The 43,417-nt window shown below is 70.6% G+C and carries 30 protein-coding genes (1 of these 30 running past the window's edge); 12 read left to right on the top strand and 18 right to left on the bottom strand.

Features of this window, described 5'->3' with window-relative positions; translation table 11 throughout:
• Positions 1-3,221 (top strand): Ig-like domain-containing protein (locus C7416_RS01200; protein ID WP_146604246.1); only part of this gene is annotated, 3,221 nt, incomplete at its 5' end.
• Between the two features lie 56 nt (positions 3,222-3,277).
• Here C7416_RS01200 and C7416_RS29270 read toward each other — a convergent pair.
• Positions 3,278-3,586, bottom strand: a complete 309-nt coding sequence (locus tag C7416_RS29270; protein WP_240988343.1) for a hypothetical protein — start codon at positions 3,584-3,586, stop codon at positions 3,278-3,280.
• Between C7416_RS29270 and C7416_RS01195 the strand changes: the two genes are divergently transcribed.
• From C7416_RS01195 to C7416_RS01185, 3 genes are read left to right on the top strand one after another with little or no spacing between them, the layout of a single operon-like run.
• Positions 3,471-4,802, top strand: a complete 1,332-nt coding sequence (locus C7416_RS01195; protein WP_240988325.1) for a TolC family protein — start codon at positions 3,471-3,473, stop codon at positions 4,800-4,802. The genes C7416_RS29270 and C7416_RS01195 overlap by 116 nt on opposite strands.
• Positions 4,786-7,005, top strand: coding sequence for a type I secretion system permease/ATPase (locus tag C7416_RS01190; protein ID WP_111516737.1), 2,220 nt, complete (start codon positions 4,786-4,788; stop codon positions 7,003-7,005). Before C7416_RS01195 ends, C7416_RS01190 begins: the two co-directional genes overlap by 17 nt.
• Positions 7,006-7,046: 41 nt before the next feature.
• Entirely contained in the window at positions 7,047-8,198 is a 1,152-nt protein-coding gene (locus C7416_RS01185; protein ID WP_111517449.1) for a beta-barrel domain-containing protein, read from the top strand.
• A 30-nt stretch (positions 8,199-8,228) separates the two neighbouring features.
• On the opposite strand, the gene copD is transcribed toward C7416_RS01185, so the two are convergent.
• From copD to C7416_RS01165, 4 genes are read right to left on the bottom strand one after another with little or no spacing between them, the layout of a single operon-like run.
• A complete protein-coding gene (copD, locus tag C7416_RS01180; protein WP_111516736.1) occupies positions 8,229-9,176 on the bottom strand; it encodes a copper homeostasis membrane protein CopD in 948 nt (315 codons plus the stop codon).
• The gene (copC, locus tag C7416_RS01175; RefSeq protein WP_111516735.1) at positions 9,177-9,563 is read right to left on the bottom strand and encodes a copper homeostasis periplasmic binding protein CopC; all 387 of its coding nucleotides are present in this window, start codon (positions 9,561-9,563) and stop codon (positions 9,177-9,179) included.
• A gap of 49 nt (positions 9,564-9,612) precedes the next feature.
• Positions 9,613-10,692: a copper resistance protein B gene (locus C7416_RS01170; protein ID WP_373425021.1), complete on the bottom strand. Its 1,080-nt coding sequence runs from the start codon at positions 10,690-10,692 to the stop codon at positions 9,613-9,615.
• Complete coding sequence (locus C7416_RS01165; protein ID WP_240988218.1) at positions 10,692-12,608, bottom strand: copper resistance system multicopper oxidase; 1,917 nt, start codon at positions 12,606-12,608, stop codon at positions 10,692-10,694. Before C7416_RS01165 ends, C7416_RS01170 begins: the two co-directional genes overlap by 1 nt.
• A gap of 179 nt (positions 12,609-12,787) precedes the next feature.
• On the opposite strand from C7416_RS01165, the gene C7416_RS01160 reads away from it, so the two are divergent.
• On the top strand, positions 12,788-13,513 hold the full coding sequence (locus C7416_RS01160) for a heavy metal response regulator transcription factor (RefSeq protein WP_111516733.1): 726 nt from the start codon (positions 12,788-12,790) through the stop codon (positions 13,511-13,513).
• On the top strand, positions 13,510-14,907 hold the full coding sequence (locus tag C7416_RS01155; protein WP_111516732.1) for a heavy metal sensor histidine kinase: 1,398 nt from the start codon (positions 13,510-13,512) through the stop codon (positions 14,905-14,907). The genes C7416_RS01160 and C7416_RS01155 overlap by 4 nt, the downstream gene beginning before the upstream one ends.
• A 196-nt stretch (positions 14,908-15,103) precedes the next feature.
• On the opposite strand, the gene C7416_RS01150 is transcribed toward C7416_RS01155, so the two are convergent.
• From C7416_RS01150 to C7416_RS01105, 10 genes are all read right to left on the bottom strand, one after another.
• Positions 15,104-17,566, bottom strand: a complete 2,463-nt coding sequence (locus C7416_RS01150; RefSeq protein WP_111516731.1) for a CHASE2 domain-containing protein — start codon at positions 17,564-17,566, stop codon at positions 15,104-15,106.
• A complete protein-coding gene (locus tag C7416_RS01145; RefSeq protein WP_111516730.1) occupies positions 17,544-19,235 on the bottom strand; it encodes a FecR domain-containing protein in 1,692 nt (563 codons plus the stop codon). Before C7416_RS01145 ends, C7416_RS01150 begins: the two co-directional genes overlap by 23 nt.
• Entirely contained in the window at positions 19,228-19,953 is a 726-nt protein-coding gene (locus tag C7416_RS01140; RefSeq protein ID WP_111516729.1) for a response regulator transcription factor, read from the bottom strand. Before C7416_RS01140 ends, C7416_RS01145 begins: the two co-directional genes overlap by 8 nt.
• Before the next feature lie 246 nt (positions 19,954-20,199).
• Positions 20,200-21,570 (bottom strand): exopolysaccharide Pel transporter PelG, encoded by a 1,371-nt coding sequence (pelG, locus tag C7416_RS01135; protein ID WP_111516728.1) that lies wholly within the window; start codon positions 21,568-21,570, stop codon positions 20,200-20,202.
• Positions 21,571-21,572: 2 nt separating this feature from the next.
• A complete protein-coding gene (gene pelF, locus C7416_RS01130; protein WP_111516727.1) occupies positions 21,573-23,165 on the bottom strand; it encodes a GT4 family glycosyltransferase PelF in 1,593 nt (530 codons plus the stop codon).
• On the bottom strand, positions 23,162-24,148 hold the full coding sequence (locus C7416_RS01125; protein ID WP_111516726.1) for a tetratricopeptide repeat protein: 987 nt from the start codon (positions 24,146-24,148) through the stop codon (positions 23,162-23,164). Before C7416_RS01125 ends, pelF begins: the two co-directional genes overlap by 4 nt.
• Entirely contained in the window at positions 24,141-25,580 is a 1,440-nt protein-coding gene (locus tag C7416_RS01120; protein WP_111516725.1) for a PelD GGDEF domain-containing protein, read from the bottom strand. The genes C7416_RS01125 and C7416_RS01120 overlap by 8 nt, the downstream gene beginning before the upstream one ends.
• 76 nt (positions 25,581-25,656) lie before the next feature.
• Complete coding sequence (locus C7416_RS01115) at positions 25,657-26,223, bottom strand: penicillin-binding protein activator LpoB (protein ID WP_111517447.1); 567 nt, start codon at positions 26,221-26,223, stop codon at positions 25,657-25,659.
• Between the two features lie 67 nt (positions 26,224-26,290).
• The gene (locus tag C7416_RS01110; RefSeq protein ID WP_111516724.1) at positions 26,291-30,370 is read right to left on the bottom strand and encodes a tetratricopeptide repeat protein; all 4,080 of its coding nucleotides are present in this window, start codon (positions 30,368-30,370) and stop codon (positions 26,291-26,293) included.
• Entirely contained in the window at positions 30,333-33,107 is a 2,775-nt protein-coding gene (locus tag C7416_RS01105; RefSeq protein WP_240988219.1) for a bifunctional glycoside hydrolase/polysaccharide deacetylase family protein, read from the bottom strand. The genes C7416_RS01110 and C7416_RS01105 overlap by 38 nt, the downstream gene beginning before the upstream one ends.
• Positions 33,108-34,212: 1,105 nt before the next feature.
• On the opposite strand from C7416_RS01105, the gene C7416_RS01100 reads away from it, so the two are divergent.
• The 4 genes from C7416_RS01100 to C7416_RS01085 all read left to right on the top strand — a co-directional run bounded on the left by C7416_RS01100 (position 34,213) and on the right by C7416_RS01085 (position 38,295).
• Positions 34,213-34,416: a cold-shock protein gene (locus tag C7416_RS01100; protein ID WP_010810931.1), complete on the top strand. Its 204-nt coding sequence runs from the start codon at positions 34,213-34,215 to the stop codon at positions 34,414-34,416.
• 223 nt (positions 34,417-34,639) lie between these two features.
• Entirely contained in the window at positions 34,640-35,503 is an 864-nt protein-coding gene (hpnD, locus tag C7416_RS01095; RefSeq protein WP_111516722.1) for a presqualene diphosphate synthase HpnD, read from the top strand.
• 60 nt (positions 35,504-35,563) lie between these two features.
• Positions 35,564-37,606 carry a squalene--hopene cyclase gene (shc, locus tag C7416_RS01090; RefSeq protein WP_111516721.1) on the top strand — a complete coding sequence of 681 codons (2,043 nt, stop codon included), beginning with the start codon at positions 35,564-35,566 and terminating at the stop codon, positions 37,604-37,606.
• Positions 37,603-38,295: a phosphorylase gene (locus C7416_RS01085; RefSeq protein WP_111517446.1), complete on the top strand. Its 693-nt coding sequence runs from the start codon at positions 37,603-37,605 to the stop codon at positions 38,293-38,295. Before shc ends, C7416_RS01085 begins: the two co-directional genes overlap by 4 nt.
• Before the next feature lie 14 nt (positions 38,296-38,309).
• Here C7416_RS01085 and C7416_RS01080 read toward each other — a convergent pair whose 3' ends face one another.
• Positions 38,310-39,575, bottom strand: a complete 1,266-nt coding sequence (locus C7416_RS01080) for an Hsp70 family protein (RefSeq protein WP_111516720.1) — start codon at positions 39,573-39,575, stop codon at positions 38,310-38,312.
• Positions 39,576-39,801: 226 nt separating this feature from the next.
• Here C7416_RS01080 and C7416_RS01075 point away from each other — a divergent pair, with 226 nt between their 5' ends.
• Positions 39,802-41,001, top strand: a complete 1,200-nt coding sequence (locus tag C7416_RS01075; protein ID WP_111516719.1) for a CaiB/BaiF CoA transferase family protein — start codon at positions 39,802-39,804, stop codon at positions 40,999-41,001.
• Entirely contained in the window at positions 40,998-41,861 is an 864-nt protein-coding gene (locus tag C7416_RS01070) for a citryl-CoA lyase (RefSeq protein ID WP_111516718.1), read from the top strand. The genes C7416_RS01075 and C7416_RS01070 overlap by 4 nt, the downstream gene beginning before the upstream one ends.
• A gap of 34 nt (positions 41,862-41,895) precedes the next feature.
• On the opposite strand, the gene C7416_RS01065 is transcribed toward C7416_RS01070, so the two are convergent.
• Positions 41,896-43,143, bottom strand: a complete 1,248-nt coding sequence (locus tag C7416_RS01065) for a GGDEF domain-containing protein (RefSeq protein WP_111516717.1) — start codon at positions 43,141-43,143, stop codon at positions 41,896-41,898.
• A gap of 206 nt (positions 43,144-43,349) precedes the next feature.
• Positions 43,350-43,417: the final stretch of an IclR family transcriptional regulator gene (locus tag C7416_RS01060; protein ID WP_111516716.1), read on the bottom strand. It continues 685 nt past the right edge of the window; only the last 68 of its 753 coding nucleotides appear in the window; its start codon lies beyond the right edge, outside the window; the stop codon is at positions 43,350-43,352.

Below are 43,417 nucleotides of genomic sequence, written 5' to 3'. Positions count from 1 at the left end.
CGACCACCGGCGCGTGGAGCTTCACGCCAACCTCGCCGCTGCCCGACGGCCCTGTGAGCCTGACTGCTACCGCGACCGATGCGGCAGGCAACGTCAGTGCGCCGACTGCTGCCTTCGACCTGACGGTCGATACGGCAGCACCCGCTGACCCGGTCATCACGCAGGCCAGCGGCACCACGATCTCCGGCACTGCCGAAGCCGGCAGCACCGTCGATATCGACCTCGATGGCGATGGCACGCCCGACGCTACGGTCACCGCTGACGCGACCACCGGCGTGTGGACCTATTCGCCCGGCACACCACTGCCCGATGGCACCGGAATCAGCGTTACCGCCACCGATGCCGCTGGCAATACCAGCGCGCCCGCCACCGCCACGGTCGACGCCACACCGCCCGCGATCCCGGCCATCACTGGCGCAACCGACGACAACCCGGTCAGCACCCCGCTGGCTTCCGGCGACAGCACCAATGACAACACCCCGACACTGTCCGGCACTGCCGATGCCGGCAGCACCATCAGCATCTACAACGGCGCCACGCTGATCGGCACCACCGTTGCCGATGCCACCACCGGCGCATGGAGCTTCACCCCGACCACGCCGCTGACCGATGGCCCGTATGCGCTGACCGCCACCGCCACCGATGCGGCGGGCAACGTCAGTGCGCCGACCGCTGCCTTTAATCTGACGGTCGATACGGCAGCACCTGCCGATCCGATCATCACCGTTGCCAACGGCACTACCCTGTCCGGCACCGCCGAAGCCGGCAGCACCGTCAATATCGACCTCGACGGCGACGGCAACCCGGAGGGCACCGTCACCGCCGATGCCACCACCGGCGAGTGGACCTACTCGCCCGCCGGCGGACTTCCCGATGGCGCTGTTGCCAGCGTCACCGCCAGCGATGCCGCGGGCAATACCAGCGCTCCTGCAACGGTAACCATCGATGCCGTGCCGCCGGCGGTCCCGCTGATCACCAGCGTCACCGACGACAATCCGGTCGCCACCCCGCTGAATTCAGGCGACAGCACCAACGACAGCACGCCAACCCTGGTCGGTTCCGCCGACCCCGGCAGCACCATCAGCATCTTCAACGGCGCCACGCTGATCGGCACCACCGTTGCCGATGCCACCACCGGCGCGTGGAGCTTCACCCCGACCTCGCCGCTGACCGATGGCCCGTATGCGCTCACCGCCACCGCTACGGATGCGGCAGGGAACATCAGCGCACCGACGGCCGCCTTCAACCTGACGGTGGATACGGCAGCACCCGCTGACCCGATCATCACTGTTGCAAACGGCACGACCCTGTCCGGCACCGCCGAAGCCGGCAGCACCGTCAACATCGACCTCGACGGCGACGGCAACCCGGAGGGCACCGTCACCGCCGATGCCACCACCGGTGCGTGGACCTATTCGCCCGCCGGCGGGCTGTCCGATGGGGTGCTCGCCAGCGTTACCGCCACCGATGCCGCCGGCAATACCAGTGGCCCCGCCACGGTGACCATCGATGCCGTGCCGCCGGCGGTCCCCGCGATCACCAGCGTCACCGACGACAACCCGGTCGCCAGCCCGCTGGCCTCGGGCGACGGCACCGACGATTCCACGCCGACCCTGGCGGGCACGGCCGATGCCGGCAGCACCATCAGCATCTTCAACGGCACCACGCTGCTCGGCACCACCGTCGCCGATGCCACCACCGGGGCGTGGAGCTTCACCCCGACCACGCCGCTGACCGACGGTCCCTATGCGCTGACCGCCACCGCGACCGATGCGGCAGGGAACACCAGCGCGCCGACCGCCGCCTTCAACCTGACAGTCGATACCGTCGCACCGACCGCCACGGTGGCGGTCACGGCGCTCACCGACGACACCGGTGCCACCGGCGACTGGATCACCGCCGACACCACGCCCGTCGTCAGCGGCACGCTCAGCGCGGCGCTGGCCGCCAACGAGAGGCTGGAAGTCAGCATCGACGGCGGCGCCACCTGGACCGATGCCGTGGTCACCGGCACCACGTGGCAATGGTTCCCGCCGGGCCAGCTCGCGGACGGCACCTACACCATCATCACGCACGTGACCGACAGTGCCGGCAACATCGGCGCGGTCACCACCCAGAACTTCACGGTTGCGCAGCAGGCAGCGCCCGAGGCCGCCGTGAATGAAGCCGGCGGCTTGCTCGGCATTGCCGATGCCAACCTGCTGGGGCTGATCGACCTGAGTGCGCAGCAGTTCTTCACCGCCAGCGACTACAACGAGAACATCAACAGCGTGGTGATCGAGTATGGCGGCCTGCTGGGCGTTGGCATGCAGCGGCTCAACGCCAGCCTGGCGCTGGCCGCCGAACTGGGGCTGACCTTCAACGTGGTGAACGACCCGGGCATCCTGGGCGTGATCGGCCCGTCGTCGACGCTGTCGATCTCCGCGGTCGGCGGCGGGCCGATCGACAACCTGAGCCTGAACGAACTGCTCGGTTCGATCACATTGGAAGGCGGCCTGGCGGGCGTTAGCCTGAGTCTTCTCGACGCCATGACGATCACCGCGACCGACACCACGGGGCTGACTACCACGTCCACCGGCAGCCAGCTTGTCAGCGCGGGCGTGCTGGACACCCTGCTCGGCGCAAGCCAGCCGTCGGCGATCATCGAAGGTGACGCCACCGGCAATACCCTCACGGGCAGCACTGGCAACGACCGCCTCTATGGCTACGACGGCAATGACACCATCAATGCCGGCGCCGGCAATGACCTGGTACGCGGCGGCGCGGGCGACGACACGCTCAATGGCGAGGCCGGCAACGACGTAATCATCGGCGGCGCCGGCAACGACATCATGAGCGGGGGCGCCGGCACGGACGTGTTCCTGTGGGAGGCCCGTGGCACCGACGGTACCGGCGGCAACGGCGCCGACATGATCACGGATTTCACCGTGGGCACCGCGCCGGGGCAGGCCGGCAACGACGTGCTCGATGTGTCCGCGCTGCTGGACGGCTACGCGGCCGACGCCAACGGCCCCGCCCATTACCAGAATGGCGTGGCCACCATCGACGCGGGCGACAACATCGGCCAGTACCTCAGTGCCACGCAGCAGGGCGCCGACACCGTGATCACCATCGACCGCGATGGCGCCGGCACGGACTACAGCGCACAGACGCTGGTGACGCTGAACAACGTGACCACCAACCTGGAGACCTTGCTGGCCAACCAACAGATCCTGGTCTGACCCCGCAGCCCCCGGCCCGGCGGCATGCGCGAGCAGCCGGGCCGGCCGTGGCGCCGTCATGCACGCATGCCGGCGCGATCGACACACCCGGACGGCATCGCCATCTTGTTCACAGTCAGACTGACCCTTGACGCCGGCGCTAGCGCCGGCCCCGGCTTCGGCCTCTTCAGCTTTCCTGGTTTCACCGCCTCGCGCGCGGCAAAACCGCTTTTCGGCACACTGCTCGCGACGCTGCTCGCGGCCATGCCGATGGCCCGGCCGGCGGTTGCGGCGCCGGTACCAGCGCTTGCCGCGACGGCCACGCTGCCCACCGCGCCGGCGCCGAACGCGGCCACATCGAATGGTGTGCCGGCGGCTTTGCGCATCCCGCTGGCCGGCATGGCGCTGCATGAGGCCGTGGGCATCGCCATCTCGCGGCATCCCGATATCGGGCGCGCCAACGCGGTGGTGGCGCAGAGCGAGGCCGAGATCGCGGTGGCGCGTTCGGCCTGGTACCCCAAGCTCGAATATGGCGTGCGCCCCGGCTATGGCGGCAGCTTCGGCAGCGGCGGCAACGACATGGGCGCGCGCGCATCGGTGGGCGTGAGCCAGCTGCTGTACGACTTCGGCCGCGCCGCCAGCAAGATCTCGGCCGCGGACGCCTCGCTGGTGCAGCGCCGCCATGAGCTGTCCGACACGGTCGAACAGATCGCCTACAACACCGCCTCGATCTATATCGAACTGGCCGCGAGCCAGGCGGTGATGGCGGCCGCGCAGCGCCAGCTCGAGACGCTGGCGGTCACGCGCGACAAGATCGGGCAGCGCGTGCGCGCGGGGCTGTCGGTCAGTTCGGACGGCACCATGGCAGACGTGGCGATCCAGCGTGCCCGTACCGAGGTGCTGCGCGCGCGCACCCGTTTCGACGTGGCCGCGTCGCGCCTGGCCGAGCTGATCGGCGTGCGGCCCGGGCGCGTGGCCGAACTGACGCGCACCGAAGACGAGGTCCGCGGCCTGGGCGACGAGGGCGACGACATCGAACACACGCCCAAGGTGCTGGCCGCCGCGGCCGCGGCCGAGGCCGCGCACGCGCGCGTGACGCTGGCCGAGGCCGAGCGCTTCCCGTCGGTCAGCGTCGGCGTCAGCCGCTCGGTGTCGACCGGCCGCGCCAATGCCAACGACGACACCTGGATCGGCGTGGCGATCGCCGGTGACTTTTCGCTGGGCGGACTGAACCGGCACCGCATCGACGCCGCCCGCGCCGGCCAGCGCGCCGCCCAGCAGGCGCTGGACAACGAGCGGCTGCTGGCCCGCACCACGCTGCATTCCGCCGCCACCGAGGCGGCCGGCGCCGCGGCGCGCACGCAAAGCTATGCGCAGATGATCGCGCTGCTGCGCGCTTCGCGAGACCTGTACTGGCAGGAATACATCCTCAACAAGCGGACCCTGACCGACGTGCTCAATCCCGAGCGCGAGATCTTCCTGGCCGAGCAGGAATGGATCGGCGCGGTCGCCGACGGCATGCTGGCGCGCATCAAGGCGCACGCCGCCACCGGCAGGTTCGTGGCCTTGCTGCGGGAGCACGACAGTGCAAGCCACCCTTGACGCACCGAGCGCCGGCACTACGCCGGCCGGAGCCAGACCCCACGATGGCGGCGCGCCGGCGCAGCCCGCACAGCCGGCATTGGCCTGGGCCGAGGCGCTGCTGCTGGCCGCCCGCCAGCTCGGGCTGTCGCCTTCGCCGGAACTGGTGCGTGGCGCCGCCGCCTGGACCGACCGCGCCGACGCCGAGCGCGCCGTGGTCGAGATGGCCGCCGCCGCCGGCTTGTCGGCCCAGTTCGCCAACCTGCCCGCGGCAGCGCTATCGCCGCTGCTGCTGCCCGCGCTGGTGGTGCTGGACGGAGCGCAGATCGGCCTGCTGACGGGCATCGCCGACGGCAAGGCGGTGCTGCAGCTGCCCACCGGCGCCGGCACCATCGAGCGCACCCCCGCGCTGGCGGCGCTGGCGCGGCAGGACGGCGACGGCAGCGTGCGCCTGCTGCTGGTGCGCGAACGGGTGGCGCCGCGCAGCGGCCGTCTCGACGCCTACCTGGCAGCGCGCCCGGAAGGCTGGCTCGGCAGCATCTTCACCGCCAACTGGCGCACGCTGGTGGAGCTGGGCGCGGGCTCGCTGTTCGGCAACCTGCTGGCGGTCGGCACCTCGCTGTTCGCGATGCAGGTGTGGGACCGCGTGGTGCCGGCGCGCTCGCTGCACACGCTGTGGGTGCTGGCCAGCGGCGTGGCGCTGGCGCTGGTGCTGGAGCTGCTGATCCGCACCGTGCGGGTGTCGATCGCCGATCATTTCGGCAAGCAGGTCGACCAGCGGCTGTCGGCAATGTTCTTCGCGCGCGTGCTGGATATCCGCAATGATGCGCGCCCGCGCTCGCCCGGCACGCTGGTGGCGCAGCTGCGCGACCTGGAGCAGCTGCGCGAGCTGCTCACCTCGAGCACGCTCGGGGTGCTGATCGACCTGCCCTTCGTCGCCGGCTTCCTGGTCATCATCTGGCTGCTTGGCGGCTGGCTGGTGCTGGTGCCGCTGGTGGCGATCCCGCTGCTGGTGCTGCCCGGGCTGGTGGCGCAGATTCCGCTGGCGCGGCTGTCGCAGCAGGGCATGAGCGAGGCCGCGCTGCGCAACGCGATCCTGATGGAATCGATCTACCGGGCCGAGGACATCAAGACCCTGCAGGCAGAGCCGCGCTTTCGCAAGCTGTGGGACCAGGTCAACGCCGTCAACGGCGAGATCGGCCTGAAGCAGCGCTTTATCGCCGGGCTGCTGCTGAACCTGTCGCAGACGGTGCAGCAGCTGGCCTATGTCGGGGTGCTGGTGGCAGGGGTGCATGGCATCCTCGACGGCGGCCTGTCGTTCGGCGCGGTGCTGGCCTGCTCGATCCTGACCAGCCGCACCATCGCGCCGCTGTCGCAGATCCCCGCGGTGCTGGGGCGCATCCAGAACGCGCGCGTCGGCAAGCAGGGACTCGACGCACTGCTGAGCCTGCCGCTGGACCACGACCCGGCGCGCGACGCGTACCACCGGCCCGCACTGGTGGGGCGTTATCGCTTCGAGCAGGTGGTGTACGGCTTCGACCCGCAGGAAAAGCCGGTGCTCAACATCCCGCAGCTGCAGATCGCGCCCGGCGAGCGCATCGCGGTGCTGGGCCGCGTCGGCGCCGGCAAGTCCACGCTGCTGCGTCTGCTGGGCGGGCTGGCAACGCCGGTGCAGGGCCGCATCCTGTTCAACGACACGCCCTTGCCGCTGATCGATCCCGCCGACGTGCGCCGCGACGTCGGCATGGTGATGCAGGAGTCCAGCCTGTTCTACGGCAGCCTGCGCGACAACCTGCTGGTGGCCGATCCGCTCGCCACCGACGAGGCCATGCTGCAGGCGCTGCGGCTGGCGTGCGCCGACCGGCTGCTGCTGAACCAGGTGCACGGGCTGGACCTGACCATCCGCGAGAACGGCGTGGGCCTGTCCGGAGGGCAAAAGCAGGCGCTGATCCTGGCGCGCACGCTGCTGCGCGCGCCCAACGTGCTGCTGCTGGACGAGCCCACCGCGTCGCTGGACGAGGCCACCGAGCAGGCCGTGATCGCGCGGCTGCGGCCCTGGCTGGGCCAGCGCACGGTGGTGGTGGCCACGCACCGCTACGCGGTGCTGGCGCTGGTCGATCGCATTATCGTCGTCGACAACGGGCGCATCGTGCGCGACGGCCCCAAAGATGCGGTGCTGGCCGCGCTGCGTGGCAAGGGCGCGCAGGCCGCGTCAGGAGACTGAGCATGGGCACGGACACAAGAGCGGCCGCGGCCGCGGACTGGATGCGCATCGGCGGCGAGCCCACCGGCCCGCGCTACCTGCTGTGGGTGATCGTGGCGGCGCTGACGCTGTTCCTGCTATGGGCGGCGCTGGCCGGGCTGGATGAAGTGGCGATCGGCGAGGGCCGCGTCACGCCGGCGTCCAAGGGCCAGATCATCCAGAGCCTGGAGGGCGGCATCCTGGCCGAGCTGGCGGTGCGCGAGGGCGACGTGGTCGAAGCCGGACAGCAGCTGGCCACGCTCGACCCGGTGCAGGCGCGCGCTTCGATGGAAGAGACGCTGGAGCGGATCGCGGCGCTGCAGGCGCGCGCGGCGCGGCTCCATGCGGAAATGAACGATGCCGCCAATGTTGCCTTCCCGGCCGAACTGGCCGGCAACGCCGCGGTGGTCGACCGCGAGCGCCAGCTCTTCACCGCCAACCGTCGTGCCTTCCGCGAGAATGTCGGCAACCTGCGCGAGCAGCTGCGCCTGGCCGAGAACGAGCTGCAGATCGCCATCCCGCTGCTGCGCACCGGCGCCACCAATGAAGTCGAGGTGCTGCGGCTGCGGCAGAAGGTGGCCGAGTTCTCGACCAAGCTTGCCGCCACGCAGAGCGAATACTACGTGGCGCTGAAGGCCGACTACGCCACCACCATGGCCGACCTGGGCCCGCTGCTGAAGGTGCGCGAAGGCCGTGCCGACCAGTTGCGGCGCACCGCCATCAACTCGCCGGCGCGCGGCATCGTCAAGGACATCCGCGTCTCCACCATCGGCGGCGTGGTCGGCCCCGGCGGCGTGCTGATGGAAATCGTGCCGCTGGGCGACCAGTTGCTGATCGAGGCGCGGCTAAGCCCGCGCGACATCGCCTTCATCCACCCGGCGCAGCCAGCCACGGTCAAGATCACGGCGTTCGAGCCGTCGATCTACGGCACGCTGCCGGCCCGCGTCGACCGGATCTCGCCCGACACCATCGAAGACCAGGTCGACAAGCGCATCTACTACTACCGTGTCTACGTGCTGACCGACCACGCCTACCTGGAAACCAGCGACGGCAAGCGCCACCCGATCCTGCCCGGCATGGTCGCCACGGCCGAGATCCGCACCGGCCGCCGCACCGTGCTGGATTACCTGCTCAAGCCGCTGCGCCGCGCCGCCGAGGCCTTGCGCGAGCGCTGACGGTGGTCCACCCGCGCGGCAGCGCGGCAGTCATGCCGACGTCGGCGACTGCATGCCCAGCACCGCCACCAGCGCCAGCACCAGCGCGGCGGTGCCGGCTTCGAGCAGCAGGCTGCGCCGCAGTGCCCGGACTGCCTGCAGCGCCGGGCCCGGCTCGCCGGTGCGCGCGGCCGCTTCCAGCCGCGGCGCCAGCGCAAACCGGTTCGCCGCCGCCAGACCCAGCATGGTGGCAAACAGCGCAAGCTTGGCCGCCAGCAGCCCGCCGTAGGACATCGGCGCAAATTCCGGCAGCACCGGCCCGACGATCAGCCAGTAATTGAGCACGCCGGTAATCACCAGCAGCGCCACGATGCGGGTACCGATGCGCGCGAAGCCGTTGGCGCTGCGGCTCAGCAGCGCAAGAGCCTCGCCGTGCGGCATCGACCCGGGCCATGCCAGCAGCAGGAACGCCGCCAGTGCCCCCACCCATGCACCCGCGGCCAGCAGGTGGGTCACGTCCGACGCCAGGTGCAGGTAGCGCACCGCGCCGTCGTGCGTCGCGCCATGCCCGCCCCACGCCAGCGTGGCCAGCGCCACGCCACCATACGCAGCCAGCACGGCGCAGGGCGCGCGCAAGCGGTGCAGGCGGCGCAGGCTCATGCCGGCCAGCACGAACAACAGCAGCGCCGCCACGCGCACGCACCAGGCCACGCCGAAATCGGTCCCGGTGACGATCATCGCCAGCACATGGGCCTGCAAGGCGGCATAGTCCGACGCGCCCGTCATGGCGCGCGCCATCTCGACCAGGGCCAGCAGCGACAGCGCGATGCCCACGCCGGCGCCAGCCAACGCCAGCGCGCGGAAACGGCGCGCGAAGCGGCCGGCGAGTTCATCCCGTTGCAGTGCGTAGAGGCAGAACAGCGGCAGCCCGAACACCAGCGCGAGGTCGAGATAAAGCGCCAGGCGCAGCCCGGCCGCCAGCCATTCCGGCTGCGCCAATTACTTCACCGTGAACGTGACGTTGCCATTGACGGGATGGGTGTCGGAAGAGACCGCGCGCCAGTCCACCCGGTAGCTGCCCGGCGGCAGCGGCTGCGTGGGGGTGATGACCATGGTCTTGGGGTCATCGCTGCCCGACACCTTCACGGCCATCTTCATCGGCGCATGGTTGGCCATGCCCGGCATCCCGGTCATCACCAGGTTGGCGCCGGAAAACTGGGTGACGAGGTTTTCGGAGAAGCGCAGCTCGATCTTCTGCGGCGCGGGCACCTCGGCCTTGTCGGCGGGCGTCGACGCTTCCAGCTTGGGATGCGCGAAGGCAAGGCTGCTGGCCAGCGCGGCGGTGGCCGCGATCATGGCGTGGATCAGGGGGCGATTGGCATGCATGTTGGTCTCCACTCAGGGATGTAGAAGTCGTGGTGATTGAAGCGATCCGTCAGAACCAGACGCGCACGCCGGCAACGAAGCGGGTTTCGCCCGACTTGCCGCCCGCGGTCCGGATCATGTCGGCGGTATTGCCGAAGGTCTGGTAGCGCTCCACGCCGATATACGGCGCGAACTGCCGGCTGAACTCATAGCGCAGCCGCAGCCCGACGGTGCCGTTGGACAAGCCGCTGCCAATGCCCACTTCCGGGTCGTTCTTGCCGTAGAGATTGGCCTCGATGCGCGGCTGCAGGATCAGGCGCTGCGTCAGCAGCAGCTCATATTCCGCCGACAGCCGCAGCGCGGTGCGCCCGCTGGTGCCGACATAGGCGGTGGCATCGACCTCGAACCAGTACGGCGCCAGCCCCTGCACGCCGAACGCCAGCCAGTTGCGCGCCGGACGCCCGCTGCCGGCGTCGTTGCGCAGGCCCAGCTGGGTGTCCCAGTAGCTGGCCACCGCATGGCCCCACAGCAGCTCGGTGCGGGCTTCGTGCAGCTTGCCCCTGGAGGCCTCGCCCTCGGCCTTGAGCACCAGCTTGTCGAAGCTGTTGCCGAACCATGCCTGCGCCTCGTAGGCGGCGGCATTGTGGCCGTTGGCATGGGCCCATTCCAGGCGGTCGACCAGCACCGAAGCGAACAGGTGCTCGTCGGCCATCACTAGCTGGCGCTTGTCGCCCAGCGCATACTGGCCGACGCCGAGCTGGTAGCCGCCGGAATAGGCGTGCGGGTCGCGCGCGTCGGGCGGCGCGCTGCCGCCCTGCATCTTCATGTCGCCATGGTCCATGGCCGGGGCCGACTCTTGCGGCGGCGCATTGGCGCCGTCCATGGTCTGGATCTCCGGCTGGTCCATACCTTGCACCTGGCCGTGGTCCATCCCTTGCATCTGGCTGTGGTCCATGCCCTGCATCTGGCTATGGTCCATCCCTTGCATCGTGGCGGGCGCGGCAGGCGCGGCCTGTTGGCCATGGCCGTGTGCATGGCCGGCATGCGGGTCCTGCGCAAAGGCTGCGCCCATGGCGCCCAGCGCCAGCGCGGCGGCCAGCATGGTCTTCTTGTATCCGGGCATGACAATCGAGAGTTCGGCTTGCTTCATCACGCCACCACCACTTCGCGGAACATGCCCGCATCCATATGCAGCATCAGGTGGCAATGCCAAGCCCAGCGCCCCAGGGCATCGGCAGTGACCAGGAAGCTGATGCGCTGCGCCGGCTGCACCGGGATGGTATGGCGCCGCGCCTGGAAGCTGCCGTCGGGCGCCTCCAGCTCGCTCCACATGCCGTGCAGGTGCATGGGGTGGGTCATCATGGTGTCGTTGTGCAGGATCACGCGCAGCCGCTCGCCATGCTTGAAGTAGATCGGCGTGGACTTGCCGAACTCGACCCCGTCGAACGACCACGTATAGCGCTCCATATTGCCGGTCAGGTGCAGCTCGACCTCGCGCCCCGGCCCGCGCGCATCCATGGGCCCGCCGATGGTGTGCTGGTCGGCCAGCGTCAGCACGCGCCTGCCGTTGTTGCGCAGGCCGATGCCAGGGTCGTCGAGGTTGGTGCGGGCCATGTCGACGCGCATGTCGGTGCTGGCGCCGTATTCGGTGCGGGCATGGCGCGCGGTCTTGCTGGGCACCCGCAGCGCATCGGCGGGCGCCATCGCGTGCTGGCTGTGGTCCATGCCGGCGTGGTCCATGCCCGCCATCGGCATCGCGCCATGGCCGGCGTGAGCGCCATGTCCGCCATGTCCGCCATCTCCGCCATGTCCTCCGTGACCGCCATGGCCGGTCATCGCGCCCATCATGTCGGTCATGGTCAGCCATTCGGCCCGGTCCAGCGCCGGCACCGGCGCCGACAGGCCCTCGCGCACCGCCAGCGTGCCGCGCGCATAGCCGGTGCGGTCCATCGATTGCGCGAACAGGGTGTAGGCGTCGTCCTGCGGCGTCACGATGGCGTCGCAGGTCTCGCCGGGACCGAAGCGGAATTCGTCGACGCTGACGGGCTCGATGTCCTGGCCGTCGACCTGCACCACGCGCAGCTTGAGGCCCGGGATGCGCACGTCGTAGAAGGTGTTGCCCGAGCCGTTGATAAAGCGCAGGCGCACGGTTTCGCCGCGGCGGAACAGGCCGGTCCAGTTGCCCGCCGGCGTGACGCCGTTGGCCAGGTGGGTCAGGGTGGCGCTGGACAGGTCCGCCAGGTCGGTCGGGCTCATCCGCATCTGATTCCACATGCGGCGCTTGTCGAGCGCCTGCTTCAGCCCGTCGCGCGACACGTCGCGGAAGAAGTCGACCACCGTGGGCTGGTTGTAGTTGTAGTAGTCGCCCTGGATCTTGAGCTTGTTCAGCACCCGCATCGGATCTTCGTCGGTCCAGTCCGACAGCAGCACGGTATGGTCGCGGTCGGCGTGCGCGCGCTCGTGCCCGGAAGCCGGATCGATCACGATGCCGCCGTACACGCCGGTCATCTCCTGGAAGCCGGAATGCGAGTGATACCAGTAGCTGCCGGTCTGCGTGACCTTGAAGCGGTAGGTGAAGGTCTCGCCGGGCGGGATGCCCGGGAAGCTGATGCCGGGCACGCCGTCCATCTGGTAAGGCAGGATGATGCCGTGCCAGTGGATCGAAGTGGCCTCGCGCAGGCGGTTGGTCACGCGGATGGTGACGGTGTCGCCCTCGCGCCAGCGCAGCGTCGGGCCGGGCAGCATGCCGTTGATGGTGGTGGCGATGGTCGGCGTGCCGGTGTAGTTGACCAGCGATTCGCCGATCACCAGGTCGAACTCGGTGCCGCGCAGCACCGGGCCGGCACCGCTGCCCGCAGGCGCGGGCTGTCCGTCGCGCGCGCCGCTGCCGCCGTGCCCGGCATGCTGCGCCCAGGCGCTGGCGCCAAACCCGCCCAGGCCGGCGACCACGCCGCCGGCGGCCAGTCCCTGCACGAAGCGGCGGCGCCGCAGGTCAGGCGATCCGGAAAGCGGGTCAGGCAGCAAAAGAGGCAGCGCGGGGCGGCCGGGGCTTGGATGGCGTCGCATGTCACGTCGGTTCGGTTGGTTGGCACGCCAAGCGTAGCCAGCGCCACCCTACCGAGGTCTGACCGGAACATGACAATCCGGTAATCTTGCGGTCATGTTGGCGCCGGCAACGCCGGCGTAGAGTTGCCTGGCCGTGTGGAAGCGCGCCCGGCACGACCAATCGCGTAAGGAAAGTGCTGATGAAACTGCTTGTGGTGGAGGACGAGTCCAAGACCGGCGAATACCTGCGCCAGGGGCTGACCGAGGCGGGCTTCGTCGTCGACCTGGTGCGCAACGGGCTGGACGGCCAGCACATGGCCATGACCGAACCCTACGACCTGATCATCCTGGACGTGATGCTGCCGGACGTGGACGGCTGGCGCATCGTGCAGGCGCTGCGCGCCGGGCAAAACCCGGTACCGGTGCTGTTCCTGACGGCGCGCGACAGCGTGGCCGACCGCGTCAAGGGGCTGGAGCTGGGCGCCGACGACTACCTGGTCAAGCCGTTCGCCTTCTCCGAACTGCTGGCGCGCGTGCGCACGCTGCTGCGCCGCGGCACCGCGCAGATGACGCTGGACCGCATCCAGGTGGCCGACCTGGTGCTGGACCTGACCCGCCGCCGCGCCACGCGCGCCGGCCGCCGCATCACGCTGACCAGCAAGGAGTTCGCGCTGCTGGAGCTGCTGGCGCGCCGCCGCGGCGAGGTGCTGCCGCGCTCGCTGATCGCCTCGCAGGTGTGGGACATGAACTTCGACAGCGACAGCAACGTCATCGACGTCGCCATCCGGCGCCTGCGCGCCAAGATCGACGACGGCTTCGAGGCCCGCCTGATCCAGACCGTGCGCGGCATGGGCTATGTGCTGGAGGCGCCCGAAGCCGCCGACGACGCCGACCCGCCGCCGACACACGACGGGCAGCCCACATGAAGCCCCGGCTGTCGCTGACGGCACGGCTCACTATCCTGTTCTCGCTGTCGTCGGCGGCGGTGCTGCTGGGGCTGGGCGTGCTGATCTGGCTGGCGATCGACGATCATTTCGCCGACGAGGACTACGCGGTGCTGGCCGACAACGTGCGGCTGATCGAGAAGATCGCCGCCGATGGCCCGGCGGCGTCGCTGCCGCAACGGCTGGGGCCGGCGCTGGAACACCATGCCGGCTTCGTCGCCGAAGTGCGTGGCGCCGATGGCAAGCGCCTGTACGCCACACGGGATTTCGATTTCCGCCCGGCGCTGGCCGCCGCCGCGCAGGCGCCGGCAGCAGACGACGCCTTTGCCTGGGAACAGCAGGGCCAGACCTACCGCGGCCTGCGCGCGCAGCTGGCGCTGGTGCCCGCCAACGCACAGTCGGGCGCAAGGCCCGGCACGCTGCAGGTGCTGGTCGGCATGGACACGGCGCTGCATGACCACTTCCTGCACGCGTTCCGCAACACGCTCGCGTTCTACGGCGCGCTGGCGGCGCTGGCGAGCGGGCTGCTGGGCTGGTGGGCGGCGCGCCGGGGGCTGTCGCCGCTGCGCACGATGGCCTCGCGCGCGCGCGCCGTGACCGCGCACAAGCTCGACGAGCGCATGCCGGTCGAGACCGTGCCGGTGGAAATGGCGGACTTGGCCGCCACCCTCAACGCGATGCTGGAGCGCCTGCAGCGCGACTTCGCCCGACTGTCGGAATTCTCGTCGGACCTGGCGCACGAGCTGCGCACGCCGATCACCAACCTGATGACGCAGACCCAGGTGGTGCTGTCGCAGCCGCGCGATGCCGCGCGCTACCGCGACGTGCTGGCGTCTAACGTGGAAGAGCTGCAGCGGCTGTCGCGCATGGTCTCGGACATGCTGTACCTCGCCAAGACCGAGCACGGCATCACGCTGCCCAGCGCGGAACCGATCGAAGTTGCCGATGAAGTCGAGGCGCTGTTCGATTTCTACGATGCGCTCGCCGAGGACAAGGGCGTGCGGCTCACGCTGCGCGGCCGCGGCCGCATCACCGGCGACCGGCTGATGCTGCGCCGGGCGCTGAGCAACCTGTTGTCGAATGCGCTGCGGCATACGCCCTCGGGCAAGGGCATCGTGGTGGAAATCACGCCGGGTGCCGACGCGGTGCAGGTGGTGGTCGAGAACGAAGGCGAGACCATCCGGCCGGAACTGCTGCCCGCGCTGTTCGACCGCTTCTTCCGCGCCGACAAGTCGCGCGCGCGGCCCGAGTCCGATGGCGCGGGACTGGGGCTGGGGCTGGCGATCACGCAGGCCATCGTCGCCGCGCACGGTGGCGCAATCGGCGTGTCGTCAGAGGCGGGCAAGACGCGCTTTACCCTGACGTTTCGCGCTTAGCCTGGCCTCACGCCCGGGCAAAAAAAGCCGCCCACGCCAGTTACAGCCGTGGGGGAGCTGGCGTGGGCGTGAAGACCACCGGATGCGGCTCCAGCGGTGCTCCGATGCTACGCAAATCCCCCGTTTGCGACTGCCAACAATTGTGTCGGCGGCCGTAACAGGCAGTGCCCTGAAACGCGCCCGGGCCGCGATCACGTCATACCGAGGCAGGCTGCGAGGTCGCGGAAAACGGCAGCTCGATGCGGAACACCGCACCCATGCCGGGCTGGCTGCTCACGCTGGCCTGGCCGCCATGCCGCTCGGCCACGGCGCGCACCAGCACCAGGCCCAGCCCAGTCCCTTCCGGCGCGCCCTGCTGGCCTTCGTGCAGCCGCGCAAACGGCTCGAACAGCCGCGCCTGGTCGGCCTCGGCGATGCCCGGCCCACGATCCTGCACGGCCACCACGAAGCGCTCCGGCGCGCGCGTCAGCGACACCGTCACGGTCCCGCCCGCGGGGCTGAACTTGATCGCATTGCTGACCAGGTTGGCGATGGCGCGCACCAGCAACGCGGGTTCGCCCTGCAGCACCGCGGGGTCGTCGGGCAGGTCGATCTGCAAGGACACCTCGCGCGCCTTGGCCAGCGCCCATAACTGGTCGGTGGCGTCGAGCACCAGGCCGCCGAGCTCCACCTCCATGAACGCCAGCGCCTTCGACTCCGCGCGCGCGACGCTGATGAAATCGTCGGCCAGCGTCAGGGTGCGGCGCGCATGCGCGCCGATGCGGGCCAGCACACCGCTGCCTGCGGCGGCATCGCCGGTGCCGGAGCCCGCCTGATGCGCGCGCCGCTCTTCCAGTTCGATCAGCGCCAGGATCGACGCCTGCGGCGAGCGCATGTCGTGCGACAGGAAGCGCAGCATCTGCTCGCGCTGGCGCTCCGCGAGGCGGATCGCGGTGATGTCGATCACGCTGACGATCAGGCCCGCCACGGCGCCGGATTCGCCATGCAGCGGCGCTCCATGCAGCAGGTAGCGGCGGTCGCCGCGCCCGGACACTTCGATGCCGCCCTCGGGCACCGGCGCCGGCGTCCGCGCCGCGGGCGCGCCGGCATGGCGGTCATGCAGCGCCTGCCAGTACGCCAGCGCCGGTGCCGGCGCCGGGCACACCGCCTCGATCAGCGCGCGGATGCCGGGACGCGGCAGGCCCGGCTCCGCTGGTCCCTCAGGTACGCGCGCCAGCAGCGCCGGGGCCAGCGCCACGCAGCGCCGGTTGGCCAGCAGCACGCCGCCGTCGAGATCGCAGATGGCGGTGGCATCGGGCAGGCTTTCCAGGCCGTCGGAAAGGAAACGGCGCAGGCCGCGCAACTGCGCGCTCATGCCGTAGACCGCGCGCATGCGGCTGTCGAGCGTGGCGCCGGGGTGGCGCGGCGCGGGCATCACGCCGGGCTCGCGCTCCAGCCGCGCCAGCTCGTCGCTGAGGAAGCGCAGCGCCGCTTCCTGGCGCAGCCAGCTCCACAACGGATAAAACAGCACGCAGCCCAGCACCGCCGCGGCCGGCGCAAACCAGAGCCGCGCCAGCGCCAGCAGCGCCAGCGACCCCAGCAGCAGGCCCGCCAGCAGCAGCGCGGTGGCGACCAGCGCGCCGCGCGGCGGCAGCCGCAGCGCGGCCAGCGCCGCCAGCAGCACCGCCAGCAGCGTGCCGCCGGCCTGCCATGCCGGGGATACCGCGACAATGGCATCGCCGTCGCTCACCGCCTGCACCGTGTTGGCCAGGATCTCGACGCCGCTCATGCCACGGCCGTCGCGCGAGACCGGCGTCGGCAGCACGTCGCCCATGCCGGTGGCGAGCGCGCCGATCAGCACCGCCTTGCCGGCAAACATGGCCGGATCGGCGCGGCCATCGAGCACGTCGCGCACCGATACGCGGGCGAAGGTGCCGGGGGGGCCGGCGTACGGGATGCGCAGGCGGCCGCTGCGTTCCCAGCCATTGGCTTCGGCGACCACGGCGGGCTCATGGCGCACGCCCTCGGGCAGCGCCCCCGCGCGGCCGAAGCCAGCCATCACCGCGGCCAGGTGCGGCACGCCGGCGGCGGCCACCGGGTGCGGGCCTTCGCGCAGGTAGACCTGGCGCGCCACGCCGTCGGTATCGACCACCATGTTGATATGGCCAACAGCGGCGCCCAGCCCGGCCAGCGGGTAGCGCACCAGCATGCCGGCGGGGCCGGGCTCGGCCAGCACCGGCAGCACCACGTTGCCGGCCAGCGCCATGCTGCGCGCCAGCACGGCGTCGTCGTGCGGATAGCGGGTGTCGCGCTCGGACAGGATCACGTCGACGCCGATCACGCGCGGCCCGCCGGCGGCGATGCGTTCGATCAGCTGCGCCAGCACCGCGCGCCGCCACGGCCAGCGGCCGATGGCGGTAATGCTGGCGTCGTCGATGCCGACAATGACGATGTCGTCGCGGGCGGGATGATGCTGGGCGCCGATGGCGATGTCGTAGGCGGCCAGGTCGGCGCGTTCGGTCCAGCCCTGGCGCGCCGCGAACATCACCAGCGCCAGTACCGCGACGGCCAGCAGGAACCATTCGACCAGCGTGCGCTGGCCGAAGGCGCGCCCCGCCGCAGGCGGCTCCGCGCGCGCGCCCGGCGCGGCGGGTGCGTCAGTGGAGCCGGATGCGGCCACCGCCGTCCGGCCGGTCGCCCGAACCGATTGCGCCGCCCTGCCCGTCGCGCAGGATGGCGATGACTTCAATGCGCTGCGGCGCCGAGAACGCGGCCGGGTCGGGCGCCACGCCGGGCGCGGCGCGCGCCACACGGATGAAATAGACGCCCGGCGCGGGGCGCGGCAGGTCGATGGCGTTGGTGGCGGTGTGTTCGTCCGCCAGCAGCGTGCCAAAGCCCGCATCGGCCGCCAGCTGCACCCGGTAGCCGGGGCCGCCGCCGCCATCGGGCCAGCCGATGTGCAGCGCGCCGCCGTCGTCCTGCAGCGTGGGAACCGGCGGCTTGGGCTCGACGCGGAACGGCACCGCGTCCGACCACGGGCCCGGCAGGCCCGCCGCATCGACGCTGCGCACGCGCCACCACCAGCGGCCCGGCGCCAGCGCCTGCGCGGCGGGCGACGCGGCGGCGGCATGGACGGCGGCATCGCGGGTAAAGGCGGCATCGGTGGCGAGCGCCAGCTCGTAGCTGGCCGCGCCCGGCACCGTGGCCCATTCGAAACTCACGGCATCGGCATAGCGCACCGCATCCGCGGCGGGCTGCTGCGTGAACGGTGCCGGCGGGTTCAGCCGCACCGAGACCGGCGCCTGCGCGTCATGGCCGGTCAGCTGGTGCCGGTCGATGGCGCTGACGCTCAGGTACAGCGTGCCTTCCGGCAGGCCGTCGACCCGCACCCGGGCGGCATCGGCGCCGCTGGCGGTGCCGGTCCAGACCAGCTCGCTCAGCGCCGCATCGCGCGCCACCCGCACGCGATAGCCAACTGCGCCCGGCACCGGTTGCCAGGCCGCCTCGAACGACGGCCCCAGCACGGTTTCATTCGGCGGCAGCAAGGCCGGCGCCGGCAGCAGCGCCACCGGTTGCGACAGCCTGCCGCCGGCCGACACGCCGATGCCAAAGCCGGCCTCGAGCGACGCCGCCGCGGTCATCGCGCGCTGCGATGCCGCTGCCGGTGCCGATCTTGTGCGCGCGGCACTGACGCCGATACGGCCTTGCAGCACCTCGCTGCGGCTGCCGCCGGCATCGGCCGAAACCCGGTAACGTGTGCCGCGCACGCCGGTCACCATCATCGGCGTATGCATCTCGAAGCGGCCGACCCCGCCGCCCTCGGGCGCCACGCGGGTCTCTGCAGCCCCTGTGTCGATGCGGATCACGGTGTCGACCAGGCCGCTGCGCGTGAAGGTGCGCAGCCGGTTCACCGCCACCGTGGTGCCGGGCGGCAGGGTGACGCGGGTGCGGTCCGGCAGCTCGAGCGTGGCCGAGCCGCCGGCCGGGGTCTCGATGCGCGCGGCCTCGTCCAGGGTCATGCCGACCTGCACCGGCCGGCCGTTGGCGCGCACCGCGCCGCTGACGTAGACCACACGCGCCGACGCCGCCTGCTCCGGGATCTGGGCGAGCGGGATGCGTACGCGCGACCCCGGCACCAGCCGGTACGGATCGGCCACGCCGTTCAGGCGCTGCAGCGTGCGCCAGCCCTGCTCGGAAGCCATGTAGCGCGAGGCCAGCCCGATCAGCGTATCGCCCGGTTCCACTACGTAGATAAAGTCGGCGCCCTGCGCGCCTGCGGGGCCGGCCTGCGCCGGCACCGCTGCGCCGGCCAGCAGGGCCAGCGCGATACCACGCACGACCCTACGCATCGCGCTCCTCGTCCGCCTGCGCTTCGGCCGCGGAAATCTCTTCGAAACGATAGCCGTGCGAATACACCGAGGTCAGCCGCACGCCGTTCTCGGGGCGCAGCGCCAGCTTCAGGCGCAAGCGGGAAATATGCGTGTCGAGCGTGCGCGAGCCCGCCCCCATGGCGCGGCCCCACACCGCCTGCTCCATCACCTCGCGCGCCAGCAGGCGCCCGGTATTGCGGAACAGGAACAGGGCCAGCTCATATTCGCGCGGCGACAGCACCGCGGCTTCGCCGCCGACGGTGATGGTGCGCGCGTGGGTATCGACGGTGTAGTTGCCGCGCCGGATCAGCTCGACTTCCTGCGCGGCCTCCGGATAGGCGCGGCGCAGCAGCGAGCGCACGCGCGCGACCAGCTCGCCGGCGCGGATGGGCTTGAGCATGTAGTCGTCGGCGCCCACCGTCAGGCCGTCGACGATGTCGGATTCGGCGGTACGGCTGGTGACGAACAGGATCGGCGGCATATTGCCGGACTTCTGCCGCACCCAGCTGACCAGTTCATAACCGCTGGTGCCCGGCAGCTGCCAGTCGACCAGCAGCAGGTCGTAGGCCCGCTCGCGCAGCGCGCGCAGCAAGTCGGGGCCATTGGCGAAGGATTCGCATTCGAAACCGGCTTCGCCCAAAATCTGCCGGATCAGTTCGGCCTGATCCGGATCATCCTCCACGGATGCAATTCGCATACCTCTACACCCTTCTGCCAGCTTCCGACTGCAACTGCGGTCTCTGCCACGGCGTGTCGACGGCCCGGCCGGCAAGTCATTCTTAGTATTTCACCCTGGCAAGGGGCGCGGCCGTCGATCTGAACCGGCGGGCCTGGCCGAAGCCCGCCGGCTGCCGCAATGTTACCCAATCGCGGCCCATTCCGTCGAGACGCCACGAGGTGGGGTGCGCCAGCGTGCCCACCTGGCACCATTGCGCCCGCCGCGCTATTGCAGCATGTAGGTCTCGTACTCGAGCCGCTCGAGCTTGTGGTCCAGCATGGCCAGCGCCAGCGCCACCACCACCAGCAGCGACACCGCGAAGCCGTAGCCGTACCAGGCCGGCCCCAGCTGCAGCGTCGCCAGCGTCAGGGCGCAGTTCAGCACCACGAACAGCGCGGTCAGCAGCAGCACCTCGCGGCGCCGGTCCAGGTAGAAGTAGATGTTGAGCACGCCCAGCAGCACCACCTGCAGGCTGGCGCCGATCACGTCGACGTACAGCAGCGGCAGGTACAGCTCGGAAATGCCCAGCAGCCGCAGCACCCACGTGCCCACCGCGAACAGCAGCAGCGCGGCGATGGCCTGCACCTTGACGATCTCGTACAGGCCCAGCCGGATGGTCTGGACCATGGTGTTGCGCATGTCCTCGATATGCTCCAGCGAGCTGCCGCCGCGCACCGCATCGTAGAACGCGTCGTAGTATTCGACGAAATCGGTCTCGATGCGCACCAGGAACACCGCCATGCCGGGAATGATGGCGAGGTAGGCCAGGAACACCGGGATGTCGTAGATGATCGACGCGCGCAGCGGCCCGATCACCTGGTGGCCGGTGGATGGCGCATACCAGAACATGAACTTGTCGATCCAGATGCCCAGGTTGTAGAGCAGCCCGATCGCCACCAGGCTGGGGTAGGCATAGCGGCGCCGGAACACCTCGAACGAGATGAACTGCCGGCTGGTGTAGTTGCGGTAGATCAGCGTCACCATGCCGGTCAGCAGGCACAGCTGGCCGGCAACGAACCCGCCCAGCAGCCCTTCCATGCCGTAGCCGCGCAGCCCCAGCGCGGCCGCCACCGAGACCGCGTAGCCCAGCAGGAAGGTCCACACGATGGCCTTGTACTGCTTCATGCTCGACAGGAAGATCGCGGCGATCCAGATATTACTCAGCACCACGAAGCCCGCCACCATCAGCAGCCGGTACAGCACCGACTGCTCGCCGAAGCTGAACACCGCGCACGCCACGCCGATGCCGCCCGCCAGCACCGTGGCCAGCAGCGCCACCGCGTGGTAGTTGCTGAGGATCAGGTGGTCGCGCTTCTCGAACAGCCGGTCCGAGGTAAAGCGCGTGAACGACAGCTGCATCGGCCCGGTCAGGATCAGGCTGCCCGCGATCAGGTAGGTCACCGAGACCTGGAACTGCGTGATCAGCGTGCCCGGCACCACGAACGGCAGGCTCAGCATGCCGATCAGCAGGATGCCGACGATCGACAGGATCCACGGCCCCGAGCTGATGATGCCGGCATACGCGTAGGCGCTGAGCATGCCGGACAGGTTGTCCCGCCGCAGCATCTTGCGCAGCTCGAATCCAATGCCAGCCATGCTCAGGCTCCTCCGTGGACCGGGCAGCGCGCGGGATTGCCGCCGTGCCGGGCTGCGTCGGGCGCGGTGCCATCGGCCTGCGCCATCAGCCGTTGATACAGTTCGCGGTAGCTGCCGACCATGCGCTCCTGGGTGTAGTAGCGCTCCACGCGCGCCACGCCCGCGGCCTGCGCCGCCTGCCAGCGCGCCGGGTCGCGCAGCAGCCCGAGCGCGGCCGCGGCCAGCGCGGCGGGATCGGCGATGCGCACCACCTCGCCGGCCGGGCCCAGCGCGGCGTCCTCACCGGGCAGGCCGAACAGCAGCTCGCGGCACGAGCCCACGTCGGTGGTCACGCACGGCACGCCCGCGGCAAAACCTTCCAGCACCACCAGCGGCAGCGCTTCGCTGATCGAGCTGAGCACCAGCACGCCCACCTGCGGCAACAGCGCGTCGATGCGCTGGAAGCCGAGGAATTTCACCTTCTTGCCCAGCCCCAGGCTTTCGGCCAGGCTGCGGCATTCGCGCGCGTATTCGGGGTCTTCGTCCTCCGGGCCGGCGATCCAGCCTTCGGCCTCGGGATACTCGCGCACCACCGTCAGCATCGCGCGGATAAAGGTCTTGACGTCCTTGATCGGCACCACCCGGCCGATCAGGCACAGCACCGGCGGCACCCCCGGCTGGCGCCGCGCGCGCAGCGGCGCCAGCCGCGGCAGGTCGATGCCGTTGGGGATGCTGCGCGTGCGTGCCTCGGGCGCGCCGTCCTGCACCTGGCGGCGGCGGTTGCCTTCGTACAGCGCGACGATGTCGTCGCCGGCGTCATAGCAGACCCGTCCCAGGGTTTCGAAAAAGCGCACCCACAGCTCGCGGAAATAGCTGATCTGGGAGATGTCGCGCTCGAACACATTGCGGTTGTCGCGGATCCACTGGCTCTGGAACAGGTCGATCTTGCGTTCCTTGGTATAGATGCCGTGCTCCGACACCAGCAGCGGGCGCTGGTTGCGGTGGCGCAGCAGCGCGCCGAGAAAGCCCGCATAGCCGGTGGAGACCGTGTGGTAGACGCGCGCCGGGATCAGCCCGTCGGCAATCCGCACCAGCTGCCACAGCGGCTTGTGCATGATGCGCACGGTCCAGAAGTAGTCGGTGAAGGACGGGTCGGTGCAGAAGCGCCGGTATTGGTCGGTGATGGTCTGCCAGGCGCGGCGGCTGTACAGGAACGCGTCCTCGCCCAGCGCGCCGCCCTCGCGCAGCGCCGGCATCAGTTCGCGGATCATCGCGCCGGCCTCGGCCTCGCGGCCGGGCTCGCGCAGCAGGTCGTGCAGGCGGTCGGCGGCGTCGAACGCCTTCGCGTCGCCGCCGCGGCCCTGCGCCAGCGGCGGCGGCGGGAAGTCGTAGAGGTAGTGCGTTTCCAGGTGCACCACGTTGGCCGGCAGCTGGTAGGCCATGTCGCCATAGTCCTCGCGCCGGCTGCCGATGAAGACGATGCCGAAGCGCAGCTCCGGGAACGCGCGGATCATCTGGTTGACCCAGCTCGACACGCCCCCGCTGACGTACGGGAAGGTGCCTTCGAGCAGCAGCATGACGTCGGCCGACGCCGCTTTCAGCAGGATCTCGCTCATGATTGCCAGTACCGCAGCAGGGGCCGCACCAGCGGGAGCGGCGAGGGGCTGTCAAAGGATGCCATCAGCTGGCGCACCGCGGCGTAGTCGCGCTCCAGGTAGGCGGCTTCGGCCAGATGCGGCAGCACGCGCTCGCGCGCGAAGCCGAGCGCCTCGGCGCGCTGCAGCCAGGCGCGCGCCTCGCGCGGTGCGTTGCGCGCCAGCGCCAGGCGTCCGCGCATGTACCACAGCGAGGCAATGCCGTCGTCGTGCGACAGCGCCGCGCTGGCGTAGCGCTCGACCTGGCTGGCGGTATAGCGGTAGACGTCGCCCTGCACCAGGTTCTGGTAGATCAGTTCCCAGTACAGGTCGGCCAGGCGCTTGCTGATCTCGGCGCGCTCGCCCGGGCTGTAGGCAGTCTCCAGCCGCGGCAGCTCGGCCAGGATCTGCTGGGTCAGCTGCTTCTCGGCGCCGTCCAGCATGCCATAGGCCAGCAGCCGGATATCGTCGGCGCTGTCGGCCAGCAGCTCGCGCAGCACCGGGCTGACGGTGCGCGCCGGCATCGACTGCATCGCCACCAGCGCGGTCATGCGCTCCGGCAGCGGCGCGCGCGCATTGCCCAGTTGCGCCCGCAGCCGCGCGCCGCCGCCATGCGTGACGCGCGACATCAGGTGCGTGACGAATTCGGGCAGGCCCACGGTGCCGATGCCGCTGGTGTCGACGCGGCGCGCGAACAGCTTCGACAGCAGGTAGCTGCCCACGCACACCAGCGCGCCGCCGAGCGGCACGAAAAAGCAGAACAGCGCCAGGAAGCCGTAGCTCCACGCGAACGGCACGCGCAAGCGCCGTGGCAGCAGGCGCCACAGCAGCAACGCCGTCAGCGCCGCGGCCACGGCCTGCATGCCGAAAAACGCCAGCAGCAGCGCGGTGCTGTTGCCGGCGCGCGCCAGCAGCGCCAGCGCGGCGATCTGGGCGGCCAGGCCGCCGGCGCCGAGCTTAAACATGGGGCGCTTTCCCGGCTGCCGGTGCCGGCCGCGCCGTCGTGCCGTCCACCTGGGCCCGGCGCAGCAGCTTGACCAGCGCCTCTTCGGCACCGGTCGCGGGCACCGCCAGCGAGTAGACGCCGATGCCGGCGCGGGTGAAATCGGTGCCGAACTGCGCGCGCAGCATGTCTTCGATGCGCACCAGGTAGGCCGCCACGGCCTGCGCATCGGACAGCGGCATCAGCGTCAGCATGGCGCGATGGTGGGGATTGACCAGCGGCCAGGCCACGTCGAGCGCGCGCCGGCTGCGCACCACCTGTTCGAACAGCGCATCGCGCTCGGGATCGGTGTCGAACACCAGCGCCACCACCGAGCTGTCGATGCCGGTCTCGCGCTGCAGCCGCGACAGGCGAGCATAGTCCAGCGCAAACGGATACGGGCACGCCGGCAGCGCCGCCAGGATGGAGCGGGTGGCGCCGGCATGCTCGACCCCGTCGGCGTAGTAGCCCAGCAGCACCATCAGCATCTGAAGGTTCTCGTAGTTCAGCGACAGGAACGGCATGCGCTCCACCACCAGCAGGCCGATCAGGTGGTCGGAGCCTGCCAGCACCGGCGCCACCGCCACGTAGCGGGTGCGGGCATCGTGCTGCAGGCCGTCGGCGCGCAGGTGGGCGAGCTGGCGCGTGTCCAGGCAGTGGCGCACCAGCGGATCGGTGGGGTCGAGCGTGAAGGCCGGGCCGATGCTGGCCGCGGGCTCGGCCTCGACGCGCTCGCCATCGCAGGCGTAGAGCGCGGCCGCCTCGACCTGGCAGGCCTGCGCCACCACCTGCAGCACCGGCTGCGCGCCGGCCAGCACGTGCCCGCCGCGGGCGGCCTGTTCCAGCGCCACGCCGCGCAGCTGCGACAGCGTGTCGCGCAGCGTGGTGGGCCGCGCCAGCAGGTCGTTTTCCAGCCGCGAGTGGGAGATGCGCAGCAGGTAGTGGTTCTTGGTCAGCGCCGCCAGGCGCTCGTCCAGGTAGCGGTTCACGGCGCGCGCGCGCGCCAGGCGCGTGCCCCAGATATCGCCGAACTGCCCCGCCACCAGCACCAGCAGCAGGCCGCCCAGGAAGAACAGGCGCGGGAACGGGCCGGGCATCACGCCGGTCTGGTGGTACACATACCAGGCGCCCAGCAGCATCAGCACGCTGCCCACGCCGATCAGCGTGCCGTAGCGCAGCGCCAGGATCACCGGCAGCAGCCACGCCCACGGAAAACCCATGCCCAGCAGCAACGGATTCTGCGGCAGCACCAGCCAGGCCAGCCCCAGCGCGGCCAGCATCGCCACCACCAGTTCCACCACGGCGGCCGGCCCCGTGACCGCGGGCGCGAGCAGGCGCGCATAGCGCCCGCCCAGGCCGATGCCCTGTCCCTGCCGCGCGCGATAGGTGTTGTCAGCCGTCTTGGCCACGCTCATCCCCTTGCTTCAACCATCCATCGCCGCGCTGCCGCGGCGCCGTGCCGATCAACGCCACCCTCACCTCAGCCATTCATCAGCCCTGCATCAGCGGCGCCAGCAGGCGGCGCAGCAGCTTTTGCGCGGTGCCCGACAGGGAGGCACGGCTCCAGCCGCTGTCGCTGCCGGTGGCGGACCACACCACTTCGCCGCTGTTCACATCGAGCAGCTGCAGCGAGATGCCGACCGCCGGCTCGCCGTCCACGCCCACCTTGTAGCGCCATTCCTGCACCGCGCCGGTCAGCGCATAGCGGGCCTTCTCGGCGCGCGCCCATTCCAGCGCCTTGCCTACCGCCTCGCGCTCGGCCGGCTCGAACAGCGTTTCGGGGTTCAGCGCGGCCGGATAGCGCTTCAGGCTGGCCACGCCGCCGGTCTTGAGCAGGCTCTCGGCGATGGCTTCGGCGCGCAGGCCGGCCTGCGGCGTCTCGGTGTAGTTGACGATCGGCAGCACCGCGATGGTCTCGCCGCGCGCCAGCGTCGGCGCGCGCCCCACGTCCGTCACCGCGCAGCCCGCCAGCCACAACGCCGCGCCCAGCGCGCCGCACCATGCGGCCAGCCGCCTCGCCACCGCCTTGCCCGTCTTGCCCGTGCCTTGCTTGTTCATGTTCATCCCCTTTTTCCGTATTGCCATATCTGTTGATGCCCCGCCTGTCCCGCCATGCGCCGCGCGCTCAGTACAGCCATCGGTAGCGCAATCCCAGTTCCGTCATCGGCCGCCCGCCATTGCGCGCCGCAGTCTCGTGCGACACATAGAGCGCCAGGTGGTCGTTGCCGAACACCGAGCCCGCCACGCCGCCCTGCACGCGGAAGTTCTGCCGCGCGCGGGTGTCGTGCAACAGCCCGATCTCGCCGAACGGCCGCCACTTGCGGGTGTATTCGTCCAGCAGCTCGGTGCCGAAGCCGAACAGCACGCCAGCCTGCGTGAAGCCCTGCGGCATGTAGAACGCCGGCGTCGCGGCATCGCCGGCCGGCACCAGCGCGGCCTGGCGCGGCGTCAGGCTGCCGCCCTGCGTGCTGTAGCTGGCATGCGTGGCGACCACGCGCACGGTGTAGTCCGGATACGCGGTGCGGATCTTGTAGCCGGCCTCGACGTCATACACCATGCCGTGGCCCAGCGTGCTGCGGTCCTGGCCGCGAAAGCGGCTGTACTCGATGCGCGCGCCGACGAACTCGCGCAGGCTGAAGCGCCACGTCGCGCCCAGCCCCAGCACGTCCTTGGCCCCACCCACGCGCAGGGGCGCGGACTCGTCGGCCGGCTGGTTGAGCCCCGCCAGCGTGCTGAACTGCAGCCGCCCCTGCTGGTTCCACTCGCCGAAGAAGCGCGCCGTGGCCATGGTGTCGAGGCCCTCGCGGTAGCCCGCGGTGGCGCGCCAGCGCTGATTGTTGTCGCGGTAGCCCAGCGACAGGTCGGCGCGCCGGTCCGACGACGGCACGTTGGCCAGCTGCCGCGGATCGGTGCTGCGCTGGTCGCGCCAGGTGCCGCGCAGGTTCAGGTCATAGCCATCCCACAGCCGCACGCCGCCGGCCAGGCTGCCTTCGGTGAACTCCAGCGGCTTCTGGTGCAGGAAGCGCACGCGCGGCTCGATCGCCTGCGCGTTGAACAGCAGCGTGTCGCGCAGGGTTTCCTGCAGCGCGTCGTCGGAGCGGGCGCGCTCCTGGGTCTCGAAGGCCAGCGTCTGCGCCGCCCCCAGGCGGTCCAGGCGCTGGTTGGCCTCGATCTGGCTCGCCACCGGCACGCGGCCGGCCTGGCGCTCCAGGATACGGTCCAGGCTGTTCAGGTCCTGCCGGTCCAGCGCGATCGCCACCTCGGCATACGCCGGACGCTGCAGCCGGCTGGCGTACTGGCGTGCCAGCCAGCCGCGCGCCAGTTCGTTCGATTCCGCCGACATCGCCCAAGCCAGCGCGGCATCGCGCCCGGCGGCCGACAATGCTGCCTCGCGCCGCGCCGCGTCGCGCACGACCTCGGCGGGGACGGGCTCGCGCAGCGGCGGCAGTCCTTCGATCTCGCCGAGCTGCGACGCCGCGTCCGCGTCGGGCGGGCTTAGTTCGCGCGCCGCCGTGGAAGCGCGGTCGGCGCGCAGCATCTGGATCACCAGCGCGCGCGAGACCTCGCCCGAGGCAAAGATCTGCCCCAGCGCCACGGTCTGGCGCCGCAGGTCCGCGCGCGACGGCGCGCCCGAGGCGTTCTCGCGCTCTTCGTCGCCATCGGCATGGTCCGGGCGCATGCGCGCATCGCCAGCGCCGCGCCGGACCCGGCCACGATGCAGGTCGATCCACGCCTGCCGGCGCACGCGCCAGGCCATGTCGGTCTGGCCGATGGCTTCATAGGCGTCGGCCAGCAGGCTGAGCCAGAGCGGGTCGGCGCTCTTGCCGTCGTTGAGCTTGCGCAGGTAATGCAGCGCCGCGCGCCCGTCGTGGAAGCGCATATGGCCGGCGGCGAAGGCGCCCCACAGGTCGGGATTGTCCTCGGCCTGGTCCTGCAGGCGGCGCATCACCGCGCGCACCTCGGTATCGGTGCCCTGGTCGACCAGCGTCCACAGCAGCGCCGCCAGCGTTTCGCTGTCGGCGTCCGGCAGGCCCGCGGCATGGCGCAGGTCGGCCAGCGCCTGCTCGCGCTGGCCCGTGACGCGGTAGTACTCGGCGCGCCGCATCAGGAAGCGGCTCGACTGCCAGGCGGCACGGCGCTGCTCCGCGCTCATGTCCTGCAGCAGCCGCTCGATGCGGCGGTAGGCGTGGGCGCGCGTGTAGTAGTACAGCGCCAGCTCCAGCGCGGCCGGGCTGGCGCTGCGGCGCCAGTCGGCCTCGGCGATGCGGCCGGCGTCGATCGGGGTCCTGTCGTAGTAGGCGATCAGGTTGGAGAAGTCCGCTTGCTGCGTGGCGCGGACCTCGGCCATGCAGTCGTTGCGCGCCGGGCCCTCCGGCAGCTGCCGGCAGTGCTCGTCGCGGGTCTGCGCGGCCGCCATCATCAGGTGCCGGTAGCCGTCCTGCAGCAGGTCGTCGCGCTGGTTGAGCCGCGCCAGCTCGGTGAACGTGCGCCAGAACAGCAGGTCGCGCGGACCCGCGGCGGCGCGCGCCGGCAGCATCGCGTCCAGCGCCTGGGGCAGCCGGCCGCGCACATAGAGCAGGTTGGCCAGCTTGAGCGCGTAGGCCGGGCGCGGGCCGAAGCGCTGCTGCAGCTGCGTATAGAGCTGGAAGGCGCGCTCGTCCTTGCCGGCGCGTTCGGCCAGCGCGGCGTGGCGCTCGATGATCTCGCGCGCCTTCGGGCCGCGGCTCAGGCCTTCGAGGAAGCGCATGGCCTCTTCCGGTTCGCCCAGGCGTTCGTAGGCGGCCACCACCTGGTCCACCGTGTTCAGGTCCGAGCCGCCCGCGCGGTGGCGCAGCGCGGCCAGGTAGGCGCGATCGTCGGACAGCCCCGGCGCCAGCCGCATCACCGCGTCCCACGCGCGCTCGTCGTTGGTGGCGCGGGCATAGTCGAGCCAGCTCTGCAGCGCCACCGCCGGCTGGCGGTTCCATTCCGCCACCTGCGCCAGCCGCTCGCGCCAGACCGGCTCGGCCGGCAGCCGGCGCACCGCGGTCTCGGCCACGCGCTGGGCCTGGTCGAGCTTGCCCGCGGCCAGGAACACGCGATAGGCCAGCTCGTAGTCGTCGGCATTGAATTTGGTCTCGTCCGGCGGCGCGGGCGGGGCTTCCTGTGCCGCGATCCTGCGCACGCCGAGCTGGCCGGAAGCGGCCAGCGCCTCGCGCAGCGCCAGGCCACGCGGCCCGTCGAGAAACACCACGCCGCGCTCGCGCCACGGCTGGCTGGCGGCGATGCGCCGCACCTCGGCCTCGCGCGCGGCGAGCGCGGCCGGCTCCGCATGGCCGGCATCGCGCAGCCGCGCCGACACCTTCAGCAGCCGCTCGACATAGCGGCTGGCCTGCTCCGGCTTGTTGGCCGCCAGCGCCAGCCGGGTCAGGTAGCGCAGCACCTCGGGGTCGTCGAGCAGCTTGCCGCCGTGGCGCTCGGCCTGCGCCAGCGCTTCGTCCAGCAGGTTGCCGGACTGCAGGGTCTGCACCGCCTTCAGGAACAGCGCGCGCCGCTCGGCCAGCGTGGTCGCGGCGGCCTGCTGCGCGAACAGTGCGTTGGCGGCATCGCGGTAGTCGCCGCCAGCAATCGCCATCTCCGCTAGCTGGCGGTTCCAGAATGCCGCGTTGTTGCGGTCCTGGCTCGCCAGCGCGGTATAGAACCGGCGCATCGCCTCTTCCGCGCCGGCCTGGCGCGCCTGCGTGGCCAGTGCCTGCAGGTCGGCCACGCTCCAGCGGCGGGCGGCGGCCTGGTCCAGCAGCCGGCGCAGCTGCACCAGGTTCTGTTCGCGCTCGGCGGTTTCCGGCAGCGCGGCCCAGGCGCGCTGCTGCGCGATCTCGATGCGCGTGCGCAGCACCTGGCCCGACAGGTCGGTGCCCTGCACCGCCTGCATTCGCTCCAGCATCGCCTGCGCGTCTTCCAGGCGGCCGGTGCGCGCGTACTGCTCGGCCAGCACGCCCATGAAGGCCGGATCGTCGGGCGTGACCTTCCACCAGGCCTCCAGGTAGGCCATGGTCAGCCCGTCGATGGTGCGGCCCTGCCCCAGCAACCGTTCGCGCAGGGTTTCGCGCGGGAACATCAGCGCCAGGCCGATGCCCACGATCGCGGTAAAGGTCAGCACCAGCGTCGGCGGCAGCAGCCGCTCGCGCTCAGCCGGCGCAGCGGACTTCGACTTGTTGCCTGACATGATTGGGGTCGGTCACGGGTGCGGTATCGACGCGCAGCGTGTTGCGCTCGCGCACGGCCGCCACGGCCTTGCCATCGACGCTGACACGGCAGTGGCCGGCGTTGGCCAGGCGGAAGAACGGCTTGAAGTAGCCACTGAAGGCAAAACGGGTGACGCCGTCGCGCTGCGACCAGTCGCGCACGATGCCGCTGGCTTCTGCCAGCTGCGGCGTGGCCGGCGCCGGGGCCACGGCCTCGCGCACGTCAAAGCGCGCGTCGCCGCCGTCCAGGTGCAGGTACACGCCGCCGCCGGGCGCCGGCGAGGTTCCGGTCACGCCCTTCGCCGCGGCAACATCGGGCAGGCCCGCGCCGCTCCAGCGCAGGTTGCGCAGGTTGCCGTCGCCGCGCACGATCCATTGCGTGCCACGACTGCCGGCATTGCCGGCACTGCCGTCACCCACTTCCCGCGCCACCGCCATCTCCTGCCAGTCGAGCACCTTGCGCACGTAATCGGTCGAATGCAGCGGCAGCAGTGGCTGCGCCAGCACGTAGTCATAGACCTTGCGCAGCGCCTTCAGCGACGCCGCCTTGGTGCCCGAGTAGCTGTGGTAGTAGATGTTGACGGGCTTGAAGCGATACGGCCGGTCGGTCAGCTCGAAGGTCTCGATCACGCGCTCGAAGCCGTAGAACGGGCCGTGCCACAGGTTGGTGTAGACGTTCTCGTTCTGGTTGGGCGCGAACACCTGGAAGGTGCCGCCGGGCTTGTTGATGCCCAGCGGCGCGATCGCGGTCCAGCTGGGATTGCTGCGCGTGATCAGCGTGTCGCCGCCGTTCATGTTGAACACGCGCGCCTGGTCGGTCAGGCGCAGCGCCTCGGCCGGCGGCTGGCAGTCGCCCGACCACAGCAGCAGGCTGACCGGCTTGCCGGCGGGCGCCAGGCTGCGGTTGATGTAGTCGATGGAACCGCCGATCTCGCGGTTCAGGTCCATGGTGTAGCCGGGAATGTTCAGGTGGAAAGCCTCGTCGCCCGCGCCCGCGGCGGCCTTGCCGCCCTGCGCCGGAACCGTGCGCGCCCACTCGAACGGGTGCGAGAAGGTATGGCTGGCCACCTCGACATAGGGCTGGGCGAAGATCTTGCGCGCGATCGGCTCGAGCTGCGCGCTGAGCTTCGGGTACATGCCATCGCGGCTGACCTCGCCCTGGATCACCGACATGGTCATCGGCAGCCGGTAGCGATCGAAGATCTCGCGGAACAGCACTTCGCCGGAGAAGCCGCCGCCGGGGATCTCGGCGCGCGAGGCAAAGCCGTCGCCATCGATATGGATGGTCAGCAGGCGCCGGCCGTTCTCGGTGGTGACGTCGGGCACCGGCATCGCGGGCAGGCGCAGCGCCTCGCGCAGGAAGTCCAGCGGCTGCACCACCCAGCGGCTGTCGGCGGTGCCGATGCCGCTCTCGTGCACCGCGTAGGGCCCCAGCACATAGCCGCCCCACGGCGTGATGGCCGCGGCGTCGTAGGTCAGCGTGCCGGAGCGCAGGCGCAGCAGCGTGCGGAAGCCGTCGCCGTCTGGCACCTGGATCGCCTCGGCCTGGTTGCGGTCGGGCGCCACCGGCATCTCGAAGCCCATCATCGGGTCCTTGGCCAGCACCTCGACCGGGCCCGACACGCGCCCCCTGACCGCCTTCAGGCCAAAGCCGCGCGCCACCGCGCCACTGACGCTGGTGCCGAAGTCGTTCAGGAACACCACCGGCATGCCCTGCGCCATGCGCGCCTGCACCCAGGTATGGAAGCGGCCCGGCTGGGCCGTGATCTTGCCCGTCAGGTACATCACCACGCCGGCATAGCGGTCCGGGCCGATCTCGGGCAGTTCCTCGCTGGTGTCGGCAAACTCGACGCGGTAGCCCAGGAAGTTGAGCGGCATCGAGACAAAGCGCACGCCCTCGGACTGGTCGATCGCCACGCCCGGGGCGCGCTCCTGCACCACCAGCACGCGCCGCGGCAGCACTTCGATCTTGCCGATGCCGATGGTCTGCAGACCGGGATCGGCCACATAGGGCGTGATGCCCAGCGCGCGGATGCGCCGCGCGGTGTCGCGCGCGCAGCGGCGGTCCGCCGGCGGGCAGTAGTCGATCGACACCACCGGCAGCCGGTATTGCTCGCGGATGGTGCGCGCCTGCGCCAGCAGCCAGTCGCGGTCGGCCTGCGGCACTTCCACATAACGGCCCTGGGCCTGGTTCCAGCCGCGGAACAGCGACTCGAAGGCGACGGCATAGGCCAGGCCATGCACCTGCGGCAGGATCTCGAAGCCGCGGTTGAAGATCAGCCGGGCGTCGGGGTAGCGCGCCTTGATCGCGCGCACCACGCGCACCAGCCCGGCTTCCTGCCGCGCGCGCTCGGCGTCGGTTTTGGCGGCGAGCTGGTACGAGTCCAGGGTATCGAGGAAAAAGCCGCGGAAGCCGCGCGCCCACAGCGGCGCGATTACCTTGTCGACATAGAAGGCGGGCCAGCCGTCGGCCGCCTGGTCGATCACCGGCGCGTTCCACGCGTCGTTGCGGCCGACGAACCAGCTCTTGGGGATGTCCTTGAAATACGGGCGGCCTTCCAGCACCTCGCCCACGCTGACATAGGCAAACCAGGAGGTGGCGGGCGTGGCGACCCGGCGCGGGTCGAAGCCGCTGTCGGGTTCGACCACGGCGATATCGAAGGCCTGCAGCGCGTCGACCGGCGGCTTGGCGCCGTAGTGCAGCGCGATCGACGGCATGGCCGGCTCGGATGCCGCAGCGCCGGCCGCCGGCTGTGCCGCGGCGGCCCCGGCCGCTCCGAGGGCAAGCGCCAGCGCAGCGTACTGCGCCAGATGCCCGAGCCAGGCCAACCACCCCGGCCGGCATGGCGTGCGGCCACCCCGGCCACGCTGGCTGCCTTGCGCTTCCCCCAGTCGATTCACAACGTGCTTCCTTTATTCTTGCGCACCCGAAGTGCACGGTGCCAGACATTTTAGAGGCGGTTTGCGACCGCGTGGCGCCTGGTTCTGACCGTCAATTCGGAAAAGTCCGATGGTATCCGGCATCCGCATGCTAGAGCAGGCAGCGGGCCGGTATTGTCAACAATTGTCCCGAAAAGGAGACATGGAACCGGCTTGCGCGTTAACGGCCGCCCGCGTGGGCCGATGCCTGGGACACCGGGTTGCCAGCCAGCCGGGAAAGATCGATCGTCACCAAGCCCGCCACGTCACTGTCCGTTACCGGATTTCCGGACAGCCGGTTTGCCACCACATGAAATCTTTGCGTTCATTCTCTTATGTATGGACGCGGATGCAGGCCATTGACTCATGTATTGGCATGGATAACCTGCCTGCTGTCACGGGTATTGTGGTTTATCTGCATAATGTTATATCCGCGCCGGACTGGCCTCACCCGAACGCGGTAGGATCGGTGCCGTAAAAATTTGTAAAAAAGATGGCACCAGCTTGCAGCGGGCGGCAGCCCATTATGCACGACAACATGGCACGCGGCCCGGCTCCGGTGCACGCACAGGCAAACGCGACAATAAAAAATCAGGGAATTCACTGAATCGGTACTGAAGTAGAAAACGCTAATATCTCCTGTCGGAACCTCTCATCATGATTAGGCGCTTAGCCTGATTGACACACCGGGAAAATTCGGCAGAATGATTCCCACTTGTGCAGCGCCCATTCGGTGTGTCATTTGGTGTTGTCGTTCCGTGACGGTTTCGGTTGTCACGACAGCGACATATCGAAGTCATATGGAATGCGCTGGCGGAGAAGATAAAACAGATCCGCTGGGTGCGTTGCGCACGGTGTATAACGAGCGTTTTCGCTCATTTTGAAATTCAAGGTTGAGATAGACATGGAAACCGGTACCGTTAAGTGGTTCAACGACGCCAAGGGCTTCGGCTTCATCACGCCGGATGAAGGCGGCAACGATCTGTTCGCGCACTTCTCCGCAATTGAAGGCAACGGCTTCAAGTCGCTGAAGGAAGGCCAGAAGGTGCGCTACGTCAAGGCCATGGGCCAGAAGGGCGAGCAAGCCACCAAGATCCAGGCCCTCTGATACCGGTGAGGCCCGGGCTGGTCCGACGGACCGGCCGGCACGAAAGCCCCGCAGCCTTGCGGGGCTTTTTGTTTTGGCGCAACCATGCTGCAGCACGGTTGCGCCCGTGCCGTTGCAGGTGAAATTGCTATAATCGCCCGACCCACAACCACCTCCCGGGCGGGGTAGCGCGCCAACGCCGCGCGGCCGGCGCGGGACGGTAAGCAGCGTGTCGAGGAGTTACGTGGCCGGTACTCAGATCGCAGCTTCAGACAGCCGCGCCGGCATCGGCGCCCAGGCTGGTCCCGCCGCCTCGTCGGGCAGTTCCTTCCATGCCGCGCTGCGCATCCTGCCGGCGGCACAGCGCCAGGCCATGTTTCAGATCTACGCGTTCTGCCGCGCCGTCGACGATATCGCCGACGGCGATGCGCCGCACGCCGAGCGCCTGGCCGCGCTCGACGCCTGGCGCCGCGACATCGACGCCTGCTACGCCGGCAACCCGCCCGCGCCGCTGCAGCCGCTGAGCGCGCAGATCCGCGCCTACGACCTGCAACAGGCCGACTTCCTTGCCGTGATCGACGGCATGACCATGGACGTGGTGCAGGATATCCGCGCACCCGATGCCGCCACCCTCGACCTGTACTGCGACCGCGTGGCCAGCGCGGTGGGCCGGCTGGCGGTGCGCGTGTTCGGGCTCGAGACGGATTGCGGCATTGCGCTGGCGCACCACCTGGGCCGTGCACTGCAGCTGACCAATATCCTGCGCGATATCGACGAGGATGCCGCCATCGGCCGGCTCTACCTGCCGGCCGAGGCGCTGGCGGCGGCGGGCATCGCGACCGCCACGCCCGCGGCCGTGGCCGCGCACCCGGCGCTCGGACAGGCATGCGCGACCGTGGCGCGCGAGGCCCAGGCCCACTACGACCAGGCCCACGCCATCATGGCGCGCTGCCCGGCACGCCAAGTGCGTTCGCCGCGCATCATGGCGGAGGTCTACCACCGCATCCTGGCGCGGCTGTGCGCGCAGGCCTGGCGGGCGCCGCGCCAGCGCGTGCGCCTGCCGCGCGCGCAATTGCTGTGGATCGTGCTGCGCCACGCCATTGGCTGAGCGCGGCATGCCGATGCACGCCGGGGCTGGCCATGCCGGTCGCCGGCACAAGGAGGTTGCATGTCGATGAACGAGACCGCCCTTGCCAACGCCGCGCCGCACACCGAGGCCGCGCAGCGCGAGCCGGCCGGCCCGGCGCAAGCGCCGGCGACACGCTTGTCCGCGCCAGCGCTAGACCACGGCATCGGCCGCGCCCTCGACGCGCTGCTGCACCAGCAGCGCCCCGACGGCCATTGGATCTACGAACTCGAGGCCGACGCCACCATCCCCGCCGAATACGTGCTGATGGTGCACTACCTCGGCGAAGAGCCCGACCTCGACCTGGAAGCGCGCATGGCCCGCTACCTGCGCCGCATCCAGAACCCGGACGGGGGCTGGCCGCTGTTCCATCAGGGCCGCTCCGATGTCAGCGCCAGCGTCAAGGCGTATTTCGCGCTGAAGATGGCGGGCGACGATCCGCAGTCCGCGCCGATGCAGCGCGCGCGCCAGGCTATCCACGCCATGGGCGGCGCCGAGGCCAGCAACGTGTTTACGCGCACGCTGCTGGCGCTGTACGGCGTGCTGCCATGGAAAGCGGTGCCGATGATGCCGGTCGAGATCATGCTGCTGCCGCGCTGGTTCCCGTTCCACCTGTCCAAGGTCTCGTACTGGGCCCGCACGGTGATCGTGCCGCTGCTGGTGCTCAACAGCCTGCGCCCGCAGGCGCGCAACCCGCGCGGCGTCGGCATCAACGAACTCTTCGTCGGCAACTGCCACACGGTGGGCCTGCCGCCGCGCGCGCCCCACCAGCATGCCGGCTGGTACACGGTGTTCCGCGGGCTCGATGCGCTGCTGCGCGTGGCCGAGCCGCTGTTCCCGCGCACGCTGCGCCGGCGCGCCATTGCCGCGGCACAGCGCTTCGTGCGCGAGCGACTCAACGGCGAGGACGGGCTGGGCGCGATCTTCCCGGCGATGGCCAACAGCGTGATGATGTTCGACGTGCTGGGCGAGCCGCCCGACGATCCGGCGCGCGCGGTGGCGCGGCGTTCGCTCGAGCGCCTGCTGGTCGAGCACGGCGACGAGGCCTATTGCCAGCCCTGCCTGTCGCCGGTCTGGGATACCGCGCTGGCCACGCACGCGCTGCTTGAAACCGGCGAAGCGCGCGCGGCGCAGGCCGCCGGGCGCGCGCTGGACTGGCTCAGGCCGCTGCAGGTGCTGGACCTGCGCGGCGACTGGGCGGTGCGGCGCCCGCTGCTGCGCCCCGGCGGCTGGGCCTTCCAGTACGCCAACGCCTACTACCCCGACGTCGACGACACCGCGGTGGTGGCCGCCGCCATGGACCGCTACATGCGCGCGCACGATGCGCCGGGACGCTACGGCGAGGCGGTGGCCCGCGCCACCGAGTGGATCGTCGGCATGCAGAGCGGCAACGGCGGCTGGGGCGCCTTCGAGCCCGAGAACACGCACCTGTACCTGAACAACATCCCCTTCGCCGACCACGGCGCGCTGCTGGACCCGCCCACCGCGGACGTGTCGGCGCGCTGCCTGTCGATGCTGTGCCAGACCGGCGCCACCCCCGGCAAGAGCGAGCCCGCCGCGCGCGCGCTGCGCTACCTGCTGGCCGAGCAGATGCCCGACGGCAGCTGGTTCGGCCGCTGGGGCACCAACTACATCTACGGCACCTGGAGCGCGCTGTGCGCGCTGAACGCCGCCGGCCTGCCCCCTGCTGCGCCCGAACTGCAGCGCGCGGTGGCATGGCTGGCACGGATCCAGAACGCCGACGGCGGCTGGGGCGAGGACGGCAGCAGCTACCGGCTCGACTACCGCGGCTACGAGCCCGCGCCCAGCGTGGCCTCGCAAACCGCGTGGGCGCTGCTGGCGATGATGGCGGCGGGCGCCACGCAGCATCCGGCGGTGGCGCGCGGCATCGACTACCTGCTGCGCACGCAGCAGCCCGGCGGCCTGTGGCATGAGCCCCGCTTTACCGCGGTGGGCTTCCCGCGCGTGTTCTACCTGCGCTACCACGGCTATGCGCGCTACTTTCCGTTGTGGGCGCTGGCGCGCTACCGCAACCTGCAACGCGGCCAGATGGGCCAGAGCGGCCAGCTATCGTGGGGTCTGTGACGTCGCCGTTCGTGCTGGTCGTCACCGGCATGGCGTTCGAGGCGCGCATCGCCGCCGGACCGCACTGCCGCGTGGTGCACGGCGTGCGCGGCCTGGCGCTGGAGCAAGAGGTGTCGGCCATGGCCAGCCGGCACTGCATGGGCATCCTCAGCTTTGGCGTGGCCGGCGGGCTGGAGCCGACGCTGGCGCCCGGCGCTGTGGTGCTGGCGGATGCGGTGTGCGCGCCCGGCGAGCGCTACGACACCGACACGACGTGGACGCGCGCCATGCACGCGGCACTGCCGCACGCGCGCATCGGCACCGCGGCCGGTGCCGACCAGCCGGTCCTGACGGTGGCCGCCAAGGCCTCGCTGCACCGGGCCACGGGGGCGCTGTGCGTCGACATGGAATCGCACCTGGCCGCGCGCATGGCGTCGGCGTGCCGGCTGCCGTTCGCGGCTTGCCGGGTGATCATCGATCCGGCTTCGCGTGCCGTGCCGGCGGCCGCCACGGCTGGCATGGGTGACGGCGGCAAGACCGATGTGGCCGCGGTGCTGGGCGGGCTGCTGCGCGCGCCGCAGGAACTGCCGGCGCTGCTGCGCCTGGCCGGCGATGCCGCAGCCGCGCGCGGGGCGTTGCGGGCGGCAAGGCTGGCGCTGGGCGATGCCTTTGGCTTGCGCGACATGCGCTCACAGCAAGCAGACTTCTGACAGGGGTACTCCCCTCACCCAAACTTTCTCACCGCATCCAGCGCCAGCCCGCTGCCGATGCTGCCGAAGCGGTCTCCTTCGACGCAGCGCGCCTCGGGCAGCAGCGCTGCCAGCCGCTGGCGCAGCAGCGGCACGCTGCTGGAGCCGCCGGTAAAGAGGATGGTGTCGACCGCGGCGCCGCGCACGCCGGCGTCGGCAAGCAGCTTGTGCACGGTCTGCTCGGTCTTCGTCACCAGCTTGTCGATCGACGCATCGAATTCGTCGCGCGTGATGGTAAGCGACAGGTCCGGCTCAAGCCGGTGCAGGTCGACCTCGGTGCTGTCCGTGTCCGACAGCGCAATCTTGGCGGCTTCGACCTGGATTGCCAGCCAGTGTCCGGCGCGCTCGCGGATCAGCCGCACCAGGCGGTCGAGCTTGACCGTGTCGGCGGCGTCGCGATAGTTGTCCATCACCAGCGACCACGCCTTGCGCGTATAGAGCAGGTTGATGGTGTGCCAGCTGGCCAGGTCGAAATACTGGCTCGACGGCATCGCCTTGCCGTTGCGCAGCGCGCTGCCCAGGCCCAGCAGCGGCATCGCGCGCGCCAGGCTGAGCGCGCGGTCGAAGTCGGTGCCGCCGATGTGCACGCCGCCGTTGGCCAGGATGTCGTCGCGCCGGTCGCTGCGCGCGGCGCGGTCGGGCGACAGCCGCACCAGCGAGAAGTCCGAGGTGCCGCCGCCGATATCGGCAACCAGCACCAGCTCCTCGCGCGTAATGCCGGCCTCGTAGTCGAAGGCCGCCGCGATCGGCTCATACTGGAACGCGATCTCGCTGAAGCCCGCGTCGCGCGCGATCCCGGCCAGGGTGTCTTCGGCCAGCTGGTCGGCCACCGGATCCTCGTCGATAAAGAACACCGGACGCCCCAGCACCGCACGCGAGAAGCCGGTACCGGCGGCCTGCTCGGCGCGCGCCTTCAGTTCGCCGATGAAATGCGCCAGCAGCTTGCGGAACGGCATCGCCTGGCCCATCACCTCGGTGCTGTCGTCCATCATCGAGGTGCCCAGCAGGCTCTTGAGCGAGCGCATCAACCGGCCCTCGTAGCCTGCCAGGTAATCGCCCAGCGCGGCGCGGCCGTAGCTGACCAGCGGATCCTCGGCATGGAAGAAGATCACCGACGGCAGCGTCGTCTTGCCATCCTCCAGCGGCAGCAGCGCGGCCGCGCCGCCCGGGCGGCTCCAGCCCACCGTCGAGTTGGACGTGCCGAAATCCAGGCCGCATGCGTTTGACATCTTCGATTCCATTTTCCTGCCAGCAAAGTGGCCCGCGCGGCGCAAGGCCGTCGCGGGCGGGGGCGCTATTGTAGGGCAGCCACCGGGTCCGTGCCTGCCGGCTCCGACCGCCATGCCGGGGGCGCGTCCCAGGCAACCTTGACATGGACGTGGAGCGGCTCCTATGCTGCGTCTGTTCTTTATAAAAGATCGTTGTTCTGTTGTACGGAATACGATAACAGAGATCAGACCCCCTGCCATGCAAAAACCATTACGCCATGTCCGCGTGCTCGACCTCACCAATGTGCTGGCCGGGCCGTTCTGCTGCCACCAGCTGGCCCACCTCGGCGCCGAAGTCATCAAGGTCGAAACCCCCGGCAGCGGCGACCTGGCGCGCCAGCTGGGCGCCGACCCGGAGCTGAACCAGCGCTTGATGGGCGTGTCGTTCCTCGCTCAGAACCCCGGCAAGCAGTCGGTCACCCTGAACCTGAAGCACGCCAGCGGCAAGGCCGTGTTCCGCAGGCTGGTGCAAAGCGCCGACGTGGTGGTCGAGAACTTGCGGCCGGGCGTGATGGAACGCCTCGGACTGGGCTATGAAACCCTGAAGCAGGACAACCCGCGGCTGATCTACTGCGCGATCTCGGGCTTCGGCCAGGACGGGCCGCTCGCGGGGCTGCCCGCCTATGACCAGATCATCCAGGGCATGGCCGGCGTGATGCAGATCACCGGCGACGCGCACAGCGCGCCGCTGCGGGTGGGCTATCCGGTGTCCGACACCATCGGCGGGCTGACCGCGGCGCTGGCGGTGTCGGCGGCGCTGGCCGATACCGGGCGCACCGAGGGCTATTTCATCGACGTATCGATGCTGGAAGCGACGCTGGCCACGATGGGCTGGGCGGTATCCAACCACCTGATCGCAGGCCGGCCGCCCACGCCGATGGGTAACGAGAACATGACCGCGAGCCCGTCCGGCACCTTCCGCACCGCCGACGGCCTGCTCAATATCGCCGCCAACAAGCAGGAACAGTTCGAAGCGCTGTGCCGCGTGGTGGGCCGCCCGGCACTGGCTGACGATGCGCGCTTCGCGCAGCGGCAGGCGCGGCTGGCCAACCGGGCCGCGCTGACGCAGGCGCTCGAAGCCGAACTGGCAACCCGGCCGGCCGCCGAGTGGTGGCCGCTGCTGACCGCGGCCGGCGTGCCCGCAGGGCCGGTGCTGGACGTGCCGCAGACGCTGGCCCACCCGCAGGTCAGCGAGCGCGGCATGATCGGCAAGTTTGCCGATGCCCCCGGGGTCGGCCGCGACATCCGCGTGGTGCGCACCGGCTTCAAGCTCAACCGCGAAGCGCCGGCGGTCGACACGCCGCCGCCGCAACTGGGCCAGCATACGCGCCAGGTGCTGGGCAGCCTGGGCTACAGCGACGCGGACATCGATGCACTGAACCAGGAGGGAGCGATATGAGCGGCAGCCAGACACAGGACGACGGCATGAATGCCGGCCAGCGCCTGTCGCAGGACTGGTGGCGCACCGGCATCATCGACATGCGCCCGGGCGAGATCCGCTACCGCGGCTACCCGATCGAGCAGCTGATCGGCCGGGTGTCGTTCGCGCAGATGATCTGGCTGATGCTGCGCGGCGAGCTGCCCGGCCCGGGCCAGGGCGAACTGCTGGACGCGGCGCTGATGGCCGCCGTCGACCATGGCCCGCAGGCGCCCAGCATCGCCATCGCGCGCATGGCCGCGACCTGCGGCGTGGGACTGAACAATGCCATGGCGTCGGCCGTCAACGTGCTGGGCGACGTGCATGGCGGCGCGGGCGAGCAGGCGGTGGCCCTGTACCAGGACGTGGCGCAGCGGCTGGACGCCGGCAGCACGATGGCGCTGGCAGTCGATGAAGCGCTGCGGCGCTACCGCGACCTGCACGGCAAGTACGTTGGCGGCTTCGGCCACCGCTTCCATCCGGTCGATCCGCGCGCGCCGCGGCTGCTGGCGCTGGTCGAGCGCGCGGCGGAAGACGGCGTGGTGAGCGGCCGCTACGCGGCCATCGCGCGCGCGGTCGAGGCAGCGCTCGGCGCCGGGCGTGGCAAGCCGATCCCGATGAACATCGATGGCGCCACCGCGGTGATCTACGCCGAACTGGGCTTCGCCGCGCCGCTCGCGCGCGGGCTGTTCTGCCTGTCGCGCTCGGTCGGCATCCTCGCGCACGCGTGGGAGCAGCAGTGCGAGGGCGGGCGCAACAAGGGCCCGATGCCGCGCCAGTTCCTGTGGCGCTATGACGGCGCGCCGCCGCGCGACGTGCCGGAACCGGATCTGCCCACATAAGCGGCCAGGCCGCCGGCACAAGCCAATTCCGCGCTCAGCCGGCCAGGTCTGGCGCCGGCTCCAGCAGCGGCGCAGCCGCCGTGCCGGCGGCGGGCTCCGCCATCGACGAGGCCAGCACGTAGCGGTCGCGCCCTTGCGCCTTGGCATGGTAGAGCGCGCGGTCGGCATCGGCGAACAGGGTCCGCCACAGCGCCTCCCGGCTGCCGGCGCCGCCGCGCAGCTGCGCTACGCCGATGCTGACGCTGGCATGGCCGCGCCCGGCGGGCAAGGCGATCGCATGCACCTTGCGCAGCACGCGGTTGGCCAGTGCCGAGGCCTGCTGCTCATCGGTATGCGGGCACAGCACGCAGAACTCTTCGCCGCCATAACGCCCGGCCACGTCCGAGGCGCGGCGCGAGTTGTCCAGCGCCTGCGCCACTTCGCGCAGCACCGCATCGCCGGCGTGGTGGCCGCAGCTGTCGTTGACCTGCTTGAAGTAGTCGATATCGATCACCAGGCACGACAGCGGCTGGCCGTCGCGCTGCCAGCGCGCCACCAGCGACAGCGCCGACATCTCCAGCGCGCCGCGGTTGAGCAGCCCGGTCAGGGCATCGATGCGCGCGCCGCTTTCGTTATGCGCGACGATCTGCTCCATCGCCATCACGGTAAAGCCGAACAGCCCCAGCAACGTGGCGATCAGCGGCGCCAGCACCCAGGCCGAACCGGCCGGGCCGGCGAAGAACAGGGTCAGCGGCGCTGCAGCCGTGCCGCCCGCCGGCAGGCTCATGGCATGGCTGAAGCCCGCCAGCTGCGTGGCCAGCTGCACCAGGCTGGCCACCAGCACCAGCGGCGCCCCGATGCTGCGGCGCCCGCGTCCGGCGCGCGCCAGCGTGGCGAAGGTAGCCAGCGACACCAGCGCCAGCACGCCATAGACGATGCGCAGCACCAGCTGCGGGCCTTCGGGCAGGCCGCTGGAGGCCGCCATCAGGCCCAGCACGATCGCGCCCGTCCCTGCCAGCGCGCCCGGATGCGCCGGCACGCCGTAGTAGACCCGCACGCCGCGGTAGATCAGCAGCCAGCCGGCGACGAAGGCGAACGCGCCCAGCGTGCCGAGCTGGCCGGTGCCGCTGGCCGCGCTGACCGCCAGCGCCAGCCCCGCGGCCGACACCAGCACATGGCCGAAGGCCCACAGCCGCCCCGCCGTGCTCGCGCGCAGCGCGAACACCAGCCCCGCTGCAATGATCAGCGTGCCGCAGAAAAACACCATCATCACCACCGCAATGGTCTGCTGGTCCAGGTGCAAGGGATTTCCTCAAGGATGCCGTCCGCCTGCCGTCAATATCGATCGGCGGGCATCAGGCCACGGGGGCGCGACGCGAGGCATGCGGGCGCTGATTTCACCAGATGTGACGTGCGCTGTTTTTCATGCCAGCCGCATGATAGCCCGTGCCGGCGCCGGCATGGCACCCCCTGCAAGCCGGGTCGGGTGCGCTGCACCCTGGGGGAGTTTTACTGCGGGTCCGCGGTCGATCCCGGGGTGCCTTGCGGCGCCGTGCCACCAAGCGCGCGCGTCAGCG

Origin of the sequence: Cupriavidus phytorum, assembly GCF_003254285.1 — a bacterium.
Classification (GTDB): Bacteria; Pseudomonadota; Gammaproteobacteria; order Burkholderiales; family Burkholderiaceae; genus Cupriavidus; species Cupriavidus phytorum.
Note: the sequence above shows the minus strand (reverse complement) of the source record. Positions and strands in the feature narration are given on the sequence as shown.

Excerpts from the sequence above, each read along its gene's own strand:
- C7416_RS01165 (WP_240988218.1), bottom strand. The coding sequence starts at position 12,608 with ATGCGACGCCATCCAAGCCCCGGCCGCCCCGCGCTGCCTCTTTTGCTG.
- C7416_RS01100 (WP_010810931.1), top strand. The coding sequence starts at position 34,213 with ATGGAAACCGGTACCGTTAAGTGGTTCAACGACGCCAAGGGCTTCGGC.
- C7416_RS01125 (WP_111516726.1), bottom strand. The coding sequence starts at position 24,148 with ATGTTTAAGCTCGGCGCCGGCGGCCTGGCCGCCCAGATCGCCGCGCTG.
- C7416_RS01195 (WP_240988325.1), top strand. The coding sequence starts at position 3,471 with ATGGCCCGGCCGGCGGTTGCGGCGCCGGTACCAGCGCTTGCCGCGACG.
- C7416_RS01170 (WP_373425021.1), bottom strand. The coding sequence starts at position 10,692 with ATGAAGCAAGCCGAACTCTCGATTGTCATGCCCGGATACAAGAAGACC.
- copC (WP_111516735.1), bottom strand. The coding sequence starts at position 9,563 with ATGCATGCCAATCGCCCCCTGATCCACGCCATGATCGCGGCCACCGCC.
- C7416_RS01110 (WP_111516724.1), bottom strand. The coding sequence starts at position 30,370 with ATGTCAGGCAACAAGTCGAAGTCCGCTGCGCCGGCTGAGCGCGAGCGG.
- C7416_RS01140 (WP_111516729.1), bottom strand. The coding sequence starts at position 19,953 with ATGCGAATTGCATCCGTGGAGGATGATCCGGATCAGGCCGAACTGATC.
- C7416_RS01155 (WP_111516732.1), top strand. The coding sequence starts at position 13,510 with ATGAAGCCCCGGCTGTCGCTGACGGCACGGCTCACTATCCTGTTCTCG.
- C7416_RS01120 (WP_111516725.1), bottom strand. The coding sequence starts at position 25,580 with ATGAGCGTGGCCAAGACGGCTGACAACACCTATCGCGCGCGGCAGGGA.
- C7416_RS01145 (WP_111516730.1), bottom strand. The coding sequence starts at position 19,235 with ATGCGTAGGGTCGTGCGTGGTATCGCGCTGGCCCTGCTGGCCGGCGCA.
- C7416_RS01115 (WP_111517447.1), bottom strand. The coding sequence starts at position 26,223 with ATGAACAAGCAAGGCACGGGCAAGACGGGCAAGGCGGTGGCGAGGCGG.
- shc (WP_111516721.1), top strand. The coding sequence starts at position 35,564 with ATGTCGATGAACGAGACCGCCCTTGCCAACGCCGCGCCGCACACCGAG.
- C7416_RS01080 (WP_111516720.1), bottom strand. The coding sequence starts at position 39,575 with ATGGAATCGAAGATGTCAAACGCATGCGGCCTGGATTTCGGCACGTCC.
- C7416_RS01070 (WP_111516718.1), top strand. The coding sequence starts at position 40,998 with ATGAGCGGCAGCCAGACACAGGACGACGGCATGAATGCCGGCCAGCGC.
- C7416_RS29270 (WP_240988343.1), bottom strand. The coding sequence starts at position 3,586 with ATGCGCAAAGCCGCCGGCACACCATTCGATGTGGCCGCGTTCGGCGCC.
- C7416_RS01185 (WP_111517449.1), top strand. The coding sequence starts at position 7,047 with ATGCGCATCGGCGGCGAGCCCACCGGCCCGCGCTACCTGCTGTGGGTG.
- C7416_RS01160 (WP_111516733.1), top strand. The coding sequence starts at position 12,788 with ATGAAACTGCTTGTGGTGGAGGACGAGTCCAAGACCGGCGAATACCTG.
- C7416_RS01075 (WP_111516719.1), top strand. The coding sequence starts at position 39,802 with ATGCAAAAACCATTACGCCATGTCCGCGTGCTCGACCTCACCAATGTG.
- C7416_RS01105 (WP_240988219.1), bottom strand. The coding sequence starts at position 33,107 with ATGCCGTCGATCGCGCTGCACTACGGCGCCAAGCCGCCGGTCGACGCG.
- pelG (WP_111516728.1), bottom strand. The coding sequence starts at position 21,570 with ATGGCTGGCATTGGATTCGAGCTGCGCAAGATGCTGCGGCGGGACAAC.
- pelF (WP_111516727.1), bottom strand. The coding sequence starts at position 23,165 with ATGAGCGAGATCCTGCTGAAAGCGGCGTCGGCCGACGTCATGCTGCTG.